The following is a 42,856-nucleotide window of genomic DNA, read 5'->3' as shown; positions in this document are numbered from 1 at the left end:
CAGTAACACCTGCATCTGCGGACGCTGCAAACGCGCCAGGCGAGCCAAGCCTACGCCGTTCATCTCACCGGGCATCATGATGTCGGACAGGAGCAGATTGATATCGGGCATCTGCGCAAGGATAGCCTGCGCCTCCTGCGCATGCGCGGCCTCGATGACGGCAAAGCCCAAATCGAGCAGGCTGCGACGCACGACACGGCGCACGTCGGGGTCATCCTCGACCAGCAACGCGACACCGCGGCGACTGCGGTCGGACGCAAAATCGGCATCATCGAGCGCGGGCACGTCGGTGGGCACCTCGATCGCAGGCAGGCACAGCGACACGGTGGTGCCCTGCCCGGGCGTGCTGTTCACCTGGATGGCGCCACCCGACTGGCGCACAAAACCGTACACCATGGACATACCCAGGCCGGTGCCACTGCCGGCCCGCTTGGTGGTGAAGAAGGGCTCGAAGATGCGAGAGACGGTGGCCGCGTCCATGCCCACGCCGTCGTCCACCACCTCCAGGCACACATAGGTGCCGGGCTGCACACGCTGGCGTTCGGCCTGGCGTTCGTCGATGGTGTGTGTGGACGTGCGCACGACGATGCGACCGTGCGACTGAGTGGCATCGCGGGCGTTGAGGATGAGGTTGACCAAGGCGTTTTCGAGCTGCGTCGCGTCCACCCAGGTCCAGGCCGGTTCACGGTCGAGCACCACATCCAACTGCAGGGTCACGGGCAAAGCCGGCCGCACCAGGCGGGTCACCGACTGGGTGAGCACCGTGACATCAACCGCCCCGGCCTGAAGGGGCTGCTGGCGTGCAAAGGTCATCAGGCCACGGATCAGCTCGGCGCCCCGGCGGGCGGCGGCGATGGCGGGACCGGTGAACTCGGTGACCAGTGGGTCTTGCGGGCGGGCATCGGCCAGGGCCGAGAGGTTGCCGATGATGACCGTGAGGATGTTGTTGAAGTCGTGTGCCAGGCCGCCCGTGAGCTGGCCCATGGCCTTCATCTTCTGGGCGCGCACGACCAGGGCCTGTGACTGCTTTTCCTGCGTGACATCGAAGGTGAGCTCGAAGCAGCCCACCACGTCTCCATCGGCTGCGATGTCGGGGACGAGCGTGGTGCGCACGGCCAGGGTCTGCCCTGCCACGGTATGCAACTCGTAGTCGAAGGTGACGCCTTCGCCCGCCAGCGCGCGGCTGATGTTGGGCTTGATGCGCTCGTACACGTCCGAGCCCAGGAACTCGCGGGCGCTGACCGCATCGGGCTTGTGCGGATCGAGACCGAACCAATCCTGATAGCCGCGGTTGACGTAGGTGTAGGTACGATCGGCGCGGAAATAGGCCACCAGCGCCGGAATCGAGTCGGTGACCAGGCGCATCTGGTGCTCACTGCGACGCAGCGAGGCGGTGATCTGTTCGTTGGCCTCCAGTGCCTCGCGCAGGCGCTGGTTGCTGGCCTGCAGCTCGGCGGTGCGCGCCAGCACGCGGGATTCCAGCTCGCTGTTGGCTTGGCGCAAGGCCTGCTCGGCACGGCGCTGCTCGGTCACATCGGAATACAGTGTGACGAAACCGTGTCCGGGCAGGGGTTGGCCGGTGATTCGCAACACGCTGCCATCGGGGCGCACACGTTCGATGTCGTGCGGCACGAACTCGCGGGCCTTGTCCACTCGGGCGGCCACGGCGGCATCGATGTCGTCTTCCCCATACTCACCGCGCTGGGCGTTGTAGCGGATGAAGCTCTCGAACGGGGCGCCCACAAAGGCCAGATCAGCCGGGAAATCAAGCAGTTGTAGGAAGGCGCGGTTCCAGGCGACCAGCTTCAAATCTGCGTCGAACACGGTGAGCCCCTGGTCGAGCAGGTCGAGCCCCGCTTGCAAGGTCTGTTGACGCCAGTGGCCGGTGTCAGTCTGCAAAGCGGCATCTAGATGGGTCACGCGGGTCTCCGGTTGCGAGGCTCAAAGCCTGCTGATTCTAGGCAGCGCACCGCGCCTGGAACACACCGAATCCGGCTTGCAAACATTCGTCACATTTGCTGGGAGGTGGTGAAAAAGTCCTCCCCGATCATCCGCCCCGACGTTCGCAGACAGGGCATGCCATGCCCGGCTTTCGGGCCCGCTGTGTCTCAGCGCGACAGTGAATCTATGGAGACCGTGATGATCAGTATAAACCCTTATGAAACCGGTTTGGACAAAAATGCCGCGAACCACGTCAGTCTTTCGCCACTGAGCTTTCTCACCCGCACCGCGCGCATCTACCCCAACCGCGTGGCGATCATCTACGGTGACCTGCGCCAGACCTGGGCCGAGACCGACGCACGCTGCCGCCGCCTGGCCAGCGCCCTGATCAAGCATGGTGTCGGCAAGGGTGACACGGTGGCCGTGATGCTGCCCAACGTGCCCGCGATGTTTGAGGCCCATTTCGGCGTACCCATGACCGGTGCCGTGCTGAACACGCTCAACACCCGTCTGGATGCCGAAGCCCTCGCGTTTCAGTTGACCCATGGCCAAGCCAAGGTCCTGCTGACCGATCGCGAATATGCGCGCGTGATCCGCGCCACCCTCGACTTGCTGGGCAAGCACGATCTGCTGGTGGTCGATGTGGAAGACGAACTCGCCCCACCCGGCGACCGCGTCGGCACCCTCACCTATGAAGCCTTGCTGGCCGAAGGCGATCCCCAGTATGTCTGGTCGCTGCCCGAGGACGAATGGGACGCCATCAGCCTGAACTACACCTCGGGCACCACGGGCAACCCCAAGGGCGTCGTGACCCATCACCGTGGCGCCTATCTGAATGCAGCCAGCAATGTGATCTCGTGGAACATGCCGCAGCACACGGTCTACCTGTGGACGCTGCCGATGTTCCACTGCAATGGCTGGTGCTTCCCCTGGACCATGGCCCTGATCGCTGGTACCAACGTATGCTTGCGCCGCATCGACCCCGCTGCGATCTTCTCGCTGATCAGAGCCCACCACATCACCCACATGTGCGGCGCGCCCATCATCTACAACCTGATGATCAGCGCCCCCGCCGGTCTGCGTGAAGGCCTCACACACACGGTCAATGGCCTGATTGCCGGCGCCGCGCCACCCGTTGCCGTGATCGAAGGCTGCGAAGCCGCTGGCATCAACATCACCCACGTGTATGGCTTGACCGAGGTGTACGGCCCGGCTGCCGTCTGCGCCAAGCACGACGAGTGGCAAGACCTGCCACTGGAAGAGCGCGCACGCCTCAATGGACGTCAAGGCGTGCCTTATGCACTGCAGGAAGACGTGACCGTGCTCGACACGCTGACGCTGCAACCCGTTCCCTGCGACGGCGAGACCATCGGCGAAATCTGCTTCCGCGGCAACGTCGTCATGAAGGGCTATCTGAAGAACGAGAAAGCCACCGAAGAGGCCTTTGCGGGCGGCTGGTTCCACACGGGTGACCTGGCGGTGCGAGATGCCAGTGGCTACATCAAGATCAAGGATCGCTCGAAGGACGTGATCATCTCGGGCGGCGAAAACATCTCGTCTGTGGAGGTGGAAGATGCGTTGTATCACCACCCTGCCGTGATGTCGGCCGCCGTGGTGGCCGAGCCCGACGAGAAGTGGGGCGAGGTGCCCTGCGCATTCGTGGAAGTCAAGCCGGATCACGATGTGAGCCAGGAAGATTTGATCGCCTTCTGCCGCGAGCACCTGGCACGCTTCAAGGTGCCCAAGCGCATCGTGTTTGGCACGCTGCCCAAGACCTCGACCGGCAAGATCCAGAAGTACATGCTGCGCCAGCAGATGAAGTCGGCCAGCGCGATCGAGTAAGCGCGGGGCAAGCACCTGCCTGCCCCCAGATCCCGAATGGGCGCCGCACCCCTGGCGCCCGCCTCTCCTGCATCTCCCACAAGGAAAGACCATGACCACGGACATTTATCGCCGCGTGGAGGCTGACCCTGCCTACCAGCAACTCACCCAGCGTCGAGGCCGCTTCGCCCTGACGCTGTCCTTCATCACCTTGCTGAGCTATTACGCCTTCATGGCCTTGGTGGCTTTTGCACCTCAGTCCTTGCACGCCACGATTTTTGAAGGCGGCACGCTGACGATTGGTGTCCCCATGGGGGTGACCTTGATCCTCGGCTCCTGGCTGTTGACGGGCTGGTACGTCCGCAAAGCCAACACCGAGTTTGACCAACTGACCCAATCCCTGGTGGAGCGCCATCAATGAAAAAATTTGTGAAACTGACCGCCATCGCGCTGCTGCTGACCGCAGGCGTGGCCTTGGCCGGCCCCGGCGATGTGGGTCAAGCCCAAAAGCAGCCCATCAACTTCACGGCCATTGGCATGTTCCTCGCCTTTGTGCTGGCCACGCTGGGCATCACCTATTGGGCTGCCAAGCGAACCACATCGGCCGCAGACTTCTACACGGCAGGCGGTGGCATCACCGGCTTCCAGAACGGTCTGGCCATTGCGGGCGACTACATGTCGGCCGCCACCCTGCTGGGTCTGAGTTCGATGGTGTTCCTGCGTGGCTATGACGGCTTCGTGTACACCATCAGCTTCTTCATCGGCTGGCCGGTGATCCTGTTTCTGCTGGCGGAGCGCATGCGCAACCTGGGGCGCTTCACCTTTGCTGACATCGCCTCGTATCGCCTGCACCAAGGCTCCATCCGTACCTTTGCTGCCTTTGGCTCGCTGACGGTGGTCTGCTTTTACCTGATCGTGCAAATGGTCGGTGCAGGCCAGCTCATCAAGCTGCTGTTCGGCCTGGACTACCCGATTGCAGTGGTCGTGGTGGGCGTGTTGATGGTGATGTATGTGACCTTTGGCGGCATGATCGCCACCACCTGGGTGCAAATCATCAAGGCTGTGTTGCTGCTGGCCGGTGGGCTGCTCCTGCTGGTGCTGACCTTGGGTCACTTCGGTTTCAACATCGAAACGATGGCGGCCCGCGCCGTCGAAGCCCACAAGGATGGCGCAGCCATCATGCGCCCGGGCACTTTGCTGGCAGACCCGGTCACCGCGGTGTCCATGTCGCTGGGTCTGGTGTTTGGCACGGCAGCCTTGCCGCACATCATGATGCGCTTCTTCACCGTGCCCAACGCCAAGGAAGCCCGCAAGTCCGTGTTTGTGGCCAGCGGCTTCATCGGCCTGTTCTTCATCGTGGTCTGCCTGCTGGGCTTGGGCGCCATCGTGATCGTGGGCCAAGACCCGCAGTTCTTTGAAAAGGGTGACCTGGCAGGCAAACTGGTGGGCGGCAACAACATGCCGGTCATGCACTTGGCCAAGGCAGTCGGTGGCAACCTGTTCCTGGGCTTCCTGTCGGCCGTGGCGTTTGCCACCATCCTGGCGGTGGTGTCGGGTCTGGCACTCGCCGGTGCGTCGTCCATTGCGCACGACATCTATGCCCGCGTGATCATGCAAGGCAAGGCCAGCGAAGCCGACGAAATGCGCGTTTCCAAGATCGCGTCCATCGTGCTGGGCGTGGTGGCGGTGGTCCTGGGCATCTTGTTCGAGAAGCAAAACGTGGCCTTCCTGGTGGGGCTGACCTTCGGGATTGCGGCCTCGGCCAACTTCCCTGTGCTGCTGCTGTCCATCTACTGGAAGGGCCTGACCACGCGTGGCGCGCTGATTGGCGGCATCGTGGGTCTGCTGTCGGCCGTGACCTTTGTGGTCCTGTCCAAAGCGGTGTGGGTCGTGGTACTGGGCTTTGAGAAGCCTGTGTTCCCTTACGAGCACCCAGCCCTGTTCTCCATGCCCCTGGCCTTCTTCTTCACCTGGCTGTTCTCGGTCACGGACACGAGCGAACGCGCCGCACTGGACAAGGCCGGCTTCCATGACCAGAACGTGCGGGCGCAAACCGGCATTGGTGCCGCTGCTGCCAGCGCACATTGACCTTCACCGACGAGTAAACCATGTCGACTTACCAAGCCCCTATTCGTGACATGTTGTTCACGATGCAAGAGGTGGCCGGACTGGATGGCATCTGCGCCCAGCCTGGCCACGAAGAGACCACGCCCGATCTGGTCGAGGCGATTCTGGACGAAGCCGGCCGTTTCGCCACCGGCGTGCTGGACCCGCTGAACTGGCCTGGCGATCAGCAAGGCGCGCGCTGGGACCAGGGTGTGGTCCACAGTGCCGACGGCTTCAAGCAGGCTTACGAGCAGTTCTGCGAAACCGGCTGGAATGGCATGCCCGCGTCACCCGAGTTCGGTGGCCAGGGTGTCCCCACCTTGGTCTCGACCGCGGTGCTGGAAATGTGGAAGGCATCGAACATGGCGTTTTCGCTGTGCCAGATGCTGACACTGGGCGCCATCGAAGCCATTGCGCAGCACGGCAGTCCTGCGCTGCAACAGCGCTTTCTGCCCAACATGGTGTCTGGCCGCTGGACCGGCACCATGAACCTGACCGAGCCCCAAGCAGGGTCGGACCTGTCTGCCATCCGTAGCAAGGCCGTCCCCGAAGGCGATCACTACCGCATCAGCGGCACCAAGATCTTCATCACCTGGGGTGAGCACGACATGGCCGAGAACATCGTCCATCTGGTGCTGGCCCGCCTGCCCGATGCGCCCCCCGGCGTGAAAGGCATCTCGCTGTTTGTGTGCCCCAAGTACCTGGTCAACGACGATGGTTCGCTGGGGGCGCGCAACGACCTGCTGTGCACGTCCATCGAGCACAAGATGGGCATCCACGGCAGCCCCACCGCGGTGATGTCGTTTGGCGATGGCCCTGGCGCCGTGGGCTACCTGGTGGGCGAACCCCACAAGGGCTTGGGCTACATGTTCACGATGATGAACCACGCTCGCCTGAACGTGGGCCTGGAAGGCGTGGCCATTTCCGACCGCGCCTACCAGCGTGCCCGTGCGTATGCGATGGACCGTGTGCAAGGCAAAACCTTGTCGGGCAGCAAGGGCATCATCGGCCACCCCGATGTGCGTCGCATGCTGATGGACATGAAGGCCCGTGTGGAAGCCATGCGTTCGCTGGCCTACTTTGCCGCGGGCCAGATGGATCGCGCGCATGGCCACGACAGCGAAGCCACCCGAGTCCAAAGCCAGGCACTGGTTGACCTGCTGATCCCCATCGTCAAGGGCTGGTGCACGGAAACGGCCCAGATCGTGACGGCCGATGGCGTCCAGATCCACGGCGGCATGGGTTTCATCGAAGAGACCGGCGCGGCGCAGTACGTGCGCGATGCGCGCATCACCACCATCTACGAAGGCACCACCGGGATCCAGGCCAACGACCTGATCGGTCGCAAGCTTGCCCGCGATCAAGGTGCCACGATGAAGGCCCTGCAGCGCACCATGTGGTCCGAGGCTCAAAGATTGAGCGATCACTCTGACGCCATCCTGCGGCAACTGGGGCAAGGCCTGCAACGTGGTCTGGATGCCCTGGCACAGGCGACGGACTGGCTACTCGTCCAGTCGGCACAGCAACCAGCCTCGACCGCTGCGGGTGCCGTGCCTTATCTGAAGCTGTGTGGCACCGTGATGGGCGCCTGGCTCATGAGCCGCGCAGCCGAAGCCGCTCAAACTCAGAAGGGGCGCCCCGGTTCCGACGACGCGTTCCTGCAGGCCAAGGTCGTCACGGCCCAGCACTTCCATCTGCACATGCTGGTGGAAGCACCGGCCTGGCGCGACCGCGTGGTCAACGGCGCACAATCGACGCTGGCTTTGAACGACGAGCAGTTCTGACCAAACGAGGGGTGAACGCGGGGGCCTCAGCCCTCGCCGTACACCACCATGGCCTGCGCATCGGGCATCAACTCCTTGATGCGCTGCAGGGCCTCGTCGGTCGGGTAGACACGCGCCCGGTCGCCGAGGTCGAGCTCACCACGCGCACTCAGCGCTTCGGTATGCCGCTCGATCACCACCCGCACACCCAAGCCTTGATAGGTGTCGGGCAGGCCGGGGTCGTCTGACTCGATGCGCTTGGCGGCGTGCTCCTTGAGCCACTCCTCCATGGGCAACTGCTGCCCACGCGCCGTCAGGCGGATGAAGCGCGCATAGCGACACCGTGCGGTCGCCAGGCTCATCACGTCTTGCACATTCAGGCGCAAGCCCCCCGAGAACCGATCCGTCTGGACCTTGCCGGAAATGATGACCAGTTCGTCATCCTTGAGCAGATCCTTGTTGGCATCCAGCGTGGTCTGGTTGGCCACGGCCTCGATCGTGTCGCTCTTGTCATCCAGACTGAAGATGGCGACCCGGCCGCGTTGGCCATTGATGATGCGCATTCCACTGACGATGCCGGCGACGACCTGAATGTCACGGCTGTCACGCAAATCGCTGATGCGCTGCTTGGCAAAGCGACGCACCTCGCCTTCGGCTTCGTCAAACAGGTGGCCTGTCAGGTAGAAGCCAATGGCGGTTTTCTCGAGGCTGAGGCGCTCCTTCAGCGTCCACGGCTCGGTGATGACCAGGTCGGGCTCATTCGTGGAAGCGGCATGGCTGTCACCGAAGTCGAACAAGCCGCCTTGGTCGGCATTGGCCGCCAGGTTGTCGGCATATTCAAACGCCAGCGCCACCGAGGCCAGCAAGCCAGCACGATGCGGGTTGAGCGCATCGAAAGCGCCCGCCTTGATCAGTGCCTCCACCACCCGCTTGTTGACTTGCTTGCGGTCCACCCGCGCGCAGAAATCGAAGAAGCTGGTGAAGGGCCCATTGGCTTCGCGTTCGCGCACGATGGCTTCGATCGCGCCCTGCCCCGTGCCCTTGACGGCACCGAGCGCGTAGCAGATGGTTTTGTCACCCGTGGGGATGAAGCGCCACTGGCCTTCGTTCACATTGGGCGGCGTGAACGTGATGCCGAAGTTGGCAACGGCGTCGTCGTGGAAGATCTTGAGCTTGTCCGTGTCATCGCTGGCAATCGTCATGTTGCCTGCGAAGAATTCGGACGTGTAGTGGTGCTTCAGCCAGGCGGTGTGATACGCCAGCAAGGCATACGCGGCCGCGTGCGACTTGTTGAAGCCGTAGCCCGCGAACTTCTCCATCAAGTCGAAGATTTCGTTGGCCAGTTCGGTGCTGATGCCGTTCTTGGCTGCACCTTCCGCGAACAAACCGCGGTGGTGCTGCATCTCTTCGACTTTCTTCTTACCCATCGCGCGGCGCAGCAAGTCGGCGCCGCCGAGCGAGTAACCGCCCAGTCGCTGCGCCACCTGCATCACCTGCTCCTGGTACACCATGATCCCGTAGGTTTCGGCGAGCACGGCTTCCATCAGCGGATGCGGATAGGTCACTTCCTCCCGTCCGTGCTTACGGGCACAGAAAGAAGGGATCAGATCCATGGGGCCCGGACGATACAACGCCACCAGGGCAATGATGTCCTCGAAGACACTGGGCTTGGCGTCGCGCAGCATGCCCTGCATCCCGCGGGATTCCAGCTGGAACACGGCCACGGTCTTGCCCTCGGACAGCAAGCGGTACGTGGGCGCATCGTCCAGCGGGATCTTGGCAAAGTCAAAGTCCTTCTGGTCCGGGTGGCGGGCCATGATGAACTCTTTGGCTGTCTCCAGAATGGTCAGCGTGGCCAGGCCCAGAAAGTCGAACTTCACCAGGCCAATCTGTTCAACGTCGTCCTTGTCGTACTGGCTCACGGCCGATTCACTGCCAGGCTGCTGATACAGCGGGCAGAAGTCGGTGATCTTGCCCGGCGCAATCAGCACGCCCCCCGCGTGCATGCCGATGTTGCGGACCATGCCTTCGACGTTTTCGGCCAACTCCAACAGCGCCGCGACTTCTTCTTCAGCCTTCTCGCGCTCATTGATCTCGGGCGCTTCGTGACGCGCGTAAATCACCTTGGCTTTGGCTGGATCGAAATCGGGCGGCAACTTGGCCAGCGTCACCGTCTTGCCCGGCGGCGCCGGAATCAGCTTGGCAATGCTGTCCACGTGGCCATAGCCCATGCCCAATACACGTCCCACATCACGCAGGGCGGCCTTGGCGGCCATGGTGCCGAAGGTGGCGATCTGCGACACAGCATCGCGCCCGTACCGATCCTTCACATAGTCGATGACACGGTCGCGGTTGCCCTGGCAGAAGTCAATGTCGAAGTCAGGCATCGACACCCGTTCCGGGTTCAGGAAGCGCTCGAACAGCAGGTTGTACTTCAGCGGGTCGAGGTCGGTGATCTTCAGCGCATAGGCCACCAGCGAACCGGCCCCCGAGCCCCGGCCCGGCCCCACAGGGCAGCCATTGTTCTTGGCCCAGTTGATGAAGTCCTGCACGATGAGGAAGTAGCCCGGGAACCCCATCTTCAGGATGGTGTTGATCTCGAACTCCAGTCGATCCACGTAGTGCGGCCGTTGGGCGTTGCGCTCTTCCTCGTTGGGGAAAAGGTGCAGCAAACGTTCTTCGAGGCCCTCGTGCGACAACTGGCGGAAGAATTCGTCCATCGGCTGCGGCTTGCCGTCCGGCATGATGGGCGTGGGGAAGTCGGGCAACTGGGGCTTGCCCAGCACCAGCGTCAGCGAACACCGGCGCGCGATGGCCACCGTGTTGGCCAGGGCCGAGGGGATGTCGGCAAACAGGGCCTCCATCTCTGCCGTGGTCTTGAAATGCTGCTCGCGCGTAAAGCGTTTGATGCGACGGGGGTTGCCCAGGGTTTCGCCCTCGGCAATGCACACACGCGCCTCATGCGCCTCAAAGTCAGCCGGGGTTTGAAACTGGATGGGGTGCGTGGCCACCACCGGCAAGCCCAGCTTGGCCGCCAGCGGCACCGCTGCACGAATGTAGGGCTCGTTGGTGTTGTGCCCCGCGCGCTGCAACTCAATGTAGAAACGGTTGGGAAACACCTCGGCCATCTTGCGCGCCCAGGCCTCGGCCTTGGCCTCGTCGCCCATTTGCAGGGCCAGCCCGATGTGACCACCTTCGGCCCCCGACAAGCAGATCAGCCCCTCGTTGCGCTCGGTCAGCGACTGCCAATGCACCCAGGCATGTGAACGGTGCCCCGGCGCCGTCCAGGCCTCGCCCAGCAACTCGCACAAACGCAGGTAGCCTTGTCGGTTCTGGATGATGAGCAACAGACGCGTGGGCGCCTTGCCCGGCTCCTCGGGTTCCAGCCAGACATCTGCGCCGATGATGGGCTGAACCCCACTTTTACGCGCAGATGAGTACAGCTTGATCGCACCAAACAGGTTACTCAGGTCGGTCACAGCCACGGCGGGCTGACCATCTTTGGCCGCCGCCTTGACCAGATCGTCGATGCGGACGGTACCGTCAACGACCGAATATTCGGAGTGAGAGCGCAGGTGAACGAAAGGCATCCGGGCATTGTATGAATGCCAGCGGTCTTACCCCTTCGCGTCAGCGGTTTTTTGCACCCGGCAGCAGCGCCAGCAAGCCGTGGTACGGCAGCATGTTGGTGCGCACCACTTTGTCGATCGGCTCTTCAAACCCGTCCTGCATCCACCGGGCGGCCAGCAGCACATTGAGGCCGATCATGCCGTCGGCCAGCAAGTTCAGGTTGATGCGGTCCATTTGCTCGGGCGACAAAATGTGCACCAAGTACTGTCGCAACAAGGCTGCGTAGTCCCGCGCCGTGGCCCCGCTGAGTGCCGCGACCTCATCGCTCACGGCCAGCGCGTCCACCAGCATGATGCGCCCACGCCGCGGATCGTCGCGAATGAACACCAGAAAAACCCGCATGGCCGACTCCAGCATGTCGATCGGCCCCGTGGCCTGAGACTGCTTCATCGCCGACAGCGTCAAGCCCATCAGTTGCTCGCGCAACTCGGCATACGTCGCCAAAAAGAGTTGCGACAAAGTCTTGAACGACTCGTAGAAATACCGCTCGGTCAGGTGCGCCGCCACGCAGATCTCGCGCACGGTGGCCGTGTGGAACCCCTTGGTGCCGAACACCTCGATCGCACCCTCGATCAATTTCGCACGACGCAAGCGTTGCCGCTCTTCGGGCAACACACCGCCGTAACGTCGACGACTGGGTTGAGAGGGTTCTGGCGTGAGGTGATCCATAGGGATCACTATATTGACATGAAGTCTTGTCAACAATAGTGTGACAACAAAAATTGTCACACCTCACCTCCCCCCAACATGAGTATCCAGGCCTTCCTGACGAATCTGATCCTGCGCCACCAGTTCAAACGCGCGGGTCGCGGCCCCCTGAACGTCCAGAAGGCCCGGTACATGGTCAACAAAATGGCCAAGCGGGCCCCGCCGTTGCCCAAAGACATCCGCCACACGCCCGTGCCAGCTCGCCCGGATCAGCAACTGTGTGGCGCCGAGTGGCTGAGCGCAGACCAGCCTCAGCGCACCATCGTGTACTTCCACGGTGGCGGCTACTTCTTCTGCGGGCTCGACACACACCGCCCGGTCGCAGGCTACCTGGCGCGCGTGGCGCAGGCACGGGTGCTGTCGGTGGACTACCGCATGGCGCCGGAGCACGTGTTCCCGGCCGCCGTGGACGACGCGGTAGCCTGGTGGCAGCAACTACTGCGCGATGGCACATCGCCCACCGAGGTGCTGTTCGCTGGGGATTCGGCCGGCGGTGGCCTGGCGCTGGCGTGCATGGTGGCCGCCCGTGATCGGGGTCTGCCCCTGCCGGCGGGCGCCATCCTGTTCTCTCCCTGGACGGACTTATCTTGCTCGGGCGACACCATGCGCACCCTGGCCGATGTGGACGTGATGTTCAATCCGGCGTCGCTGCCCGAAGCCGCTGCGCTCTACCTGAACGGACAGCCCACCGACACCCCCCTGGCGTCGCCCCTGTTTGCCGACTTGCGCGGCCTGCCCCCGCTGATGATTCACGCCAGCACGCACGAAATCCTGCTGGATGACTCGCAGCGCCTGCACAGCCAGGCACAACAGCAAGGCGTGCGCAGCGAGCTGCACCTGAAAGCCAAGATGCCGCACGTCTGGCCCACCATGCTGCTGCTCCCCGAAGCGCGGGAAACCTTGAAGCACTGTGGCGAATTTGCCCGTCAGGTCACCCCCAACCGCGCTCCCGCACCCTGAACCTGAGCTGCCGTGCGGCCAAGCATCGGAAAGCACGGCATCATTTGCACATGAATTGGCTCAAACGTCTTTGGTGGAGTGCGGTCCTGCTGGGTCTGCTGGTGGCCGTCGGGGTGTACGCCACCTGGCAGCCCGATCGGCAACTGGGCCAGTTGGTCGGGCGCTGGGCGCCTGAACCCTCCACTTTTTTGGAGCTGGACGGCATGCAGGTCCACCTCCGGGACACCGGCCCGCGTGACGACCCTCACCCCTTGCTCATGCTGCATGGCATGTCGTCGAGCCTGCACACCTTTGAAGACTGGCAATCGGCCCTGCAAGGCCAGCATCGCGTCATCACCGTGGACCTGCCGGGCTTTGGCCTGACAGGCCCCAGCCCCCAAGGCGACTACCGCATTGATGCCTACACCCGCTTTGTGTTGCGCTTGCTGGATGTGCTCAGCCTCAAGCGTGTCGTGTTGATTGGCAACGCCCTGGGTGGCGAAATCGCGTGGCAAACCGCTGTGCTGGCACCCGAGCGTGTCAGCAAGCTCGTCCTGATCGATGCCGATGGCTACCAGCCCTCGGTGCAGTCCATGCCCCTGGGCTTTCGGTTTGCCAGCATGCGCGGTCTACGCTGGATCGCCGAACGCGTCATGCCCCATAGCTTGATGGCATCCAGCGTGCGCAGCGTGTACGGTGATCCCAACAAGGCCACCCCCGACAAGATCGACCGCTATTTCGAACTGAACCTGCGCGTCGGTAACCGGCGTGCGCTGTTTCAGCGCATGGATCAGGCGCAGTTCGGCAACAGTTCGGTGCTGATTCGGCGCATTCAAACCCCCACGCTGGTCCTGTGGGGCGAGCGGGATCGCATGATCTCGTCCGATCAGGGTGCGCAGTTCTGCCACGACATCCCCCACTGCAAGCTGGTGATGTTCAAGGATCTGGGGCACATCCCTCAAGAAGAAGATCCGCCCGCCACCTTGGCACCCCTGCGCGCTTTCCTGGCGACGCCCTGAACAAAAAGCAGCATTTCCCGCTAAAAACTGCGCCCGCCACCTGCACGTTGGCCCATAAACCGGCTACCCTTCGGCCATGTTCAGTTATCGACACGGCTTTCACGCGGGCAACCACGCCGATGTGCTCAAGCACATGGTGCTGGTGCAGGTGCTTGAGCACCTGCTGCACAAAGACAAACCTTTCTGGGTGATCGACACCCACGCGGGCGGGGGCGTTTACGACCTGACCAGCGGCTACGCCACCAAGAGCGGCGAATTCGAGTCCGGCATCGCCACCTTGTGGCCCATGCGCAAGGACAAGTCCATCCCGGAAGCCGTGCGCAGCCTGCTCAAACAGGTTCAAGCCCTGAACGAGGGCGATGAGCTCAAGTGGTATCCCGGCTCCCCGCAGATCGAAGCACAAATGTTGCGCGAGGGCGATCACCTGCGCCTGTATGAGCTGCACCCCACCGAAATCAAGCTGCTTGAATCGCACTTCGACTCGGTGCGCCGTGGTGTCAGCATCCAGCACGCCGACGGCTTTGCCGGCCTGCGCGGCAGCCTGCCTCCCCCACCCCGTCGCGGGCTGATCCACATTGATCCTCCCTACGAGATCAAGGAAGACTACCGCCGCGTGCTGCAAACCCTGCAGGATGCCGTGAGCCGCTTCAGCACCGGCACCTACGCCATCTGGTATCCGGAAGTGGCCCGGCGCGAGTCCCTGCAATTCCCGGCGCAGCTCAAGCGCCTGGCTGGCGACATGCCCAAGGTGGACTGGCTGCACGCCACCCTTCGCGTCAAGGGCGCCGAGCGGGATGGCGTGGGTCTGTATGGCAGCGGCATGTTCATCATCAACCCGCCCTGGACCCTGTACGACCGCCTGGCCAAGGCCCTGCCCTGGCTGGTCGAGACCATTGGCCAGGACGACCACGCGGCTTACACCCTGGAAGCGCAGCAGAGCTGAGCTCCCGCACCGAGATGACGGAGCGACGACTCGCCCTCTCGCCGGAAGCCCTGCAGATGATGGACACCATCGCGCGCACGGGCAGTTTTGCTGCGGCCGCGCGGGAGTTGGGCAAGGTACCATCAGCCCTGACCTATGGCGTGCGCCAGCTGGAAGAAAGCTTGGACGTGCTGCTGTTTGACCGCCGCAGCCGTCAGGCCAAACTGACCGCTGCCGGCGAGGAGCTGTTGCGCGAAGGCCGTTTGTTGCTGCAGCAAATGGATGCCGTCGCCAACCGTGTCAAACGGGTGGCGTCCGGCTGGGAAACCGAACTCACGCTCGCGGTCGACAAGGTCATCGGCCACCAGGCCATTCTGGATCTGGTCGAGGCATTCTGTGCACAGCAGTCCCCTACGCGCTTGCGCATCCTCAGCGAAGTGATGAACGGCACCTGGGAAGCACTCACCAGCGGCGCCGCCGATCTGGCGATTGGTCTGCCCGGCCAGCACCTCAGCAATGCCGGCGTGCGCGCCGAGTTGATTGGTGACCTGCCTTTCACCCTGGCTGTGGCGCCACATCACCCTCTGGCCCAGGCGCCCAACCCGATCGACACAGGCACCCTGGCCGAGCACCGCATCATCGCGGTCGCCGACACGGCTCGCCGGCTGGAGCCCATGACCGTGGGCATCGTGCCCGGGCAAGATGTGCTGACCGTCCCGTCGATGTCAGCCAAACTCGAAGCACAACTGCGCGGCCTGGGCTGCGGCTTCCTGCCCCATCCGATGGTGGCCCCGCATCTGGCCACAGGACGCCTGATTCAGAAGGACGTGGCCGGCTCGCCACGCACGATTCGCCTGCACTACGCCTGGCGTCAGGGCGAATCTCAACCAGGGCTGGCCCTGTCCTGGTGGATCAAGCAACTGGGCAGCGACAAGACACGTCAGGCTTTGCTGTCGTCCCACGGGGACCTGCTGCAATAGCCCCCCGCTGAATCATGTCGTCTTACGTCGGACGTTTCGCGCCCTCACCTACCGGTCCTTTGCACGCGGGCTCGCTGGTCGCGGCACTGGCCAGTTGGCTGGATGCCCGCGCCCATCAGGGACGCTGGCTCATCCGCATCGAAGATGTCGACCGGCCGCGCTGCGTTCGGGGTGCCGATGCGGTCATCCTTCAACAACTGGCGCAAGTCGGCCTCACGTCCGATGGCCCGGTGCTGTATCAAAGCCAACGCGACACGGTCTATCAGGCCGCGCTCGACGCCTTGGTGGCCCAGGCACAGGCCTACCCCTGCGGCTGCACCCGCGCAGACATCGCACAAGCCAATGCCGCGTTGGGCCTCAACAAAGAACGGCACGGCGACCTCGTCTACCCCGGCACCTGCCGGCCCAGCCAGGGAGGGCTCAAGGGCAAGCCCGCGCGTGCCTGGCGCGTGCTGGTGCCCGAATCCGGAGCCTGGTCATGGCAAGACCGCCGCCTGGGCCCCCAAAGCCAATGCTTGGCGAGCGAGGTGGGTGACTTCGTGATCAAACGCGCCGATGGCCTGTGGGCCTATCAGTTGGCCGTGGTCGTGGACGACGCCGCGCAAGGCATCACCGACATTGTGCGAGGCGAAGACCTGACCGACAACACACCTCGCCAACAATGGCTGCAGCAATGCCTGGGCACCCCGACACCTCGCTACCTGCACACACCGCTGGTGCTCGGCCCCAATGGCGAAAAGCTCTCCAAGCAAAACGGGGCCACGCCACTGAACCTCACCGACCCGCTGGCTGCCCTGCACACCGCCGGCCAAGCCCTTGGCCTGCACCTTCAGGCCCGCACCGTGAGTGAGTGGCTGCAAACCGCCGCACAGGCCTGGCCCTGGCGGGACTGATCAGCGACGCTCGACCACCACGAAGTGCTTGCGCACAGGCTCCAGCACCTCGAACGCGCCCTCGAATCCACCGGGGATCACCGCGCCTTGCCCAGCCCGTACATCGGTGAACCCGCCTTGCGGGTCATGCAGGCGCACATGCCCTTCCAGGACGAAAAAGTACTCGTCTTTGTCGGCCGGAAACACGATGCGCCACCGGCCCACCTCGCAAGCCCAAATGCCTGCCGTCATCTGTCCGTCGGCCGACTCGTACAAGGACCATGTCTCCCGACGCGGATTGCCCAACTCCAACCGGTCCGGACGCGGAAAGTCCACCCCACCAGGCGTCGAGGGCGGATCCAGGCGAACAATGTGCGGTGCAGTCATGATCAGGGCAACAAAAAATGCTGACGGTAGTAGGCCAGCTCATCAATCGATTCGTGAATGTCGGCCAGCGCCGTGTGCTTCTGCGCCTTCTTGAAGCCGCTCACCAGCTCGGGCTTCCAGCGACGCGCCAACTCCTTCAAGGTGCTCACGTCGAGGTTGCGGTAGTGGAAGAAGGCTTCCAGCGTGGGCATATAGCGCGCCAGAAAGCGCCGATCCTGGCAAATCGAGTTGCCACACATGGGCGACTTGTTGGTTGGCACGTATTGCTTGAGAAAGGCGATGGTCGCTTTGGCCGCCTCATCCTCGGTCACGGTCGAGGCCTTGACCCGGTCGATCAAACCGCTGCGGCCATGCACCCCCTTGTTCCACTTGTCCATGCCGTTGAGCGCCTCATCCGACTGATGGATCGCAAACACCGGCCCCTCGACCCGGACCGTCAGTTGCGGGTCGGTCACCACCACCGCCACCTCGATGATGCGGTCGCTGTCCACCTTCAACCCCGTCATTTCCAGGTCGATCCAGATCAGGTTCAGGTCACTTTTGGCCAGGCTGGGTGGCACCGGCGCATCGGTCGTCAAATCGGCGGGCAAGTCACTCAAGGTCACACTCGTGCAGGCATCGCGGGGGAACAACGGTTGCCGACAAGGATTTGTCGCAACCAGAACGGGCCGATTGTGCGGGCAAACGTACACTTCGCACCATGCAATCCAGCTCTCTCACCCTGCTTTTTGCAACCTTCGTGGTTGCCTCCCTGCTGACCAAGCTGTGGCTTGATGGCCGCCAGACCCGCCACGTGGCGCGTCACCGCGATGCCGTCCCGCCCGCCTTTGCCCAAGACGTGATGCTGAGCGCCCACCAACGGGCCGCCGCGTACACCCTCGACAAGCTGAAGTTTGGCCTGGTCAGTACCAGCGTGAGCACCGCGATCCTGATCGGCTGGACCTTGCTGGGTGGACTGGACCAGCTCAATACCGTCGTGCGCGATGCCGTTTTGCCACGCTGGGGTGCACTGCCCTACCAATTGGCCTTGCTGGGCGCATTTGCCCTCATCGGCAACGTCCTGGAGTGGCCGCTGGAAGCCTGGAACACCTTCAAGCTGGAACAACGCCACGGCTTCAACCGCATGACCTGGGGCATGTGGGTGGGCGATCAGGTCAAGCAGATGCTGCTCACATTGGTTCTGGGTGGGCCGCTGGCCGCTCTCATCCTGTGGATCATGGGCGCCGCCGGACCGCAATGGTGGCTGTGGGCATGGGGCGCCTGGGTCAGCTTCACGCTGTTGCTGATGGTGATCTTCCCCATCTTCATCGCACCTCTGTTCAACAAGTTCACACCACTGGAAGACCAGGCCCTGATTGCGCGCGTGAATGCGCTGATGGCCCGTTGCGGCTTTACCGCCAAGGGCTTCTTCGTGATGGATGGCAGCCGCCGCTCGGCCCATGCCAACGCCTACTTCACCGGTCTGGGCGCGGCCAAGCGCGTCGTGTTTTTCGACACCTTGCTGAACAAACTCACCCACGGTGAAGTCGAAGCCGTACTGGCCCATGAACTCGGTCACTTCAAGCACCGCCACGTGCTCAAGCGCATGGTGATGATGTTCGTCATGAGCCTGCTGGGCTTTGCGCTGCTGGGCTGGCTGACGCAACAAATGTTCTTCTACACCGGCCTGGGTGTGCGCCCCAACCTGAGTGCCCCCAACGATGCCGTGGCCCTGCTGCTCTTCATGCTGGCCCTGCCCCCCTTCATGTTCTTTGTCTCCCCGGTGTTCGCTTACTTCTCGCGCCGTGACGAATATGAAGCCGACGCCTACGCCTGCGCGCAATCCAGCGGGCAGGATCTGTCTCAGGCGCTCATCAAACTGTACAAAGACAACTCAGCCACCCTGACGCCCGACCCCGTGTACGTGAGCTTTTACTACTCTCACCCCCCTGCCCTGGAGCGACTGAGCGCCATGCAGCAGCTCACCCAAGCGGCCACAGCATGAAGCGCCACGGCCACAACGCGCCCCAGCGGCGCTCGAACAAGTCCCGTGACGTCGACACCAGTCAGTGCCACGAGGGGCTGGTGGTGTCCACCCACGGCCGACACGTGGTGGTCGAATCGGCCGACGGTGAGCGGCTGATCTGCCACCCCCGCGGCAAGAAAAGCGAAGCAGTGGTCGGCGACCGTGTGCACTGGCAGCACACCCTGGAAGGCGGCGACGAAGGCCTGATCGTTCAGGTGCAAGAGCGCCGCAACTTGCTCTATCGCCAAGACGAGTGGCGCAGCAAATCCTTCGCAGCCAACCTCGATCAGATGCTGATGTGGATTGCCGTCGAGCCCGTGTTCAGCGAAGCCCAACTCACTCGCGCCCTGCTGGCGGCCAAATCGGCCGACATCCCCGCCACCATCGTGCTCAACAAGGTGGACCTGCCCGGCGCACCCTCCGCCCGTGAACGCCTCGCGCCCTACAAGACCATGGGCTACCCCGTGGTCGAGCTGTCGCTGAAGTCCGATACCGAGGCGGCCCGCGAGCAGGTCATGCCCCTGCTGGAAGGCAAGGCCACGTTGGTACTGGGGCCGTCCGGCTCTGGCAAAAGCACGTTGATCAACACCCTGTTGCCCCACGCCCGGGCCGAAGTGGGTGAGATCTCGCAGGCACTGAACTCGGGCCGGCACACCACCACCACCAGCCTCTGGTATTGGCTGGACGACAACCATCACAGCGCCATCATCGACTCGCCCGGCTTTCAGGAGTTTGGACTGCACCACATCGCCCCCACCGATTTGGCGCGCTGGATGCCCGACATCGCCGCGCACATGAACGATTGCCGCTTCCACAACTGCACGCACCGGCAAGAGCCGGGCTGTGCAGTCCAAGCCGCCGTCGAGCGGGGCGAAATCAGTCCCATTCGACTGAGTCTGTACACCGATCTGTTTGACGAACTCAGCCGCCCTCGCTGGTGAACCACCCCCATCTGAACGCCCCCTTCTGACGCCCCTGCCCACACCATGACCGACCGCCTTGCCGACCTGCCCGCCACGCTCGAAGCCTACCAACAAGGCAGCATGCCCTTGCCTGATCTGGTCTGGGCCTGGCGCGACGCTGCCCATGGCCATGAGCCCGCCCTGCCTCAGCGCTACCTCGATGTGCTGGAGCGGGTGCTGAACCAAATGGAAAGCGCCGCCCTGTTCACCGAAGAAAGCTGCTCGTTCAGTCAGGCTGACATGGTCGGTGCGCTGGCAGACTGGCTGAGCCGGGCGCGCGCACTCTGAGCCGCACGACATCGCCCGCACCGGGCACCTGAAAAGCAAAAGGGCCGGATGATCCGGCCCTTGTTTCGTCGGCGTGGTGCTCAGCCAATGAGGTTGGCCAAGGACAGCAGCGCCAGCAGCAGCATCCACAGGACCACCGAACGCCAGATCAAACCCACCACGCTGCGCAGGTGTGCCATTTGCGGCTCGGCGCCCGCGGTGCTGCCTTCTGCCTCAATCACTTCGGCGTCTTCACCCCGGCTCAAGGTGCGGCTCACATCGGGGCCGTCCACAGTCGGCGCCACTTGCCCGCCCAAACGGACGCCCAGCGCCCCGGCCGCTGCCGACAAGATCGTGCCCTCGTTCGGGCGCACCCACAGCACCGCATGACGGCGCCAGGCGTCCACCGCATCTTCAAAGTTGCCCACCACGGCAAAACCAAATGCGGTGAGGCGGGCCGGCACATAGTCCAGCCAGGCAAACAAGGTCTGCGACAGGTTCATCAGGCGGTCATGCGTGGCCGCACCCGTCACCTGACTGCGATACGACCAATAGCGGCTGGCGAATTCAGCCATGCGATACAAGATGGCACCTGCTGGCCCCAACCCGACGGTCGACAAGGCCACAAACCAGAAGAACACGCCAAACACGTGGCGATGCGCGGCCAGCAGCGAATACTCCAGCACGTGACGCAGAATTTCGGTGCGGGGCAGTTCGCTGGCATCCAGATGACGCCAATGTGCCAGCAACTCACGCGCACGGTCTTCCCGCCCCGCCTCCAGGGCATCACGGATATCGGTGAAGTGGTGACTGAACTGTCTGAAACCCAAGGTGAAATACAGCACGATGACGTCCAGCAGCAGTGCCAAGACCGTGCTGTACTGATTCACCAAGGCATACACCACGCCCATCAGCACCGCGGGCGCCGCGACCGTGATGGCCCACACCACCCGAGCATGCACCGGAGCACCGGCATCGAAGTTGCGACCAGCCCAACGCACCCACCCCGACAGCAAGTCGTGGATGGGGTTCTGGTTGGCGAGGGGTTTGAGCTGTTCGACCAGCAAAGCGAACAGCACGGCAAAGAAGCTCATACGCAGATGATAGCTGCCTCGTCAGGCCCGCACCTGCCGAAATGTGCAGAGCCCCTCATGCGGCCAGGAAGCGGTACAAATTACGCAACATCGCGGCCGTGGCACCCCAGATGAAGTACGGCTCGGCGCGTCCGGGCGCGGTCCAGGGCATCGCAAAAAACTCAGCCTGCCGATCCCCCACGGTGAACGCTCTGCGCTGGTGATGCTGTGGATTCATCAAAAAATCCAATGGCACCTCAAAGGCTTCCGCCACCTCACCCGGATCCGGCTGCAACGCCAATCCTTGCTGCTCATGGGCAAGGGGGGTGATCAGCCCCACCACGGGTGTCACCAGAAAACCCGTGATCGTCGTGTACGTGGGCATCTGCCCCAGCACCCGCACACGATCCGGTGCAAGACCTGTCTCCTCTTGTGCCTCTCGCAAGGCCGTGACTTCGGGGCTGCCATCGTCCGGCTCGCTGCGCCCGCCCGGAAAGCTGATTTGCCCCGCGTGCTTGCTCAAGTGGGATGTCCGCTGTGTCAGCAGCACCGTGGGCTGTGGCCGCATCACCAAGGGAATCAACACCGCAGCGGGCGTGCTGCCCTGCACAGGCAACGCACGGTCCACTCGAACTTCGGGCGTCCACACCGGGGGCTGCAGAAACCGGTGAACCAACGCCTCGCGGGTCCAAGCCTCGGCAGAGACTGCAGGCAGGTGCAAGTCATAACCCAACAACTCGGCCGCATGCGGATCAAATATCAAAGCCATGGCGCCACCATAACAAAACAAAAGCCGCCTGGCTTTCGCAACAGGCGGCTTGGGAAGGCTGTTAACCGAGCGGGGCTCAGGCCAGCTTTTCCTTGATACGTGCAGACTTGCCGCTGCGCTGACGCAGGTAGTACAGCTTGGCACGACGCACATCACCACGACGCTTGACTTCGATCGAAGCGATCAGCGGGCTGTACAGTTGGAACGTACGCTCAACGCCTTCGCCGCTGGAGATCTTGCGGACGATGAAGCTGGAGTTCAGACCGCGGTTACGCTTGGCGATCACGACGCCTTCGTAAGCCTGAACGCGCTTACGGGTACCTTCAACCACGTTCACGCTGACGATCACGGTGTCGCCAGGGGCGAACGAAGGGATGTTCTTGTTCAGACGAGCAATTTCTTCTTGCTCGAGCTGTTGAATGATGTTGGCCATCAAAAGCTCCTTGATGATCTTGCCCGCGCTCAAAATCGGTCGACATGACCGGGATGAAAGAATACAGCCGGGTAGAGGATCGGAAAACCGCAGATTATAGCGTGAGTTGCGACAAAAAGTCTTCGTCTTTTTTCGATAGTTCGCCACGAGCGCGCGCAGCGTCGATCAGCTCAGGGCGACGGCGGGCCGTGATGGCCAGTTGCTGCTCCCGGCGCCAGCGCGCAATCTTGGCGTGATGCCCCGACAACAGCACATCGGGCACGGCCGCTTCAACGCCCGGCTCATCGCCTTGAGCGGGCACGCTCAGCACCTCAGGGCGACTGTAATGCGGGCAATCCAGCAAACCATCCGAGAAGCTGTCCTGCTCGTGCGAGGCCGCATCATGCAAGACACCGGGCTGCAAACGCGCCACCGCATCCATCAGGGTCAAGGCCGGCAATTCACCGCCTGACAACACGTAGTCCCCCATGCTGACTTCTTCGTCCACATGGGCGTCAATGAAACGCTGGTCAATGCCTTCGTAACGACCGCACAACAGCACCGCCCCCGGCCCTTCGGCCAATTGCTGAACCCGCTGCTGAGTCAGTGGCTTGCCCGCCGGGCTGAACAAGATCACCGGCAAACGCGGGGCGCCCCCAGCGGACTGATCCGCACGAATGGCGCGCATGCATCGCACCAAGGGCTCGACCAGCATCACCATGCCGGGCCCACCCCCAAACGGTCGGTCATCCACGCGGCGGTACACCCCTTCAGCATGATCGCGCAAAGGCCACAAGCGCATGTCCACCGCACGCGACTCGAACGCACGACGCGTCACGCCCACCGTCTGAAACGGCGCAAACAATTCGGGGAAGAGGGTGATGACGTCGAAGCGAACGGCCATGATCGGACCCGTTCAACGCCGGGTTCAGTAATCGAGGCCCCAGTTGGCCACGATGCGCTTGTCGGCCAGGCTGACGCTGTCGATGTACGCAGAAACAAACGGGATGAGTCGCTCGGTGCCCTCAGCCTCACAACGCAACACGCAGTTGGGGCCAGTCTCGATCAGGTCCACCACTTGACCAAGGGCTTCACCCTCGCGGTTGACCACATCCAGACCAATGAGATCCACCCAGTAGAACTCGTCACTGTCGGGTGTCGGAAAGGCAGAACGCGACACGAAAATGCGCGATCCCTTCAACGCCTCAGCAGCATTGCGATCGTCCAGACCTTCTGCGGTCACCACGATCACATCGCCCTGCTCTCGCGCTTGCTTGACCTTGAGGAAACGAGGCGCAGACAAACGAGGAGGCACTTTGCTGGCAGCAGGCTTGGCAGCCTCTGCCACACCAGGCTTGGTCACTGCACCGGCAGCCGCTTCGGCTGGACGCAAGAACCACTTCTTGGTGCAAAAGAGCGCCTGAGGGTCGGCCGAGAAAGGTTGAACCTTGATCCCGCCTTTGACACCCCAGGCGTCAACGACGCGCCCGACTTCCACCGCATCTTCGGGCCAGACGACTCCGTCTTCCAGCACCAGCGACTGTGTCGAGCGATCGTTCATGCAGCTTCAATCAAGCAGCAGGCGCGGCAGCCTTTTGGGCCAGGCCGATCAGGCGGTTCACAGCGTCGGAAGGTTGAGCGCCGTTCTTCACCCATGCGTCAACGCGATCCAGCGACAGGCGCAGGGTTTCAGCGTTGCCGGAAGCCACGGGGTTGTAGAAACCCACGCGCTCCAGGAAGCGACCGTCACGACGGTTCTTCTGTTCAGCGACGACGATGTTGTAGAAAGGGCGCTTCTTGGAGCCGCCACGTGCGAGTCGAATCACGACCATGATGTGTCCTTCAAATGGTGTTGAGCGGCTGATCTCCCCGGGAGACACTCAGGGTTAAACAGCCATAGGTCGAACAGGCACTTACCCGCTCAGACCGCGATCCGCCCCGCCTAGATACGCGTTGGTCCACTCTCACGCAGGTGAAAGCCCCCAACTCGGGCCGGAAAACCGCGGATTATAGAGCCAAGTCGATCGCTTTGTGTAGGTTTCATCCGCGCGTCAGGCCCGAAACATGAAATACGCCGCCCCGACCAGACACAAAGTCGCCCACACATAGTCCAGTTTGAAGGGTTGCCCAAGGTAAAAAACCGCGAACGGCACGAACACACTCAAGCTGATCACCTCCTGCATCACCTTGAGTTGTCCCACGTTGAGCGACTGTGCGCCGATGCGATTGGCGGGCACTTGCAGCAGGTATTCAAACAACGCAATGCCCCAACTGACGAGTGCGGCGACGAACCACGGCCTGCTGGCCATGTTTTTGAGGTGACCGTACCAGGCAAAGGTCATGAACACATTGGACGCCACCAGCAACAGCGCGGTTTGCAGCGGGATGGGCAAGGCAGACGAGAGGCTGGAGAAGATGCTGTTCATGGGGCACAGTCTATGCAAGCTTGCACACACCTTGCCACGAGGGGGGGCGACATCCGCTCGCCCATACCGGATAATCCCGGGTTTTGCGAACCCTCAGCTTACCGACGCGCCATGACCACGCCCACCCAACCGAACGCGCCCCTCACCTATGACCAGGCCGGTGTCAACTACGACCTGATCGACCCGCTGAAGGTCGCGGCCCAGCGCGCCGCCGCTGAAACGGGCGCCAACCTGGCCAGCCATGGTTTCTCGGAAGTGCTGGCGTCGCGTGGCGAGTCGGCTTACGTGGTCGATGTGGGCCCCATGTACCTGGCCTCGATCGTGGAATGCCTGGGCACCAAGACCCTGGTGGCCGACGAAATGGCTGCGCTGACCGGCAAGAGCTACTACGACGGCATTGCGCAAGACACGATCGCCATGGCGGTCAATGACCTGATCACCGTCGGCGCCACCCCGCTGGTGGTGCAGGCTTATTGGGCTGCCGGCGGCTCGGACTGGTTCGGCGACAAGATCCGCGCGAATGCGCTGGTCGCGGGCTGGAAAAAGGCTTGTGAAATCTGCAATGTGGCTTGGGGCGGTGGCGAAACCCCTGCACTGGCCGGCATCGTGGCCGACAACCGCGTCGACCTCGCCGCTTCGTGCACGGGCATCATCAGTCCGAAAGAACGCCTGTCGGTAGGCGACAAGCTGGGGGCGGGCGATGCCATCGTGCTGCTGGCCTCCAGCGGCATCCACGCCAACGGTCTGTCGCTGGCCCGCAAGCTGGCCGAGCGCCTGCCCAAGGGTTACCTGACCGACATCGGCAACGGCCAGACCTACGGCGAAGCCCTGCTGGCCCCCACGGTGCTGTACTCGCCCGTGACCGAAGCGCTGGCCAAGGAAGGCATCATTCCTCACTACTGCGCAAACGTGACGGGTCACGGCTGGCGCAAGCTGCTGCGTCACCCCAAGACCCTGACCTACCGCATCACCGCCCTGCCGGAAAAGACGCCCGTGCTGGCCTTCATGCAGCAGGAATGCGGCCTGGACGACCATGAAGCCTACGGCACCCTGAACATGGGCGCAGGCTTCGCCCTGTATGTGGCGGCCGATCAGGCACAGCGCGTGGTGGAAGTGGCGCAAGGCCTGGGCATTCCCGCCTTGGTGGCCGGCCGCGTGGAAGAAGGCCCCAAGCAAGTGGTCATCGAGCCTCTGAACGTCATCTACGGCGCTGAAGAGCTGCAACTGCGCTGAAAACGCAGACTCAATTTTTGCCAGGAATCGCCGATAAGGCCGCTAGGGAGCTTCAGGCCCTCTTTGGACACCATGATGGTCCTGAGAGGTTTTTTGCCTGAAACAGAAGCAGGCCATGACTCGAGCCAAGATCCTGATTGCAGACGACGATGAACTGACCCTGGAAATGCTGGATGCAGCACTCCAGGATCATTACGACGTGTGCACCGTGACAGGCGGACGCCCCGCCGTTGAGAATGTTCAGCAAGACACCTTTGACTTGGTCTTGCTGGATGTGGACATGCCTGAGATGGATGGCTATGAAGCCTGCGAGTCCATCAAAGGCCAGTTCCCCGACCTGCCTGTGATTTTCCTGTCTGCGCGCGTCAACATTGACGAGCGCCTGCGTGGCTACCGGGTTGGCGCGGACGACTACCTGACCAAGCCATTCGATGTGGCGGAGTTGACCGCCAAGATTGAACGTGCAGTCGAGCAACGCGCACGCCATCAAGCCTTGAACGGACAGTTCGAGGAGGCCATGAATACCGTTCTCAGCACGGCAGACATGTATGGCGAAGTGGGTCTGGTGCTGGAGTTTCAGCGACAGCTCTCGAGTTGCCATAGTTATCCCGAGCTGGCCAACGCTTTCTTCAGTTCCCTGGAGCGCTTGGGATTTGACGGCTGCTTGCGGCTATCTGGCCGCCAAGGCGTCTTGTCTCGCACCGCTCGCGCAGAATGCAGTGCCCTGGAGAATTCGATCCTGGACCACATCGAGGTCAAGAACGGCACCAGCATTCAGCCCGTCGGCACGGACAACACCAGCTACAAGTACGGCAACGTGATCATGCTGGTGCGCAAGCTGCCCCAAGCGCCCGATCCCAGCCACTACAGCAGCGAAGAAATCGACCGTTTGGCGCGCGCGCGCGACAACGTGGCCCTGATGGCAGAGGGGTTGCTCGCCCGGCTGCAATCTCTGGATGTCGAAAGCGAAAAGGCTGACCTTGAGCACACGCAAAGACTGGTGGACCTGACGCGAGACACACTGGTAGACATTTCGGCGCAACAGCACGCCATCCGAGTTCAACTCGGCCAAATCCTCCAGCACATGCACGCCGAAGTCGAAGAGTCGTTCATTCACCTGGGACTGAGCGAAACGCAGGAGGAAACACTGTCCAACACCCTGCGTCGTCACATCGATCAAGCCATGAGCGTCTTTGACCAGAGCAACCAGATTGACCAACACATGACGCGATTGATCGCCAAACTGGCGTCCAACGGCTAACTGCCCAAATGAGCGCTCGCACGGCAGGCCACGCCGACTCCCCCTCCACGCTAGAGCACGTTCGCTCAGGGCTCAAAGATGCCTTGACGGCAACCGTCACCTCCGTGTTGGTGGTGGCGGCGCTGGGTGGCATTTTCCTGAACATCGCACTGGCCTTCATCCCACATCAGTCGGACGATGTGCGCATTGCGCGGATGGGGAGCGGCCTGCTGCTGACACTGATTGCCCTTGGGGCACTCGTGACCAAGCGATACCTGGGCATCCGGCGAGCCATCGCCTTCTTTGGCATCGCCGTGTATGTGCTGATCGTCGGCATCAGCATTTACTTGGGGTCCGGTGTCGGTTCCTCAGCGGCGGTCGTCCCCGCATGCCTCATCGTGGTCGCCGGCTTTGTACTGAGCGCCAGAGCCGCCGTCTGGACCACACGCGTGGCCGTACTGGGAAGCCTGATGCTGTTCGGGCTGGAATTCGGCGGGTGGATCAAAGGCATCAGCCAGGGGTCTGCGCCGCCGTCGCTGTCTTACGCAGTGGTTCAGGTCATCGTGTTCATGACCATCGGAACCGTGATTGCGCACTTCAGCCGGTTGTTCTGGAATGCGATGACCACGATTGAGCAAGCTCGCATGGAGCTTGAAAAAAAAGTGGAGATGCAGGATCAGACACAAGCCCGCTTGCTGGCCAGTGAGCGAGCCCTGATCGAACACAGAGAGCAACTGGAAGAGCTGGTGCTGGAACGTACCGAACGGTTGGCCCTGCAGCAGCAACACCTGCAAACCATCATCGAAGCCATGCCCCTGAGCATGAGCATTCGCGGACTGGACAACCGCTATCAGCTGTGCAACCGAGTGTTTGCGGGCTTGGCGGGGTCCAGCATGGACAAACTGATCGGCCAACGCGTGGAAGATGTGTTCGCCCCGGCTGTGGCTGAGCAAATCATCAAACACGATCACGAACTGCTGAGTGGCACCCCGCTGCTGCGTTACGAAATCGCCAATTTCTTGCCGGATGGTTCTCGCAAAGATTACCTGACCACGTCCATCACCCTGCCAGATCGCGATGGCAATCCTGCCGCGATCATGTCGCTGACCGTCGACATTTCCGAGCAAAACGCGCTGTTGCGCGAGTTGGCCGCATCAAAAGTCGAGGCAGAGCAACTGGCCAAGGTCAAGAGCTCGTTCCTCGTGAACATGAGCCACGAAATCCGCACGCCCCTACATGGTGTCCTGGGCTTGGCGCAACTGGGGCTGAACTTGCCGCCATGCGACCCCCAGGTGAAAACGGTGCTGGAGCGCATCAGCCACTCTGGCAAGCATTTGCTTGGCGTCATCAACGACATCCTTGACTTCACCAAGATTGAAGCGGGCAAATTGCCGATTGAGCACACCCCGCTGTCACCGCGAGAGCTGGCAGAAGACGCCATGGCCGTGGTCGCCGAGCGGGCTCGTGACAAGGGGCTCGCCCTGACGCTGCACTGCGAAGCCGCGCCACCAGCCGTGATGGGTGACCCGCTCCGCATCAATCAGATCTTGCTCAACCTCTTGTCCAACGCGGTGAAGTTCACCGAGCAGGGGGAGGTCTCGCTGACCATTTCTACCGACGAGCGGCACCTGCGCTTTGCGGTCAAGGACACGGGCATTGGGATGCACCCTGACGCGCAGGCACGTGTGTTTGAGCCCTTTGAACAGGCGGACGGTTCCACCTCCCGTCGGTACGGTGGCACAGGCTTGGGCCTGAGCATCAGCAAGCAACTGGCGCAATTGATGGGCGGCACCATTGAACTGGTGAGTGCGCTGGCAGAGGGCTCCACCTTCACCCTATGCATCCCGCTGGAATTGACCCATGCCCCAGCTCCCACCGCCACGCCGCTGGCTTCCAAGGAGCAAGGCCCCCGCCTGCGAGGCTTGCACATCCTGGCCGCCGATGACGTGGAAATCAACCGCGACATCGTGGCCACGCTGCTGGAGCAAGAAGGCGCCATCGTCGACTGTGTGGAAGATGGCAAGCGCACGGTCGAGTTGTTGAAACAACATGGCAAGGGCCATTACGACATCGTACTGATGGATGTGCAAATGCCAGTGATGAACGGTTTGCAGGCCACAGAGTTGCTGCAGATGCGTGATCCGGACCTGCCCGTGGTCGCGCTGACCGCGCACGCCATGCCGGAAGAGACTCAGCGCTGCAAAGATGCCGGCATGATCGACCATCTGCCCAAACCATTCGAACCTGAGGATGTCATCCGCATGGTGTTGAAGTGGTCGCGCAGCAAGCCACAAGACACGATCAGCGGCGCGCTGGATGAGGCTCCGCCGTATCCTGCACCGACGCCTGCCCCCGAAACGGTATCGACACCCCCTGCCCCCCCACTTCTGGACATTCCCGCAGCATTGGCACGTTGCGCGGGCAAGGAGGCCCTGCTGCGCAAGTTGTTGGGCCGGTTCCTCGACGAACAGCGTGTGTCCTTGCCCAATTGGGCAACATGGGTCACGCAAGAGCCTGAACTGGCTCGCCGGCAGGCCCATACGATCAAGGGCTCAGCAGGCAACTTGGGTATGGCTGCACTGTCCGCACAAGCGGGTGCACTGGAGGAAGCCTTGGTCCTGCGAGACGCAGGCCAGATTGACGCTGCACTCGTTCAGTTCCAGGCCGCACTACAAACCCATCTGGAAGCCCTTGCAGTGTGGCTGGCCGCCGACAAGTCGTAAGCACTTCGCGTACAATCGACGTTGACGGGCCTCCCTGCATGGGGGCGCGGCCAACCGGGTCAGGTCGGGAACGAAGCAGCCCTAACCGTTAGCCAACAGTGCCAGGTCAAGGCTCGTCACCTTATTTTTGTTTGATGCCCCACGCGTCGCGGCTGGGACCGAACTTCCGCGAAGTTCGGGGCGCCACGCCTCTCTTTCAGCGACGGTCTTTTCATGGCATCGACTCCCCTCTCTCCCGCGACAGCTCCCAGCGCCGGCCACACCACGGTCGCCATCGATCTGGGTGATCGCAGCTACGACATTCTGATCGGTGAGGGGCTGCTGCAAGAGGCCGCGACCTTCGCTGGCCTGCCCAAATCATCCAAGGGTCTGATTGTCACCAACACCACAGTTGGCCCGCTGTACACAGCGCGTCTGCGTGAAGCCATTGCGCCCTTGCACAAGGAAGTGCTGGACGTTGAACTGCCCGACGGTGAACAGTACAAAGACTGGCCCGCGCTGAACCAGATCTTCACGAAACTGCTGGAAGAAGCCGCCGACCGCAAGACCGTGCTGTACGCACTGGGCGGCGGTGTCATCGGCGACATGACGGGCTTTGCGGCCGCTTGCTACATGCGCGGCGTGCCCTTTGTGCAAGTCCCCACCACGCTGCTGGCCCAGGTGGACTCGAGCGTGGGTGGTAAGACCGCCATCAACCATCCCGCCGGCAAGAACATGATCGGGGCGTTTTATCAGCCTCAACGGGTGATTTGCGACCTGGTCACACTCGATACCCTGCCCCAGCGCGAACTGCTGGCCGGCTTGGCAGAAGTCATCAAGTACGGCCCCATCGCCGATGCCGAGTTCCTGACCTGGCTGGAAGCCAATATGGACAAGCTCTTGGCCCGCGATCGCCAAGCGTTGAAGCACGCCATCAAACGCTCTTGCGAAATCAAGGCATGGGTGGTGGGTCAAGACGAGAAAGAGTCGGGCTTGCGCGCCATCTTGAACTACGGCCACACGTTTGGGCACGCCAGCGAGGCCGGCCTGGGTTATGGCGAGTGGTTGCACGGTGAAGCCGTCGGCTGTGGCATGGTCATGGCTGCAGACCTGTCTGCACGTCTGGGATTGATCGATGACGCCACGGCGGCACGCATCACCGCCCTGATTGAGCGCACCGGCCTGCCCACCAAGGGCCCCGATCTCGGCGCCGACCGCTATCTGGAATTGATGCAGGTCGACAAGAAGGCCGAGGGCGGCGAAATTCGCTTCGTGGTGATCGGGCCGCTGGGACAAGCCGGCATGCGCCCAGCACCCGAGACTGTGGTGCGCGACGTGATCGCCGCACACACCTGCTGAATCAGTCAAACGCCCATGACACTCGCTCCCTTCGCCAGCCATTCAGCGCAGACAAGGGGGCGACGCTTCCCTGAGTCACCCGCCCCCACGCGCAGCGACTTTCAGCGCGATCGTGACCGGATCGTGCACTGCACGGCCTTCCGCAGATTGGTTTACAAGACGCAGGTCTTTCTGAACCACGAGGGCGATCTGTTTCGGACACGGCTGACCCACTCTTTGGAAGTGGCGCAGCTCGGCCGCTCCATCGCACGCTCACTGGGCCTCAACGAGGACCTGGTTGAGGCCGTTGCACTGGCTCACGATCTGGGCCATACGCCATTTGGGCACGCTGGTCAGGATGTCCTCAACGAATGCATGCATGCCCACGGCGGGTTTGAGCACAACCTTCAGTCGCTGCGTGTAGTGGATGAACTGGAAGAGCGCTACCCCGCCTACAACGGCCTCAATCTGGCGTTCGAAACGCGAGAAGGCATCCTCAAGCACTGCTCTCGCAAGCACGCCGAGATGTTGGAAGCCCGTGAGCCTGGCGGCGTGGGCCGACGCTTTCTGGATGGCACGCAACCCAGCCTCGAAGCACAGTTGTGCAACCTGGCCGATGAAATCGCCTACAACGCGCACGACATCGATGACGGGGTGCGATCAGGCCTGATCACGATGACGCAGCTGGAAGCCGTACCCTTGTTCACCCGATTCCGGGATGAGGCATTGTCTGAGTATCCCGACCTCCAGGGGCGCCGATTGCTGTTTGACACCATCCGTCGCATGCTCTCACAACAGGTCTACGATGTGATTGACGCCACCCGCGCCAACCTCGATCAACATCGCCCCACATCGGCCGACGAGGCGCGCCAGTGCCCGCCCCTTGTGCGTTTCAGTCAGCCCATGCGCGAAGCCAGTACCGCTCTGAAGCGTTTCCTGTTCAAAGAGCTGTATCGCCATCCGCAGGTGAATGACACCACCGCCAAAGCCAAGCAAGTACTGTCGGAACTGTTTGCGGCCTATGTCGATCAACCATCGGCCATGCGCGATGACTTCGCCCGCCGGGACGACTTGCACCGTGCTGTGGCGGACTACATCGCTGGCATGACAGATCGCTTTGCCGTGCGCGAGCATGAGCGGCTCACCGGGCGCAAGGTGTTTTGACGATGACCACCAAACAAGGTCGCTTCAAGACGGCACTGGTGATGATTGCCCGCAATGAGGCGCGTCTCATCTCAGCCGTGCTGCACAGCATGAAGCCATGGGTGGATGAGATGATCGTGCTCGACACCGGGTCCACCGATGACACCGTCGTGCTCGCCCAGACGGCAGGCGCTCGCGTGGCCCACTTCACTTGGGTCAACGACTTTTCGGCCGCACGCAATGCCGCACTGGAGCTGAGCGACGCAGACTGGCACATCGTCGTGGATGCCGACGAAGTACTTCAGCACGGTGGCGAACAATTGCTGGCCCTGCGTGACCTGCAACCCGACTTTGTGGGACGTGTGGAGGTGTGCAGCGCCTATGGCACCAACGACACACCTGGGGCAGCAGCGCAAGAAGCATCCAGTTGGCTGCCCCGTGTGCTGCCCCGAGGGGTGCACTTTGAGGGCCGGATACACGAACAACCCTCATCGACACTGCCCAAGCGCAATCTGCCCATCCGGTTCAAGCACGACGGTTACTTGCCGGAGCAGATGCGCACCAAGGGTGACCGCAACCGCCAGTTACTGGAACTGGCCGTGCAGCAAGCCCCTCTCAACGCCTATTTGCACTACCAGTTGGGCAAGGACCATGAGGTGCATGACCGGTTTGAACCGGCTTTGCAGGCCTACAACCAGGCCCTATCGTTGCTGGGCCCGGAGACAAGCCGTGAACCCAGCTGGCGTCACGATCTGATGCTGCGAAGGCTCTTCACACTCAAGGCCTTGGGCCATCTGTCTGAAGCGGTGCAATACGCCGAGACAGAAATGCCCACCTGGCCTGATTCGCCCGACTTCTATTTCGTCTTGGGCGACGTGTTGCTGGATTTCGTCGTGGCCCATCCGGAGCAAGCCGGGCACTTGGTGCCGATGATTCGACAAGCTTGGGAGCGCTGCCTGGAGATTGGCGAGAACCCATCGCTAGAGGGCGCTGTGCATGGACGAGGCAGCGTGCTCGCCCGTCAGAACCTCAGCTTGCTGGATCAGCTACTGGGACGCTGACGCTCCTTTGCGGTCTCACAAGTAATCGCGAATGTCGCTCAGGCTGTTGAGTGATACCAGATCCATTTCGGTGGCCACGGGAATGGCCTCAACCTTGTAGCCCTTCGCCACCAAGTGACCAATCAGGTACAGGAAGCCATGCTCACCGGTGTGGCCGCCCCACTTGCCTGGCAGTTCGTCTTGCAGCAACGACATGACGGCCTCCTTGCGAAACAGGAAGAGCCCCATCTCACGCTCGCCATGCGCTTGCTTCTCACTACCGGCCTCGCGCGTTTCGACAACGCCCCTCACCTGCCCCTGCGCGTCGCGCGTGACAATGGTGTAAGGATCGTCAACGACCCGCGTCACGAAGGTGAAATCATTGTCATGGGCCCGATGCACGCGCACCATCTCACCGATCGTCTCTGCCTGCACAAAAGGGATATCACCCCAGACCAGAATCACGTGCTCGGTCTGGGCGTAGGCGGGTGAGTCCTTGAAGAAAGACACCGCATGCCCCATGCCCCGAGGCTCAGGCTGCACCACGAGGTGTGCCGCATATCCCCCCGACTGAAGGCTGGCGGCCACGTCCGCTTGACCACCAGGACTGACCACCACCGTGGGCTGCGGATCATGGGGCTTCAACACATCCAGCAAGCGCCAGAGAATGGGTTTGCCCTGAATGGGGTACAGCGTCTTGGGATACGGCAAGCCTGCACGCGTGCCGCGGCCCGCCGCCACAATCAACGCCCCGATCTTGTCGCGCGGTGTCTCGCTCATCTCAGATCCTTCAACAACGCAGCCCACGTGTCGGCTTCGATTTGGATCGTGGCCAGGCCCGCTTGATGGGCTGCTGTCAGCCCGGCAGGCGAGTCTTCAAACACCAGCGCGCGATCGGCGGACACGCCTGCCACGGCCAGCGCTTTCAGAAAGCCCTCAGGTGACGGCTTGGCTTGTGCCACGTCATCCGCGCAAATCAAGGGATTGAAGAAATCGGTGTAGCCCAACTTGCCCAATCCCAGTGCGACAGTACCTCGGGAGCCCGACGTGACCATGGCCAATCGATGGGTACGCGCAACCTGCTGAAGAAAGTCATCCGCACCCGGCAGGGCCTGCAGGTGCTGGGCCATGAGGCTGCGCACCAAGCTCTGTTTGGCCTGAACCAGTGACTGAACCTCATCCTCACGCAAAGGCACGCCACTACGCTCAGCGCAGAACCGCACCGCATCTGCGGTCTTCAGTCCTGCAATGTCTGGATAGTGAACGGCAATGCCTTTGCCCGACAGCGCTTGCGTGAATGCCTGAGCATGCAAAGGCGAGGTGTCCGCGATCGTGCCATCGAAGTCAAAGATCAGCAGTTGCTTGGACTGCAGCAGACGCATCAAGGCCGAGGACATGTCACCTCACCAGCGCATCAATGCATGCCACCGAACGGAACGGTGCGCTCATCATGCAAGCTCATCACGAGTTGCGTGACCTTGTCACCATCATGTCGCCCCTTGGCATTGAGGTTCTCGAACACATCCACGATGCGACGCACTGGCACGTCCTGGAAGCCAGCCTCGTCGTAGTCAACGTAGTTCTCGCCCTCGCCAGACTGGTTGACGAGCACGCAATCGAACAGCTCGTGCATGCCGTAAAAGCGCGCATCCGACAGGTTGAGATACTTGTGCGCACCTTTGATGTAGTCGGACGCATGGTACGAAGGTGTCTCGTAGTCGGCGCCGATGTTGGTCACGAAGACCTTCAGCGCATGCTTGTTGTCTGCGATGTTGCGCGCAATGCCCGAAGACATGTAAGTGGGGTACAGCGATGAGTGCTGCGTGCCTGCCGCGTAAATGATGATGTCGGCTTGTTGCAGGGCCAGCTCGACCTTGGGCGATGCCGGCACACGGCAGTGGTGCCGCTCCAGGTAATAGCGCTTCTCTGCGGCCGACAGCGTCTCGAAGCGGGCCTTGTCCAATGACTCATCGAGCAGGTAGACGCGCTCCACACGCACGCTGGAACGCAGCTCGACAATCTCGGCCTCGCTGTAAAGGATCTCACCGTTTTCGCGCAAGGCGACCAGCTTCTTGTCCTCGATGCTGGTGGGCAGAACCGTCCCCTTGAGCTTGAACAAGCGATCGATGAACAGCGTGGCCAACTCAATGTTGCGCTGGAAGACCAGGAACGCACCGGCATAGATGCAGTTCATGATTGAGCAGTCTGCAAACTTCAGTTGCTCACCCCGGATCTTTTCGATCACGTTCAGCCCGGCCAGGAACTCACTGACGAACGAGCGCAGCGCTGACCGAATCTTGGCCTGCTGAAATTGGATGTGCAGCAGCTTGTCGGTTTCCCCGCTGGCAAAGGCGTTGAGCTGCGCCAGAACGGTTTCCCGCTGCGCATCATCAGGAAAACGGTAGCTGAAGACTTCGCAGTTGGCCGCGTAGTCCGGATCATCCTCTGGCAGCATCAACTCCTGCACCTTGCGGAGATCGGACGGGCCCAGCATGCCGAAGAACTTGCGGATTTCGCCCGTCGACTTGCCATCGTCATAAGCATTCACGATTGACGTGACATGCAGACCTTGCCGACGCAGCAGCGCGGGAATCAAAGTTCCGGCACCCCGCCCACCGTTGATGACGACCACGTTCAACATACGAAACTCCGCATCCTCAATTGAACAAGCGCGTGCCTTGCGACAAGGTGATCCAGTGCGCTGCACGTGCAGACCAACTGTGTGCCGTCAGCACATCAGCACGAGGCACATTCATCCGGGGCTTGGGATCCAGAATGCCATGCGCCTCCACAAGCTCACCCAGGTTGGGCTTGTTCGCGTTGTAAGTCACCACCAAATCTGATGGCAGCTGAGCCTCGGGCAAGGCTTCGTTGGTATTGGTCAGTGACACAGCGCCCAATGCACAGGCTGTGTACACGCGATCATGAACACCGGCCTCCCAGTTGGGATCGAAGTTCAACAACCCACGGTAATGCGGCATGAGTTTGGCAATGTCCTGGTGCTTGACTTGACCAAAATAACGGAAGCCGTCGATGTCACCGAGCAACTCCTTCCAGCCGAACCCGAAGAAATCCACGGCGTGGCCCGCCAGACTCTTCATGGCTTCGATGCGCTTGTTGCGCTTGATCCATGAGTCAACGGCGATGATGAGCGAGAGATTCGACAAGGCCTCTTTTGCATTCCAGCCAAAGTGCTCACACAAGGTCAGCGCCGGAATTTGCTTGGCATCCGCCGCGAAGAGGCGGTCTGTCAGCTCATCACGACGCTGCGCAACGCCAACGTTGAAGCGCGCGAACAGGTCCGCCAGTGACTCGTGAGCGGGACTGAACCCCAGTTCACTGCCCACCGTCCCCACCACGCACAGCTTGTTCTGCGTTTCGGCTTGCTCAACGGGAGTATTGAGTTGAGAGAAATGCCCAAACGGCATGTAATCCCAGCGCACACCCAGGCTGGGGCCCAGCCACTGCGCATAGCCTCGCTCGGGTGACGCAAAGCCCAGTCGGTGGTCGGCCTGTGCTGCAACGATGTACTCGGACATGGCCGGCACGCGTGCCATGTCATAAATGATGGCATCCAGGAAGTACATGGTGACCGGCCCATTGGTGCACTCCCAAAGGCGCTTGTTGCCTACCCGGCAAGACAGTGGGGGGCTACCCAAGGACATGATCCCGGAGATCATGTCTGGTGACATGCGAGCCATCTTCTCGGCATCGCGTGGCAGGCAACATGCGACCGCATGCAAACCCTGGCAACTCAAACCAAATGCAATGCGCTCGGCCACGCTTTCAACCACATTCAGAGGGTGGTCAAAAGCCACGACAAGATAGACAGGGTTGGTGCTCATGTGAAGACCCACAGACAAAAGGCTGCAATGCGCTCACATTAGCGGACCTGACACATGACCGATCTCGGAAACAAACCGTTGAATCAACGCCTATTGGACCCGACCCGCAACCGCCGAGGCGATCACATCAAGTCAAGGTCTTCTGGCAATCCAAAGTCTGCTCGCTTGACCCGTGCATGCGTGCGCTCCTGGAGCGTCGTCTCCACTTTGGTCAGAACCAGTCGCATGTAGGACGCGGACTCGGCCTGGCAAGGCTGCATGCGTTCATCCAGGTAGCTCATGCTGCCCACATTGAATCGGTGCTCAAGCCAATCCATGTGCCAGAACCAATCCGTGTAGTGCAGCCACGAGCGCTCATTGAAGGCACGCACATTCTCGGGATCCTGCCAGGCAGCCTTTGCCTTTTCATGCGGCACATCCACCAGGAGTTGCCCCCCTACCTTGAGCAGGGTCAGGCAGTTGCTCATCAACTGTCGAATGTCTCGTGTCTTGGCCAGTACACCACTGGCCTTGATGACCGACACCGATTCAGGCGCCAGTTGCACAGGTCCGGCATAGCTGGTCTCAAAGTACAAAGGCCAGTCAATCTGCTCACTGAGATCCAACAAGGCATCGGGCTGTGTCGAGACGGTGCGATCCAGATTCAGAACACCCGGAATGTACTCGTCCCCGGCACTCAGATTGATCCCCTCAGGCGACCAGGCCTCTTGGGGGCGTCTCGCCTGATGGGTCGGACCATACCCGGCAGCAAATGCCAGCACATCTGCGTAGGCCTCGATCGGATCGAACGTCTTGAAGTTGTCGAGCTGACGCTGTGCAGCTTCGTAATAAGCCGGGGTGCCAAACACCTCGGAAAAGAACGGCACCAGCGTGTCGCCATTGACCCAGAAGACACTGTCCTCATAGGCAGGGTGCGGCCCCGACATCGGCAGTCGCTCCGACACCAGAGGTGTCCCCAGCGACAGACAGAGCGATGCACGCGCCTGCTCGAATCGACTGGATTCGTAAAAGTGCGCATTGAAGACGCATTTGGCCTGCTGAATGAACACATCCCGCTCGGGCCCATACAGCGGTGCATCAAACATCGCGACACGGGCACCGGTCGATTCAATCTGATCCAGCATCACCTTGCGCCGCTCGTTGAGGCTGCCGATGAACAGCACATCGATCGGGCGATCGGCCAGCGGAATCAGGTCAGCTCGCTGAAGATACGGCGCATGCAGGATAGGGACAATTGGCACATCGTCCACATGAGGCGTGTAAGCCGGCACATTGCGCTCGTCATAGTCCACGACGGCAGACGAACCCAGCAGAGACATGTAGTCTGACGTGACGTTGGCACCGCCCGCCCCCAATTGCTCCAGGTTCACGAAGATGCAGGTATAGCGCTGGCGCAAGCCCGGATCAAATCCAAGGTGCGCCCCAAAGATCACATTGACCGCATCATGGCGCAAGCGATTCTTCGCCAGTGTGACCTCAGCACCCATGCGTCGAAACTGGTGCCTAAAGTACCGTGCCTGGTCAAGGAAGCCCAGCGAGTGAATGTAGCCTGCTGGCTGAACAATGCACACATGGATCGTCGGCAGTGTCGTCATGCTGGTTCTTTCTCTGCGGGCAATGGTGCGGGTGGCAGCCCTTGGTCCGATCGCGCAACCATACGCTGAATCAATTGCCCGAGGTCTACAGCAAAGCGTGAGCTGTCAAACAAGGGTGCACTGTCACGCGCATCCAGCAAAGCCTGTCGCATGGCCATGCGAAGCGCCGTTTCTTGCGCCAAAGCCACGGCCTTGTTTTCGTACTCCGTGAAGTTCTGGCAAATGAGTTCCGGCAACCCCACCGCAGACAGCAAGCTACCTGCCACACGTGAGGCAAAGGTCTGCCCCATGAGGCTCACAACTGGCACCCCCGACCACAAGGTGTCACTGGTCGTGGTGTGACCACCGCAAGGGAAGGTATCGAGCGCCAAGTCAGCCAAGGCAATGCGTTGCCGATGGCGGTCAATCTGTTCGAAATCAGCAAAGTACAGGCGATCCGGCGAAATGCCACGTCGCGCGGCTTCCAACCTCAAGCGCTGACGCACAGCCTCATCCGGCACCAGCAACCACAAGACCCCTGCAGGCACCCGCTGCAAGATGCGACACCACGCATCAAACAATTCACGCGTGATCTTGTACGACTGGTTAAAGCAAGCCATCACGACGGCATCTGGCGGCAAGCCACACTCCTGCCGTGTGCGCGCCACGTCACGATGTCGGCTACTGTCATTGGGCTGATAGCAAATCGGCATTTGCGCGATGTGCTCGGTGTACGCCGACTGAGACGACAACGGGGTCACCATCGGATCTCCGATGATGTAGTCAATGAACGGGGCGCCGCAGGTGCCCGGGTAGCCCAGCCATGCAACCTGCACCGGCGCGGGGCGGAAGGCAAACGTCGCCAGGCGCGTGTCCTGCGTAAAGCCCTTCAATTCAAACAGCACGTCGATGCCATCTGCTCGAATGCGGTCGGCCTGCTCTCTCGGCAGCATCTTGGCGCACTCTACAAAGTGATCTGCTGAAGCCACCACACGCCGACGAAGCGCACTCCCATCATCCGGACCGTGCGAATACAGGAAGACCTCAAACTTCTGCTTATCCAATCGCTCCAGCACCTCGACCAAGAGCATGCTGGTTGCGTGGTGATGGAAGTCGCATGACACCATGCCGACCTTGATCCGAGCCTGCGTATCCCGCTTGGGATAGTGACCTGGGTCCTGCGGATGGATATGACGATAGCGCCTCATGTCCCACATCGCCATCCATTTCTGCAGTTCCGGATCATCCGAAATGGACAGAAGACAGAACGGACTGATGGGTTCTGAGACGGACGCTTCCGTCAGCAAATCCATGGTGTCTGCCAACCGACCTTTGTCGTGATCCACCATGTCCCAGTCACATGCCCACGCGCTGTAGTGCACCGCATACATGGCCACGTCCAAGGCTGTGGGATCCAGAACGGACAATGTTCTGAAGCACTCTGCAGCTTGCGCGTGCTGGCGCAATTTCATGAGGCTGAAGCCCAACTGGCTGTAGGCCTCCTTGTCGTCGTGCTTGATCTGCAGCGCATTCAAGAAATGCGAAATCGCCTCTTGATGCTTACCCATCTCGGCCAAACAAGCCCCGGTCAAAACATGGTGCCGCTCATCTCGCGTCACATCCGGTGGCAGTGCATTCAACACTGCCAGTGCCTCAGCCGGATCTCTTTGATCTCGATATAGCTGAACCAGCAAATGGTTGGTCACCAGGTTCTTTGCATCCAGGTCCAATGACGTACGTGCGGCATCCATCGCTTCCGTGCGCTGCCCCAGCTTGTTCAATGCATGAGCCAGATTCAGCCAGTACAACGCATCGCGGGGTTCTAGCTTCACAGCCTCTTTGAATGAGGCACATGCTTTGAGCCACTGCCCTGACTTCTTGTAAGCAAGGCCATCGCTCCACAACTGATGTGCGCGCTTCGCATTCGAAGTTGATGCAGAAACACCCCCCCTTGAATGAGGGATCAAGTTTCGCGAAGCACGCGCCATGTCATTTCTCCTTCAAGTGTGCGATCGAGTGACCGATAAGGGGTTGCCGGTTCAGTCAGTGATCCGCGCCCTGCCAACTCTAGGTGACTGGTGTTTCAGCAAGGCTCGAATAAGACAGGCAAAGCCGGCACAGATTGCGACGCACCACATTTGCAAAAGTTGTCAAGCACCAGCCCTAAAGTTTTCGTGAGGTGCTCCCGATAACAGGTTCAACGAGCTAGCAAATGCGTGTTCGTGGTCCGGTTAGCCGGCCAATGGCTCAACAAGGCAAACGCCATTGATCCCTGAGGTTGACTAACGCCGGATGGCCATCAGGCCGCTCGCGTCTGCTTGATGAATGTCCGGCTGTCGCCGGTTAGTGATCGACCCAAAGGAGTTTTACCATGGCATCCACTGTCAACACCAACCTGGTTTCGCTCAACGCACAGCGCAACCTCTCTACCTCTCAATCTTCGCTGTCCACTTCCATGCAGCGCCTGTCTTCGGGTCTGCGTGTGAACTCCGCCAAGGACGACGCCGCCGGTCTGGCCATCTCTGAGCGCATGAATGCTCAGGTCAAGGGCATGAACGTCGCTGTTCGCAACGCCAACGACGGCATCTCGCTGGCTCAAACTGCTGAAGGCGCTCTGGCCAAGGTTGGCGACGCGCTGCAACGTATGCGTGAACTGGCTGTGCAAGCCCGTAACGCCACCAACAGCAGCAGCGACCGCGACTCCCTGGACAAGGAATTCGGCGAACTGGCCAAGGAAATCCAGCGTGTTGTGGGTGGCACCACCTTCAACGGCAAGCACGTCATCGGCAGCGATGCCGGCACCCTGACTTTCCAAGTTGGCGCCAACACCACCTCCGATGACACCATCGACCTGGTGACCACCAACATGGGCAGCGCTGCCACCCTGACCTCTGTGGCTGGCACCGACAACACTGGCTCCGGTCGTGCCGTGATCGACAGCTCGGCCACCGCAGGTGTGATCGCTACCGTGATCGACAACATCGACAAGGCCATCGACATGGTCAACGGTGAGCGCGCCACGATGGGTGCTTCGCAAAACCGCTTCGACGCCGTGATCTCAAACCTGCAGGTTTCGGTGGAGAACCAATCCGCCGCCAAGGCTCGCATCACCGATGCAGACTTCGCCACAGAAACTGCGAACCTGTCTCGAGCACAGATCCTGCAACAAGCTGGCAACGCGATGGTCGCTCAGGCCAACCAACTGCCACAGCAAGTGCTGAAGCTGCTGAGCTGATCAGTCAGCCGACAAAGAAGGCCCCGCCCCGGCGGGGCTTTTTTATTGATCAGCCGAGATTTGACCGCCATTTCAGCCCCTTATTGCGGTTTTGCCCGTCGAACGCCTTGCCGACAATCACTCCAACAGGTTTCAAACCGTAGGACCTGTGGTCCGGCTCAGGGTCGGGTGTTGAACACAACACCGCAGGCGCTTCCGCCGGGAGTCACCGGCTTCTTGTGGAGTGTTCGAAATGGCACAAACGATCAACACCAATCTGGTTTCGCTCAATGCGCAGCGCAACCTCAATACGTCCCAGTCATCCCTGTCGACCGCCATGCAGCGCCTGTCCTCTGGCCTGCGCGTCAACTCGGCCAAGGATGATGCGGCCGGTCTGGCCATCGCTGAGCGCATGACTTCGCAGGTGCGCGGCATGTCGGTGGCATCGCGCAATGCCAACGATGCCATTTCCATGGCGCAGACGGCTGAAGGCGCTCTGGGCAAGGTCGGCGAGTCGCTGCAGCG

37 protein-coding genes, 1 other RNA gene and 1 pseudogene are annotated in these 42,856 nt (G+C 61.6%); 21 read left to right on the top strand and 18 right to left on the bottom strand.

What is annotated here, in order from left to right; all coding sequences use genetic code 11:
* The coding region (locus tag ACMV18_RS11855; protein ID WP_420818016.1) for a PAS-domain containing protein at positions 1 to 1,920 on the bottom strand (1,920 nt) is incomplete at its 3' end.
* A gap of 219 nt (positions 1,921 to 2,139) precedes the next feature.
* Here ACMV18_RS11855 and ACMV18_RS11850 point away from each other — a divergent pair.
* From ACMV18_RS11850 to ACMV18_RS11835, 4 genes are all read left to right on the top strand, one after another.
* On the top strand, positions 2,140 to 3,783 hold the full coding sequence (locus ACMV18_RS11850) for an acyl-CoA synthetase (protein WP_420818015.1): 1,644 nt from the start codon (positions 2,140 to 2,142) through the stop codon (positions 3,781 to 3,783).
* A 91-nt stretch (positions 3,784 to 3,874) separates the two neighbouring features.
* Positions 3,875 to 4,183 carry a DUF485 domain-containing protein gene (locus ACMV18_RS11845; protein ID WP_374256283.1) on the top strand — a complete coding sequence of 103 codons (309 nt, stop codon included), beginning with the start codon at positions 3,875 to 3,877 and terminating at the stop codon, positions 4,181 to 4,183.
* On the top strand, positions 4,180 to 5,850 hold the full coding sequence (locus tag ACMV18_RS11840) for a cation acetate symporter (RefSeq protein ID WP_420818014.1): 1,671 nt from the start codon (positions 4,180 to 4,182) through the stop codon (positions 5,848 to 5,850). Before ACMV18_RS11845 ends, ACMV18_RS11840 begins: the two co-directional genes overlap by 4 nt.
* 20 nt (positions 5,851 to 5,870) lie before the next feature.
* Positions 5,871 to 7,652 carry an acyl-CoA dehydrogenase gene (locus ACMV18_RS11835; protein ID WP_420818013.1) on the top strand — a complete coding sequence of 594 codons (1,782 nt, stop codon included), beginning with the start codon at positions 5,871 to 5,873 and terminating at the stop codon, positions 7,650 to 7,652.
* A gap of 26 nt (positions 7,653 to 7,678) precedes the next feature.
* On the opposite strand, the gene dnaE is transcribed toward ACMV18_RS11835, so the two are convergent.
* Entirely contained in the window at positions 7,679 to 11,221 is a 3,543-nt protein-coding gene (gene dnaE / locus ACMV18_RS11830; RefSeq protein WP_420818012.1) for a DNA polymerase III subunit alpha, read from the bottom strand.
* 40 nt (positions 11,222 to 11,261) lie between these two features.
* On the bottom strand, positions 11,262 to 11,930 hold the full coding sequence (locus ACMV18_RS11825) for a TetR/AcrR family transcriptional regulator (RefSeq protein WP_374256288.1): 669 nt from the start codon (positions 11,928 to 11,930) through the stop codon (positions 11,262 to 11,264).
* Positions 11,931 to 12,008: 78 nt separating this feature from the next.
* Between ACMV18_RS11825 and ACMV18_RS11820 the strand changes: the two genes are divergently transcribed.
* The 5 genes from ACMV18_RS11820 to gluQRS all read left to right on the top strand — a co-directional run bounded on the left by ACMV18_RS11820 (position 12,009) and on the right by gluQRS (position 16,722).
* Positions 12,009 to 12,929, top strand: coding sequence for an alpha/beta hydrolase (locus ACMV18_RS11820; RefSeq protein ID WP_420818011.1), 921 nt, complete (start codon positions 12,009 to 12,011; stop codon positions 12,927 to 12,929).
* 50 nt (positions 12,930 to 12,979) lie between these two features.
* A complete protein-coding gene (locus ACMV18_RS11815; RefSeq protein ID WP_374256290.1) occupies positions 12,980 to 13,927 on the top strand; it encodes an alpha/beta fold hydrolase in 948 nt (315 codons plus the stop codon).
* A gap of 76 nt (positions 13,928 to 14,003) precedes the next feature.
* Positions 14,004 to 14,870 (top strand): 23S rRNA (adenine(2030)-N(6))-methyltransferase RlmJ, encoded by an 867-nt coding sequence (locus ACMV18_RS11810; RefSeq protein ID WP_374256291.1) that lies wholly within the window; start codon positions 14,004 to 14,006, stop codon positions 14,868 to 14,870.
* Between the two features lie 14 nt (positions 14,871 to 14,884).
* Positions 14,885 to 15,829, top strand: coding sequence for a LysR family transcriptional regulator (locus ACMV18_RS11805; protein WP_420818010.1), 945 nt, complete (start codon positions 14,885 to 14,887; stop codon positions 15,827 to 15,829).
* A 14-nt stretch (positions 15,830 to 15,843) separates the two neighbouring features.
* A complete protein-coding gene (gluQRS, locus tag ACMV18_RS11800) occupies positions 15,844 to 16,722 on the top strand; it encodes a tRNA glutamyl-Q(34) synthetase GluQRS (protein WP_420818009.1) in 879 nt (292 codons plus the stop codon).
* Here the strand turns inward: gluQRS and ACMV18_RS11795 are convergent, their stop codons facing one another.
* Together ACMV18_RS11795 and orn are read right to left on the bottom strand one after the other, a co-directional pair.
* Positions 16,723 to 17,088 (bottom strand): cupin domain-containing protein, encoded by a 366-nt coding sequence (locus ACMV18_RS11795; protein WP_420818008.1) that lies wholly within the window; start codon positions 17,086 to 17,088, stop codon positions 16,723 to 16,725. It abuts the gene before it with no gap.
* Between the two features lie 2 nt (positions 17,089 to 17,090).
* The gene (gene orn / locus ACMV18_RS11790; protein ID WP_420818017.1) at positions 17,091 to 17,678 is read right to left on the bottom strand and encodes an oligoribonuclease; all 588 of its coding nucleotides are present in this window, start codon (positions 17,676 to 17,678) and stop codon (positions 17,091 to 17,093) included.
* Between the two features lie 110 nt (positions 17,679 to 17,788).
* Between orn and ACMV18_RS11785 the strand changes: the two genes are divergently transcribed.
* The 3 genes from ACMV18_RS11785 to ACMV18_RS11775 are packed head-to-tail and all read left to right on the top strand — an operon-like array spanning position 17,789 to position 20,343.
* Complete coding sequence (locus ACMV18_RS11785; RefSeq protein WP_420818007.1) at positions 17,789 to 19,072, top strand: M48 family metallopeptidase; 1,284 nt, start codon at positions 17,789 to 17,791, stop codon at positions 19,070 to 19,072.
* Positions 19,069 to 20,034: a ribosome small subunit-dependent GTPase A gene (gene rsgA / locus ACMV18_RS11780; protein WP_420818006.1), complete on the top strand. Its 966-nt coding sequence runs from the start codon at positions 19,069 to 19,071 to the stop codon at positions 20,032 to 20,034. Before ACMV18_RS11785 ends, rsgA begins: the two co-directional genes overlap by 4 nt.
* Before the next feature lie 45 nt (positions 20,035 to 20,079).
* Positions 20,080 to 20,343 carry a hypothetical protein gene (locus ACMV18_RS11775; protein WP_420818005.1) on the top strand — a complete coding sequence of 88 codons (264 nt, stop codon included), beginning with the start codon at positions 20,080 to 20,082 and terminating at the stop codon, positions 20,341 to 20,343.
* Between the two features lie 80 nt (positions 20,344 to 20,423).
* On the opposite strand, the gene ACMV18_RS11770 is transcribed toward ACMV18_RS11775, so the two are convergent.
* From ACMV18_RS11770 to ACMV18_RS11740, 7 genes are all read right to left on the bottom strand, one after another.
* Positions 20,424 to 21,416 carry a CobD/CbiB family protein gene (locus tag ACMV18_RS11770; RefSeq protein ID WP_374256303.1) on the bottom strand — a complete coding sequence of 331 codons (993 nt, stop codon included), beginning with the start codon at positions 21,414 to 21,416 and terminating at the stop codon, positions 20,424 to 20,426.
* 55 nt (positions 21,417 to 21,471) lie between these two features.
* Positions 21,472 to 22,164 (bottom strand): CoA pyrophosphatase, encoded by a 693-nt coding sequence (locus tag ACMV18_RS11765; RefSeq protein WP_374256304.1) that lies wholly within the window; start codon positions 22,162 to 22,164, stop codon positions 21,472 to 21,474.
* Positions 22,165 to 22,240: 76 nt separating this feature from the next.
* Positions 22,241 to 22,597, bottom strand: coding sequence for a 50S ribosomal protein L19 (gene rplS / locus ACMV18_RS11760; protein WP_374256305.1), 357 nt, complete (start codon positions 22,595 to 22,597; stop codon positions 22,241 to 22,243).
* Positions 22,598 to 22,691: 94 nt separating this feature from the next.
* Positions 22,692 to 23,480, bottom strand: a complete 789-nt coding sequence (trmD, locus tag ACMV18_RS11755) for a tRNA (guanosine(37)-N1)-methyltransferase TrmD (RefSeq protein ID WP_420818004.1) — start codon at positions 23,478 to 23,480, stop codon at positions 22,692 to 22,694.
* A gap of 24 nt (positions 23,481 to 23,504) precedes the next feature.
* Positions 23,505 to 24,137: a ribosome maturation factor RimM gene (gene rimM / locus ACMV18_RS11750; protein ID WP_420818003.1), complete on the bottom strand. Its 633-nt coding sequence runs from the start codon at positions 24,135 to 24,137 to the stop codon at positions 23,505 to 23,507.
* A 10-nt stretch (positions 24,138 to 24,147) separates the two neighbouring features.
* A complete protein-coding gene (gene rpsP / locus ACMV18_RS11745; RefSeq protein ID WP_374256311.1) occupies positions 24,148 to 24,408 on the bottom strand; it encodes a 30S ribosomal protein S16 in 261 nt (86 codons plus the stop codon).
* A 219-nt stretch (positions 24,409 to 24,627) separates the two neighbouring features.
* The gene (locus ACMV18_RS11740) at positions 24,628 to 25,002 is read right to left on the bottom strand and encodes a DMT family protein (protein ID WP_420818002.1); all 375 of its coding nucleotides are present in this window, start codon (positions 25,000 to 25,002) and stop codon (positions 24,628 to 24,630) included.
* A gap of 111 nt (positions 25,003 to 25,113) precedes the next feature.
* Between ACMV18_RS11740 and ACMV18_RS11735 the strand changes: the two genes are divergently transcribed.
* From ACMV18_RS11735 to ACMV18_RS11705, 7 genes are all read left to right on the top strand, one after another.
* Positions 25,114 to 26,235 carry an AIR synthase-related protein gene (locus ACMV18_RS11735; RefSeq protein ID WP_420818001.1) on the top strand — a complete coding sequence of 374 codons (1,122 nt, stop codon included), beginning with the start codon at positions 25,114 to 25,116 and terminating at the stop codon, positions 26,233 to 26,235.
* Between the two features lie 115 nt (positions 26,236 to 26,350).
* Entirely contained in the window at positions 26,351 to 27,496 is a 1,146-nt protein-coding gene (locus ACMV18_RS11730) for a response regulator transcription factor (protein ID WP_420818000.1), read from the top strand.
* A gap of 8 nt (positions 27,497 to 27,504) precedes the next feature.
* Positions 27,505 to 30,198, top strand: coding sequence for an ATP-binding protein (locus ACMV18_RS11725; RefSeq protein WP_420817999.1), 2,694 nt, complete (start codon positions 27,505 to 27,507; stop codon positions 30,196 to 30,198).
* A gap of 23 nt (positions 30,199 to 30,221) precedes the next feature.
* An RNA gene (ffs, locus tag ACMV18_RS11720) (signal recognition particle sRNA small type) lies at positions 30,222 to 30,319 on the top strand.
* Positions 30,320 to 30,411: 92 nt separating this feature from the next.
* Positions 30,412 to 31,536, top strand: a complete 1,125-nt coding sequence (aroB, locus tag ACMV18_RS11715; RefSeq protein ID WP_420817998.1) for a 3-dehydroquinate synthase — start codon at positions 30,412 to 30,414, stop codon at positions 31,534 to 31,536.
* Positions 31,537 to 31,551: 15 nt separating this feature from the next.
* Positions 31,552 to 32,679, top strand: coding sequence for a deoxyguanosinetriphosphate triphosphohydrolase (locus ACMV18_RS11710; protein WP_420817997.1), 1,128 nt, complete (start codon positions 31,552 to 31,554; stop codon positions 32,677 to 32,679).
* A gap of 2 nt (positions 32,680 to 32,681) precedes the next feature.
* Positions 32,682 to 33,719 (top strand): glycosyltransferase, encoded by a 1,038-nt coding sequence (locus ACMV18_RS11705; protein WP_420817996.1) that lies wholly within the window; start codon positions 32,682 to 32,684, stop codon positions 33,717 to 33,719.
* Positions 33,720 to 33,734: 15 nt separating this feature from the next.
* On the opposite strand, the gene ACMV18_RS11700 is transcribed toward ACMV18_RS11705, so the two are convergent.
* The 6 genes from ACMV18_RS11700 to ACMV18_RS11675 all read right to left on the bottom strand — a co-directional run bounded on the left by ACMV18_RS11700 (position 33,735) and on the right by ACMV18_RS11675 (position 41,105).
* Positions 33,735 to 34,478, bottom strand: a complete 744-nt coding sequence (locus ACMV18_RS11700; RefSeq protein WP_420817995.1) for an NTP transferase domain-containing protein — start codon at positions 34,476 to 34,478, stop codon at positions 33,735 to 33,737.
* Positions 34,475 to 35,095 carry an HAD family hydrolase gene (locus tag ACMV18_RS11695; protein WP_420817994.1) on the bottom strand — a complete coding sequence of 207 codons (621 nt, stop codon included), beginning with the start codon at positions 35,093 to 35,095 and terminating at the stop codon, positions 34,475 to 34,477. Before ACMV18_RS11695 ends, ACMV18_RS11700 begins: the two co-directional genes overlap by 4 nt.
* 17 nt (positions 35,096 to 35,112) lie before the next feature.
* Complete coding sequence (locus tag ACMV18_RS11690; RefSeq protein WP_420817993.1) at positions 35,113 to 36,339, bottom strand: 2-phospho-L-lactate transferase CofD family protein; 1,227 nt, start codon at positions 36,337 to 36,339, stop codon at positions 35,113 to 35,115.
* 16 nt (positions 36,340 to 36,355) lie between these two features.
* Positions 36,356 to 37,543: a glycosyltransferase family protein gene (locus tag ACMV18_RS11685; protein WP_420817992.1), complete on the bottom strand. Its 1,188-nt coding sequence runs from the start codon at positions 37,541 to 37,543 to the stop codon at positions 36,356 to 36,358.
* Positions 37,544 to 37,665: 122 nt separating this feature from the next.
* A complete protein-coding gene (locus ACMV18_RS11680; protein ID WP_420817991.1) occupies positions 37,666 to 39,138 on the bottom strand; it encodes a hypothetical protein in 1,473 nt (490 codons plus the stop codon).
* Complete coding sequence (locus ACMV18_RS11675) at positions 39,135 to 41,105, bottom strand: tetratricopeptide repeat protein (protein ID WP_420817990.1); 1,971 nt, start codon at positions 41,103 to 41,105, stop codon at positions 39,135 to 39,137. The genes ACMV18_RS11680 and ACMV18_RS11675 overlap by 4 nt, the downstream gene beginning before the upstream one ends.
* Positions 41,106 to 41,488: 383 nt before the next feature.
* Between ACMV18_RS11675 and ACMV18_RS11670 the strand changes: the two genes are divergently transcribed.
* Both ACMV18_RS11670 and ACMV18_RS11665 read left to right on the top strand, forming a co-directional pair.
* The gene (locus ACMV18_RS11670; protein WP_420817989.1) at positions 41,489 to 42,352 is read left to right on the top strand and encodes a flagellin domain-containing protein; all 864 of its coding nucleotides are present in this window, start codon (positions 41,489 to 41,491) and stop codon (positions 42,350 to 42,352) included.
* Between the two features lie 232 nt (positions 42,353 to 42,584).
* Positions 42,585 to 42,856, top strand: a pseudogene (locus ACMV18_RS11665) (flagellin FliC); the annotation flags it as partial.

This window comes from Aquabacterium sp. (assembly GCF_048860245.1).
Taxonomy (GTDB): domain Bacteria; phylum Pseudomonadota; class Gammaproteobacteria; order Burkholderiales; family Burkholderiaceae_C; genus Aquabacterium.
This window is presented reverse-complemented; position numbering and strand designations above follow the sequence as displayed.

Coding starts and splice junctions, on each gene's coding strand:
- ACMV18_RS11690 (WP_420817993.1), bottom strand. CDS start 36,339: ATGTTGAACGTGGTCGTCATCAACGGTGGGCGGGGTGCCGGAACTTTG.
- ACMV18_RS11670 (WP_420817989.1), top strand. CDS start 41,489: ATGGCATCCACTGTCAACACCAACCTGGTTTCGCTCAACGCACAGCGC.
- aroB (WP_420817998.1), top strand. CDS start 30,412: ATGGCATCGACTCCCCTCTCTCCCGCGACAGCTCCCAGCGCCGGCCAC.
- ACMV18_RS11735 (WP_420818001.1), top strand. CDS start 25,114: ATGACCACGCCCACCCAACCGAACGCGCCCCTCACCTATGACCAGGCC.
- gluQRS (WP_420818009.1), top strand. CDS start 15,844: ATGTCGTCTTACGTCGGACGTTTCGCGCCCTCACCTACCGGTCCTTTG.
- ACMV18_RS11695 (WP_420817994.1), bottom strand. CDS start 35,095: ATGTCCTCGGCCTTGATGCGTCTGCTGCAGTCCAAGCAACTGCTGATC.
- ACMV18_RS11765 (WP_374256304.1), bottom strand. CDS start 22,164: ATGGCTTTGATATTTGATCCGCATGCGGCCGAGTTGTTGGGTTATGAC.
- ACMV18_RS11795 (WP_420818008.1), bottom strand. CDS start 17,088: ATGACTGCACCGCACATTGTTCGCCTGGATCCGCCCTCGACGCCTGGT.
- ACMV18_RS11840 (WP_420818014.1), top strand. CDS start 4,180: ATGAAAAAATTTGTGAAACTGACCGCCATCGCGCTGCTGCTGACCGCA.
- ACMV18_RS11835 (WP_420818013.1), top strand. CDS start 5,871: ATGTCGACTTACCAAGCCCCTATTCGTGACATGTTGTTCACGATGCAA.
- ACMV18_RS11825 (WP_374256288.1), bottom strand. CDS start 11,930: ATGGATCACCTCACGCCAGAACCCTCTCAACCCAGTCGTCGACGTTAC.
- trmD (WP_420818004.1), bottom strand. CDS start 23,480: ATGGCCGTTCGCTTCGACGTCATCACCCTCTTCCCCGAATTGTTTGCG.
- ACMV18_RS11675 (WP_420817990.1), bottom strand. CDS start 41,105: ATGGCGCGTGCTTCGCGAAACTTGATCCCTCATTCAAGGGGGGGTGTT.
- ACMV18_RS11810 (WP_374256291.1), top strand. CDS start 14,004: ATGTTCAGTTATCGACACGGCTTTCACGCGGGCAACCACGCCGATGTG.
- ACMV18_RS11815 (WP_374256290.1), top strand. CDS start 12,980: ATGAATTGGCTCAAACGTCTTTGGTGGAGTGCGGTCCTGCTGGGTCTG.
- ACMV18_RS11820 (WP_420818011.1), top strand. CDS start 12,009: ATGAGTATCCAGGCCTTCCTGACGAATCTGATCCTGCGCCACCAGTTC.
- ACMV18_RS11770 (WP_374256303.1), bottom strand. CDS start 21,416: ATGAGCTTCTTTGCCGTGCTGTTCGCTTTGCTGGTCGAACAGCTCAAA.
- ACMV18_RS11850 (WP_420818015.1), top strand. CDS start 2,140: ATGATCAGTATAAACCCTTATGAAACCGGTTTGGACAAAAATGCCGCG.
- ACMV18_RS11775 (WP_420818005.1), top strand. CDS start 20,080: ATGACCGACCGCCTTGCCGACCTGCCCGCCACGCTCGAAGCCTACCAA.
- ACMV18_RS11680 (WP_420817991.1), bottom strand. CDS start 39,138: ATGACGACACTGCCGACGATCCATGTGTGCATTGTTCAGCCAGCAGGC.
- ACMV18_RS11805 (WP_420818010.1), top strand. CDS start 14,885: ATGACGGAGCGACGACTCGCCCTCTCGCCGGAAGCCCTGCAGATGATG.
- ACMV18_RS11740 (WP_420818002.1), bottom strand. CDS start 25,002: ATGAACAGCATCTTCTCCAGCCTCTCGTCTGCCTTGCCCATCCCGCTG.
- ACMV18_RS11710 (WP_420817997.1), top strand. CDS start 31,552: ATGACACTCGCTCCCTTCGCCAGCCATTCAGCGCAGACAAGGGGGCGA.
- ACMV18_RS11725 (WP_420817999.1), top strand. CDS start 27,505: ATGAGCGCTCGCACGGCAGGCCACGCCGACTCCCCCTCCACGCTAGAG.
- dnaE (WP_420818012.1), bottom strand. CDS start 11,221: ATGCCTTTCGTTCACCTGCGCTCTCACTCCGAATATTCGGTCGTTGAC.
- rsgA (WP_420818006.1), top strand. CDS start 19,069: ATGAAGCGCCACGGCCACAACGCGCCCCAGCGGCGCTCGAACAAGTCC.
- ACMV18_RS11700 (WP_420817995.1), bottom strand. CDS start 34,478: ATGAGCGAGACACCGCGCGACAAGATCGGGGCGTTGATTGTGGCGGCG.
- ACMV18_RS11845 (WP_374256283.1), top strand. CDS start 3,875: ATGACCACGGACATTTATCGCCGCGTGGAGGCTGACCCTGCCTACCAG.
- rpsP (WP_374256311.1), bottom strand. CDS start 24,408: ATGGTCGTGATTCGACTCGCACGTGGCGGCTCCAAGAAGCGCCCTTTC.
- ACMV18_RS11685 (WP_420817992.1), bottom strand. CDS start 37,543: ATGAGCACCAACCCTGTCTATCTTGTCGTGGCTTTTGACCACCCTCTG.
- ACMV18_RS11730 (WP_420818000.1), top strand. CDS start 26,351: ATGACTCGAGCCAAGATCCTGATTGCAGACGACGATGAACTGACCCTG.
- rimM (WP_420818003.1), bottom strand. CDS start 24,137: ATGAACGATCGCTCGACACAGTCGCTGGTGCTGGAAGACGGAGTCGTC.
- ACMV18_RS11705 (WP_420817996.1), top strand. CDS start 32,682: ATGACCACCAAACAAGGTCGCTTCAAGACGGCACTGGTGATGATTGCC.
- rplS (WP_374256305.1), bottom strand. CDS start 22,597: ATGGCCAACATCATTCAACAGCTCGAGCAAGAAGAAATTGCTCGTCTG.
- ACMV18_RS11785 (WP_420818007.1), top strand. CDS start 17,789: ATGCAATCCAGCTCTCTCACCCTGCTTTTTGCAACCTTCGTGGTTGCC.